Here is a 54,781-nt window from a genome sequence, read left to right as displayed (position 1 = left end):
CCCCCGGCTGGCCCCTAGTAAAACGGCGGGGGGCGCGATCGTGGTTGCTCAAGAAGTGGGCGTTGCCCAAGCCCCCTTTGCCGCCCCGGGCCACCAGCAGCTGATCCCCTGGCTGCACCAGATCTCCAAGGAGCTCGCCCGTTTCTGCGTTGAACACCATCGTGCCACAGGGCACCCGCACCAGCCGATCTGCCCCGCTGGCCCCCGTGCGCTGGTTGGGTCCTCCTTTGGAGCCGTTTTCGGCTTTGATGACCGGCTGGAAGCGAAAGTCCAGCAAAGTCTGCAGCCCCGGATCTGCCACTAGGATCACCGAGCCGCCCCGCCCCCCATTGCCGCCCGAGGGTCCGCCGGCAGGCACGTACTTCTCGCGGCGGAAGGCCACAATGCCATCCCCCCCATTTCCCCCCTGTACCTCAATCTCCACCTGGTCAATGAAATGCAACTGCCTTTCTCCCAACGCTCCCTGGGCTACTTTCTTACTAGCTTGGCAGGAGGGCGAGGAAATTTGCTACAAGAGCTTCTTTTTTAAGCTAGGATAGTGTTTCCAAGACCTACCCTTTTGGGTGTGAAGGTGGAGGCATGCCCATGCCTTCTCCTAGTCTAGGTCTGGCTGTGGTTTGAACTTGCGCAACTGCTCTGCTAGTAAGCTCCTATGACTCGAGTTACCGCTGCTGCCGACGTAGGTTTTACCACCGAGGACTTTGCCGCTCTCCTGGACAAGTACGACTATCGCTTCAGCCCCGGCGAAATTGTAACCGGCACAGTATTTTCGGTGGAACCGGGTGGCGCGTTAATCGACATTGGGGCCAAAACCGCTGCCTTCTTGCCGCTGCAGGAGATGTCTATCAGCCGGGTGGAAGATCCCCACGAGGTACTCCAGCCCGGAGAGACGCGCGAGTTCTTCATCCTCACTGAAGAGAACGAGGAGGGGCAGCTGACCCTCTCCATCCGCCGCATTGAGTACATGCGGGCGTGGGAACGGGTGCGCCAGCTCCAAAAAGAGGATGCCACGGTGCGGGCCACCATTTTTGCCACCAACCGCGGGGGCGCCCTGGTGCGCATCGAGGGGCTGCGCGGTTTTATCCCCGGCTCCCACATCAGCACCCGCAAGCCCAAGGAAGAGCTAGTGGGCGAGGAGCTGCCCTTGAAGTTTCTCGAGGTGGACGAAGACCGCAACCGCTTGGTGTTGAGCCATCGCCGGGCTTTAGTGGAGCGGAAGATGAACAAGCTGGAGGTGGGCGAGGTGGTGGTTGGCACGGTGCGCGGCATCAAGCCCTACGGTGCTTTCATTGACATTGGCGGCGTTTCCGGCTTGCTGCACATTTCCGAGATCTCCCACGAGCACGTCGACACACCCCACAGCGTCTTTAACGTCAACGACGAAGTGAAGGTGATGATCATCGACCTAGACGCGGAGCGGGGCCGGATCTCGCTATCAACTAAGCAGCTGGAGCCCAATCCCGGCGATATGCTGCGGGATCCCAAGCTGGTTTACGAGAAAGCCGAGGAAATGGCAGCCAAGTACCGCGAGCAACTGCGGGCTGCCAAGCAAGGACAGGCGGAACAGGTCGAGGAGGCACCCTTGAGGGTGGCAGAAGAAGAGCTGGAATATGCGGCAACAGCAGCGGAATAGGGCAGGCGGCCTGAGGCGCGCTGGTCTGGCCGTCGCGGCCTTCACCTGGGATCGTAGGGGGGCAGCCGAGCAGGAGGGCAGCGGCGGTGGCAGGAGATTTGTCCATGGGCGTCTGCGGCTACCTCTACACGCCGGCCTATGCTCCTTGGCCAGAAGAGGAGCTGGCTTGGCTAAAAGCTCACGGGGCTGATCCTCTCTGGCACGACTGGGGATCCCGTACCTACCTGGAGGAGCTGCTGCAGGGCGTGGCCAGTGGCTCGGTGCATCAGGTGCTGCTGGTGCGCCTGGCGGATTTGGGAGATCAGCTGGATGAGGTGCACGGGCGGCTGCTGCAAATCCAACAGGCTGGGGTCCGCCTTAGCCTGGTCAGGGCAGATGGCCTACAAACCCCTAGCACTGCTGGCGAGTGGATCCCGCTGCTAGCTGAGGTTCCCCATCACCTGCAAAGCCGCCGTCGCCGTCAAAGCCAGGCTCAAAGCCGTCTGGCAGGCAAGCCTCCCCCCGGGCCGCCTCCCTTTGGCTACCGCCGCGAAGGGGGTCGCTATATCCCCGATTGCCGCCAGGCCCCCATTGTTCAGGATTTTTTCCGGCACTTTCTCCTCTACGGATCTCTGCGGCAGGCGGTGCGCTTCATTGCGGAGAAGCACCACAAGCGCATCTCAGTAGCCACCGGGCGCAACTGGCTGCTCAACCCGGTCTACCGGGGGGATCTGGCCTACGCCGACGGTACTGTTCTGCGCGATACTCACCCAGCTCTCCTCAGCCGCACCGAAGCCGCCCAGATCGATCGCTGGCTGAAACGCAACCAAGGGATCCCGCGCCGCAGCGCCAGCGCCTCCCGCGCCTTGGCCGGACTCGTCCACTGCCGGGCCTGTGGCAGCCTGCTACGCATTGTGCAAACAACCCCCAGCAAGGGCAAAAGGAACGGCTCTTCTTACCTCTACCTGCGCTGCCAAACCTGCCGCTATAGCCTCCGCTACGCTGAAGTCCTGCAGGAGGTGATTCGACAGGTCTGTGAGCAGTTGCCCCAACGGCTCCAGACGCTGGATCGGCAGGCTCTAGCCCAAACTCGCCAACAGCTCCAGGCCCAACTCCAGGCCAACGCCGAGCGGCTGCGGCAACTGGAAGAGCTGCGACAAGCCGGCCTGCTGGACGAGCCCTCGCTAGCCCAGCGCTGCTACCAGCTGCGAGCAGAGACAGCCCGCTTGGCCCAAAAGCTAGAGCAGCTCCCCCCTGCCAACCTCACCCAGACCGTCCAAACCCTCTCCCTCCCGCCCTTCTGGCAGGATCTCAGCGAAAGCGAGCGCCGCGCCTACCTGCGGGAAGTCCTGCGCAAGGTTGAGGTGGATTCCACGGGGGCTGTGCAGATTACCTTTGCCTTTGATCCGCTCTGAAAGACTTCTACAACCCCGGACAAAAGCGGACTTGTGCTCCAGGTTGAGGCTTTCTTCCTGCTTCCACGACCCATAGCTAGCAGCAGAGTTCACCTCCGCTACCCCACTAGAGGGATCTCCACAGGCGTCACTTCCCGTCGAGCTGACGGTAGTTGCTCCTTGCTCTTGAGCGAGCACGCAGGCCAAAGGCGGAGCCAACTTTAGCCTAGGCGAAATGCCTACCCGAAGAAACGTACCTGCTCGCTTACTAGCTTAGCTAACCCCCGTCAAGGTAGAAGGTGCGCTGGCGAGGTTGCCCATTGTGCTGGGAAGCCCTAGCGACCTTCTTTAGTCCTCGTTCGCAACAGCGGTGCGGCTTTGGCCACCTGGATCTACCTGAGCTGGCAAGGCCAAGCTTGTATCTAAAAATGAAGGGAATGGCCCGGAAAAGCGTCGCAAACCTTATCAATTCCTTGTCTAGACCCCTTTCCACTCCAAGATGGATCCTGCAGGGATCTGAGGGATCCCCCCCCAGGAAACAGTCTAGGAGGTGGATATGGAAGGGCAAATGCAACCCACCGTCGTGATTACTGGTGCTTCCTCAGGCGTTGGCCTGTATGCCTCCTTAGCTTTGGCCAAGCGGGGCTGGCACGTGGTCATGGCCTGCCGGGATCCGGACAAGGGCCGGCGGATGGCCCAGCAGGTGGGGATCCCAGAGGGGAGCTACAGCCTGATGCCAATTGATCTGGCCAGCCTGGCCAGTGTTCGGCAGTTTGTCGAGCAGTTCCGTCAGTCGGGCCGTTCTCTGGATGCCCTGGTGTGCAACGCCGCCATCTACATGCCCCTGCTCAAGCAGCCCCTGCGCAGCCCCGAGGGCTATGAGCTAACCATGGCCACCAACCACCTAGGACATTTCCTCCTCTGCCACCTGATGCTGGAGGATCTCAAGCGCTCCCCTTACCCGGATCGGCGGTTGGTAATCTTAGGAACGGTTACCCACAACCCCAAAGAGCTGGGAGGCAAGATCCCACCCCAGCCTCACCTAGGGGATCTGCGGGGCTTTGCCCAGGGCTTTAAGGAACCCATCAGCATGGCCGACGGCGGCAAGTTCGATCCCGTCAAGGCCTACAAAGACAGCAAAGTTTGCAACATCATCACCATGCGGGAGCTGCACCGCCGCTTCCACGAGAGCACCGGCATCACCTTTCTCTCCCTTTACCCCGGCTGTGTGGCGGAAAGCGGCCTCTTCCGCCATCACTATCCCTTGTTCCAAAAGCTTTTCCCCTGGTTTCAAAAATACATCACCGGTGGCTATGTCTCCCAAGAGCTGGCCGGCGAGCGGGTGGCGCAGGTGGTGGCCGATCCCGAATTTCGCCAGTCGGGATTCTACTGGAGCTGGGGCAACCGGCAACGGAAGAATGCCAGGCCCTTTAACCAGGAGGTTTCTGACGAAGCAAAGGATGAGGCCAAAGCCAAGTTGCTCTGGGAGCTGAGCGAGAAACTGGTGGGTGTGCCCCAGTTGGCGGCCCTCTAGCTTTGCCAGTTTCTAGGAACCACCGCTGGCCAATTGGTTGCGTAGTCTACACCCCCAACTTTTGGGGATCGCAACCCCAGCACCATTGTTGGGCTTGGCACCTATGCCCTTGGATCCTCAAGGTGGATCTGGAGGACCTCGGGATCCCGCAGGGGCAAGGGACCTTGGCCAAAGCCAGCCCGATGCAAGCCAGGGGATCTTCGCACCCTGTCCAACGGGGTTAACCTTAGCTCCGCTCCGAAATGGGGATGTAGCGCTGCTGGCGCTTGCCGGTGTAGACCTGGGTGGGGCGAAAGAGGCGATTATCCGCCAACTGCTCCCGCCAATGGGCCAGCCAACCCGCTACCCGGGCAATGGCAAACACCGGCGTAAACAAATCCTCTGGGATCCCCAACTTGGCGTAGACCAAGCCTGAGTAGAAGTCCACGTTGGGGTAGATGCCCTTGGGTCCCAGCAGCTCTGCACACACCCGCTCTACCTCCAGGGCAATGTCGTAGTACTTGTCGTGGCCGTGGCGCTCGAACAGCTCCTCGGCAAGCTTTTGCAGGATGATAGCCCGCGGATCCTTCACTTTGTAGACGCGGTGCCCCATGCCCATAATCCGCTCTTTTCTAGCCAGCTTTTCTTCAATAAACGGGCGGACGTTCTCCACTGAGCCAATCTGCCGCAACAGCTTCATTACCTCTTGGTTGGCCCCGCCGTGCAGCAACCCCGAAAGGGTGCCCACCGCTGTGGCCAGGCTGCTGTAGGGGCTAGCCAGGGTCGAGGCGCTCACCAAAAGGGCAAAGGTTGAAGCGTTAACCGTGTGCTCGGCGTGCAGGATGAGACAGGTATCGAAAACGCGAGCTAGCCAGGGATCTGGCTTTTTGCCCGAGAGCATGTAGAGGAAATTGGCGGCATGATCCAGGCTGTCGTCAGGGGGAATGGGATCGTTGCCCTGCCGCATCTGGTGAAACATGGCCACCATCGTCGGCAGCTTGGCCAGCAGGCGGGTAACCGTGACAAAGACGTAGTCGGGATCTGCCTCCTGCACCGGGTAGAACATGCCCAGGCTGGCGACACAGGTCTGTAGGGCATCCATCGGGTGGCCCGAGTCGGGAAACGACTTAATCATGTCGCGGATACGGTACTTGACCCGCCGATGGCTGCGGACAGCCTGATCAAAGTTGTCCAGCTCCGACTGGGTGGGCAGCTTGCCAAAAATCAGCAAGTAAGCTGTCTCCAGAAAGGTACTGTGGGCCGCCAGCTCCTCAATGGGGATGCCGCGGTATTCCAGGATCCCTGCCTGGCCGTCGACAAAGCTAATGTTGGATCGCGTGGCCGGAACGCCCTCTAGCCCAGGCCTGTATTCCGCCATAGCTGGATGCCTATGTGCTCCCCAAAACGAGAGAACAAGGGCGCTACTTTGCTTGCTATCCGCTACATTAAACCACGAGGAGGCCTGGCCCGTAAGCCCCTGGCTGCAGGGGGCCATTGACCCAACTGTAGCTGCCCAGGATAGTGCCAGCAGGGATCTGGGCTTGGGGCCCTAGGCGGGTATAGGCGCCGATGTAGCAAGGGGCGTGCAGTTGGGCGGCGGGGTGGACCTCAGCCGTCTTGTGAACCCAGATCCCGGGCGCCCGTTCTTCCACATCCTCGAGCGGAAAATCCCTCATCCGGCCTAGGAGAATATCCAGTTGACCCTGGTAGTAGCTGGCCGGCGTGCCCAGATCCCGCCAGTAGCCCGTGTGCAGGTAGGCTTGCAGCCGCTGCCCTTGCTGGAGCAGGTCGGGGAAGACGCGCCGCTCAAAGCTAAGGGGATCCCCGCTGGGGTAGTCCTTGAAAATGGCTGGATCGAGGACATAGGTGCCAGCGTTGATGGTGTTGGTGGTCAGGGTGAGGGCTTCGGCAGGGGTGGGCTTTTCCCGAAAGGATTGGATCCGGCCGCCTTCCCCCACTTCCACCAGGCCGTAGGCGGTGATGTCCTCAACGCGGGCAAGGGTAAGGGTGGCAACAGCCCCGCTCTGCAGATGACAGCGCATCAATGCCGCCAGATCCAGATCGGTGAGGATATCGGCGTTGAAGACCACCAAGGGATCCCCGTTGAAATAGGGCTGGGCCAACACCAAAGCCCCTGCCGTATCCAGCGGTGTTTCCTCGACGATGTAGCGGAGCTTTACCCCCCAGGCAGCGCCATCTCCTAGGGCAGCCTCGATTTGCCTGCCCAAGTACCCAACGCTCAACAGGATGTCCGTCAAGCCAGCTCGACGGCAGCGGCCAATGAGCCAGTGCAAAAAAGGTACCTCCAACAAGGGCAGCAACGGCTTTGGCTGCCATAAGGTCAAAGGCCGTAAGCGAGTTCCCTGCCCCCCTGCCAGAATTACCGCCTGCATAGCTGTCCCCAACCCATTTTCCCAGCCTAGATGGTAGGGGAAAAGGATCCGGCTTGCCAGAGCCAACTGGCTGAGCCAGAGGCGGGGAGAGCCTCCCTTTGCCGCCGTTCCGCTGGGCAGCGAAGGCCTGCTAGGCTGGCGGCGACGGCTGGGGATCCCGGTAGGCGGCCAGGATGGCCTGGGCAGCCAACTGGCCAGAGAGGGTGGCTCCTTCCATGCTGTCGATGTAGTCCTGGGCGGTGTAGCTGCCGGCAAGGAAGAAGTTGGGCACGGGAGTTTTCTGCTGCGGCCGATAGGGCTCCATGCCTGGCGCCTCGCGGTAGAGAGAGTGGGCCAGCTTGACCACGCTGTACCAGGTCAGGTTCAGTTGCCGCGAGGAGGGAAAGAGCTCATGCACTTGGTGCAGCACGTGCTGGGCAATGGCCTCGCTGGACATGGAGATAAAGGGATCCCCGGGCGTAAGCACGCATTGCAGCAGGGATCCCTGGCCGGGTTTGTAGTAGTCAGCAGGGCTGGTGAGGGCGAGATCGGCAAAGCAGGAGAAATCGGCATCGGCAGTGTAGAGGAGGTTGTCGATGCCAAGCGGCTGGGGGTAGTCGACGGCGCGTTTGGCCCGGCCCTGGGGATTTAGCTCCGTCACCCAGCCGTCGAAGCGCAACTGCACCGTGGCAACCGGCACCGAGTCCAGCTTGTAGAGGTTGTCGAACTGGGGCCATTGCCGCCACACCTGGGGGATCAAGCGTTTCGCCCCTTCTACCGCCGTTGCACATACATACACATCCGCCTCCACGCGCTCGCCGTTGGCCAAAACCAGGCCGGTTACCGCGTAGGGGGGGGAGTCGCTGACTTCAATGCGGCTAACCCCCCGCCGGGTATGAACCTGACCGCCGCGGGCTTGCAGGTAGCGGACGATGGGTTGGGTAAGGTAATTGTCCGGGGATCCCTTGAGGAAATTGAGCTTAGAGGCGTCTGTTTTGCTGGCAAACATCTGAAAGATGGTCAGCATGCAGCGAGCAGAAATCTGCTCCGTGTCGATGAAGCCCAGGGCATAGGCAATGGGGTTCCACATCCGCTTCAGGCTACCCTCAGACCCGCCGTGCTGGCGGAACCACTCGGCAAAGCTTACCCGATCCAAAGCGCGAATCTGTTGCATTGCCCCTTCGTAGTCCAGCAGGCCGCGAATCAAGGGGCTAGTGCCTAGCGCCAAGGCGTTGCGCAGTTTATCGGCCCAGGAGAGCTGGTTGGTGGTAAAAAAAGCTTTGAGGCCGTTGAAGGGTGCTCCTAGGGGAAAGCGAAAATCGAGGCTGGCCACCCGCCCGCCGCGGTTGACAAAGGTGTGGACGTGCTGCTTGGGCAGCAGATTCTCGTAGGCCCCCACCTTTTTCATCAGGGCAAACAGGTTGCTGTAGTTGCAGAAAAAAACGTGCAATCCCATCTCGATGTGGTTGCCCTCGGCATCCTGCCAGGATCCCACCTTGCCGCCGGCAAAGGGCCGCGCCTCGTAGATCTGCACTTCATGGCCCGCCTCAGCCAAGTAAACCCCCGTTGCCAAGCCGGCCAACCCTGCTCCAATAATGGCTACCCGCATCGCGATTTCCTAGGCCCCGCCAGGGGCTGACGCAACTGCAAAGAAAGATGAACTGCTCCCATTCTGGAACAAAATGCCGCCCACTTCCCCCCTTGACAGACAGCGGCAAAGTTTGTCACCATACACTACTAGCTAGTGCGGATGTAGCTCAGTGGTAGAGCTTCTCGTTGCCAACGAGAAGGTCGCGCGTTCGAATCGCGTCATCCGCTTTCTTGGCACTCCCTTGGCTTCTCTTCCAAGGGAAGGGGAGGTTGCCTATCGCTTGTAGAAGGTCTCTAGGCTGTAGCGGTCGCCCACAAAGCGCCAGTGCCAGGGCTCGTAGCTTACCCCTTGGGGGTTGCCGCGGGGGAAGGACAGCTCAAAGCCAAAACGAGCAGCGTTCTTCTCCAGCCAGCGGAAGGCAGGAGTCTTTTCAAAAGCCTCCTGGAGATCCCACTGCGGAAACTGGGCATCCCCAAGGTCGATAGCGTAGCCGGTGTGATGCTCGCTATATCCCGGGGGAGCGCTGACTGCAGCCCGTTCTCCTGGCCGCAGAGCCCGCGCTTGGGCTACTTGAAAAAACAAAGCCTCCTGCTCTGCTATCGAGCGAAACCCAGAGATAGGGACAAGGCGGATCCCGTCGGCTAGAGCCGCTGCGCTCATTCGCCGGTAGTTCTCGGCAGCAGCGTGGCGCAGGCGCACCTCACGACCGTGGTAATAGCTCACTACCTGGAGGGTCTCTGGCGGAGCTTCAGCATAGGCATAGTGGCCCAGCAGAGAGGGCCTGCCCTCTCCTTGCTGAGAAACAGAGAGATCTTGCGCCAGGGGTTCTCTTCTTTCCTTTGATCCTGGTGATCCTGGCAACCTGCCCACTGCCCACACCGTTGAGAGCAGCAGCGTAAGCAAGGCTAGACCTAGCCTTAAGCCTAGCCTCCAGGGACCTGAGGAGCCTTGCGCTTTTGCTGGAGGGGGAGGGTAGCGACGCGCAACTGGAATGTCGTCGTTCATACCCAAAGGCTGGGAGGCAAGCCCTCAGGTTCAGCCTCCTCACCGGCCCAAGTCCGCCAAGATATCGCGGGCGTGAGTTTCCGTATTAATGTTTTGGTAGACCTTAGCAATTTTGCCCTCACCATCAATGACGTAGGTTACTCGCTTGGCATAGCCGCCTCCGTCCACATCGTAGGCGCGGGCAATTGCGCCGTCGCTATCCACCAAGAGAGGGAAGGGCAAGTTGTACTTTTCGGCAAACTTCTTGTGGGAAGCTTGGTCGTCCATGCTTACCCCCAGCACCACCAAGTCTTTGCTCTGATAGTCCGCGTAGGCGTCACGGAAGCCGCAGGCCTCTTTGGTGCAGCCAGGGGTGTCATCTTTGGGGTAAAAGTAAAGAATCACCGTTTTCCCAGCAAAATCGGCTAGGGAAACCGGGTTGCCGTGGGCGTCGACGGTGTTAAAGCCAGGAGCAGGGGTACCGACCGCAAGAACCATAGACGGGTGAACTATAGGACTGCCCTCAGCATTTTCTTCAGCCCCCCTCCTCCCTGTCAAGCGCCGGATTCGGCTCGGCTGTCCGTTGCAACTCGGCCACCACTTCCTGGAGCTCCGCAGCTAACCCCGAAGGTAGCCGTCGTCCCAGGATCTCCGCCAGCGAGCGGTAGTACCATAGGGATCCCTCCTTACCGCCGGAGAAGCGCTCCCAAAGCTGATCCCCTAGCTGGCGAAAGTCCCGTAGGATGCAGCGGGCGTTGTGCAGCTTGTCAGCGGCAGCCACCAGCAGAACCGAAGCGTCTGCGGTTTCCAAATGCTTCAAGTAGGCCGTTTTCCGCTCCTTCCAGTTTTCTTTGGGCTCGCCCCGGGAGCTATCGCTTTCAGTATCCGTACACCCTAAGATGATCTGCAGCACTCGTTCTCCAAAGCGCTCCCGCAGTTGCTGTTCAATCTGGGCTCGTGGCTCGCCACTGTAGCGGGGGCCATCTTCCAGGCTGTCGTGGAGCAAAGCAGCAATGGCCTCATCCTCATCGGCACCGTACTCTAGGGCAATGGAGGCTACGGCCAACAGGTGGCTGAGGTAAGGGATCCTGGTTCCCTTGCGGGTTTGAGCAGCGTGCCATCGGTAGGCGTAGCGCATGGCCTCGGCAAACCGCGGCGTCAAGTGGGTGGACATCGGTCTCTCTCTAGTCGGGGTTGGTAAGTTGAGGAGATGGGGCGGGGATCGTTAGCACCTGGTCGGAACCTCAGAGGTTCAGATCCCAGCCCCCTGCCAAGTGTACTGCTAGGCGAAGGAGCTCGGAGTGATTTGGCTGGTAGGCGGCCACCTCTACTTGAGGACTGGCAGGAAATCCCCATTGCCGCTCAGCAGCAGCTCTGTTTTGGAGTCAAGATAGCCTCCCCTCCCAATTGGCCTTGCAGCTGCAAACGGCGCTGGCTGAGGTTGTGTCGGGTAGAGCCTGAAAATGGGACAGCATGCTACCGTCAGAAGGCCATGACGGCTTAGAGACAAGCTCGGGACTCATTGGCAGCTCCAAGGCTCTGCTAGCTGCCGCCTAGAAGCCAGCTACAGCTGCAGGGAGTATGTCAACCTGGAAAAACCCTTTCTAGTTAGAGGTCACCATGCGGATCCCGACTTGCACCTATCGCATCCAGTTTCACGCCGGTTTTGACTTCGAGGCAGCACGGCAAATCGTCCCCTACCTAAAGTTGCTGGGTGTTAGCGATCTGTACGCCTCTCCCATCTTTCAGGCTCGCAAAGGCAGTACCCACGGCTACGACGTGGTGGATCCCACCCAGATCAACTGCGAACTGGGAGGGATCGAAAAATTTGAAGTTCTATGGGAAACTCTCCACCAGCAGGGAATTGGCTGGATCCAAGACATTGTTCCCAATCACATGGCCTATGACGGCCAAAATCGAATGCTAATGGATGTGCTGGAAAGCGGCCCCAACTCAGACTTTATCGATTACTTCGATGTTGACTGGGATCACTCCTATCTTGGCATCAAGGGCAGAATTTTAGCACCCTTTCTAGGAGATTTCTATAACAAATGCTTAGAGTCTGGACAAATCCAGCTTCGCTACGATGCCGATGGCCTTAGCATTAACTACTTCAACTTGAGGTTTCCTCTCAATATCGACACCTACGCCGATGTTTTTACTTACAACTTAGGCAAGCTGCGGCGAAAACTAGGACGCAGCCACCCTGACTACGTCAAGCTACTGGGAATTCTCTTCAGCCTCAAGTTTATTCCTAGCAAAGAAGACCTCCTAGAGCGCACTGACCAAATCAATTTTGCTAAGCACTCTCTGTGGGAGCTTTATACCTCCAGCCCGCATATTCAAAGCTTTTTTGATGAGAACATTGCCATCTTTAATGGCAAGCCAGGAGATCCCTCAAGCTTTGACTTGCTGGACAGTCTCTTGGCACGGCAAAACTTCCGCCTTTCCTTCTGGAAGGTAGGTGCTGAAGAGATCAACTACCGTCGCTTCTTTACCATCAATGACTTGATCTCGCTGCGGGTAGAAGACCGGGAGGTCTTTCGCAAAACGCACCAGCTCATCTTTAAGCTTGCAGAGCAAGGGCGCTTTACGGGCTTGCGCATTGACCATATTGATGGCCTATTTAACCCGGAGGAATATCTCCATCGCCTCCGTGAGCGCTGTCCAGATCTCTACATCGTTGTAGAAAAAATACTGGGGCCTGACGAGAAGCTGCCTCCTCAGTGGCCGGTACAGGGCACAACAGGTTATGACTTCCTGGCTAAGCTGAACGGCCTCTTTTGCTGCTCTGAGAACGAGGAGGCGTTTGAAAGGCTATATCAGAACTTTACCGATCTAAGGCAGTCTCCCGAACAGGTAATCGAAGACAAAAAACGCCTAATCATTGAGCGCAACCTAGCGGGGGACATGGACAACCTTGCCTTTTTGCTTAAGCGAATTACCAGCCATCACCGCTATGCCAACGACTTTACTCTCTACAGCTTGCGCCGAGCTCTGGCAGAGGTTTTGGTGTGTTTCCCAGTTTACCGAGTCTACATCCATGAAGGGGTTCTCAGCCCAGAAGGTCAGCAGGCTATCCGCCAAGCTGTAGAGAAAGCTAAGGAGAACCTGCCCATCTTAGTCAACGAGTTGAATTTCCTACAGCGCTTTCTCTGTCTTGAGTTCCCCGAAAACATCTCGGAGGAAGAGAAAAACGAGCAAATCTACTTTGCCATGCGGCTGCAACAGTTGGCCGGCCCTCTCATGGCCAAAGGGGTAGAGGACACGGCCTTCTACGTTTACAATAGGCTGCTATCCCTAAACGAGGTAGGCAGCGATCTGTGTCGTTTTGGCATTTCTATCCAGGAGTTCCATCGCTTTAACCAAGAACGAGCAGCCCAGTGGCCTTTGACCCTAAATGCCTCTTCCACCCACGACACCAAGCGCGGCGAGGATGTGCGGGCCCGCCTGAACGTACTCTCCGAAATACCCGCCGAGTGGGAGAGACATATTAACCTTTGGCACGAGCTCAATGTTGGCTATAAAGTTTACCGCAAGCAAGCCAAGCGTTCGGAGCTGCCAGATCGCAACGACGAGTATTTTCTCTATCAGACTTTGATCGGCTCCTATCCTTTTCAACCAGAGGAAGTTCCGACCTTTGTCCAGCGAGTTAAAGACTACGCCATCAAAGCAGTTCGGGAAGCTAAAGTCCATACTGCCTGGCTTCGCCCCGATACCGAATACGAAGAAGCTACCCTTGCTTTCATCGATCAAATCCTGCAGCCCTCAAGCCCCTTCTTGGAGTCTTTCCTGCCCTTTCAGCGCAAAATTGCCCACTTTGGCATCTTTAACTCTCTCTCTCAAACTCTGCTGAAGCTCACTAGCCCTGGGATCCCGGATATCTATCAGGGCACGGAGCTGTGGGATCTCAGCATGGTGGATCCCGACAATCGCCGACCCGTGGACTTTTCCCGTCGCCTAGCTTACCTCGAAGAAATCCAGCGGCGAATCAAGCAGGATCCCCTGCAACTTATCCAAGATCTTCTGCTCCACCGCCACGATGGCCGCATTAAGCTGTTTCTCATCCACCTGGTGCTCAGGGCCCGTCAGGAACAGCCGCAGCTGTTTCTGGAAGGCAGTTATATTCCTCTACAGGTGAGCGGCTCCTATGCCAACCACGTTATAGCCTTTGCCCGTCAGCACGATAAACAAGTCGTGCTGGTGGTGGCACCCCGCTTTTTAACTTCCTTAATTGATGAAACTCAAGATCCCCTAGGGGAATCGGTTTGGAAAGATACGGAAATTCAACTGCCGCGCTGGAAGCGGCTGGACTGGGTGAATGGCTTAACCCAGGAAGAGATCCTTGGTGGCGACAGCTTGCCCGTGGGGGCCGTCCTCAAGTCTTTCCCCGTGGCTCTGCTATGGGGGCAATCTCGCTGAGGAGCCTAGGGAGCCGCTGCCGCAGGAGTCAGGGCCTGGAAGTTGACAATGCGGGCAAACTCTTGGGGATCGAGGCTAGCACCCCCCACCAGTACGCCATCAATCTGCGGCTGGGCCATCAGCTCGTCGATATTGCTGGCTTTGACCGAGCCACCGTAGAGGATGGGTAGATGGTCAGCGCCCAGATGCTGGCGAATAAGGCCAATGACGCGGTTGGCCTCAGCGGCTGCACAGGTTTTTCCCGTGCCAATGGCCCAGATGGGCTCGTAGGCAATCACAAGGTTTTGCAGATTGATCCCTGTCAAGGCGCGATCCAACTGTCCCACAATCCAAGACTCGGTTAGCCCCTGTTCCCGCTGCTGCAAGCTTTCCCCCACACAGAGGATAGGGGTGAGCCCATGCCGCTGGGCCGCCGCCAAGCGCCGGTTGACGGTTTCATCCGTTTCGCCAAAGTACTGCCGTCGCTCGCTGTGGCCAACGATAACGTAGCGCACCCCCAGCTCTACCAGCATGGGGCCGGAGATCTCTCCCGTAAACGCCCCTTGATCCTCCCAATGCAGGTTTTGCGCTCCCACAGCTATGCCGGATCCCCGCGTTTCTTCTGCCACCACGGCCAGGTCTGTAAAGGGCACGCACAGGATGATCTGCCGCTGCGGCATCACCCCTGAAGACGACGCTTGCAGGGCTGGGCCAAACTCGCGGAGAAACTGGCGGGCCTCCACCTGGGTTTTGTGCATTTTCCAGTTGCCCGCGATGAGGATGGGACGCAAGCTAGATCCTCCCTAAGCGACACAACGATCCCAAAGGGGAATCCCGATTTCGAGTGTATCAGCAAGCGGTTCCAAAAGAGGGCGGAGGAGCTTGCTGGCGGCGCTCTTCCAAGCTGGCTGCTATAGCAGCTAGGCAGTCTTGCAGGGGGGAGCCCCGCTCCAGGTGCTGGACGGCAACGGCATAGGCTTCAGGGTGGGCTTGCAACAATGCCCGGCTCTGGCGCAAGAAGCGGTTCATTTGAACCCTCACTTGAGCAGCAGAGGCCAAAGGCGGGGCAGCCCGGATCCCTGACAGGAGCTTAGCCAACTGTTGCCTATCCTCCTCATCCCCCACCACTTGGCCATAGTGCAGAGACTCTGCGGCAGCCCCTGCCATCCAAAACAGGCCGTAGCGCTCCAGATCTGCCCAGGAGATGACCCCCTGGGCTTCCCAGGTGTACATGGGGGCCGGATCCAGCTCCACTCCGCCGTAGCCCGGGATCCCTCGTCGGAAGGCTTGCCAAGGGCTGAGCACGTAGCCGCGCAAGGGGATCCCCAGCAGGTGGGCCACCAAAATGTGTCCCGCCTCGTGGCGGATGACCCGCTGCCGATAGGCTGGAGAAGCCCAATCCAGAAGCGCGCCCAGCAACCCCAATAGCCGCCCCCCAAAGGCCACCTGTTCGACAATCCCCAAGGCCACCATCCCAGCCAAAGGCAGAGCTAGCCACGGCCCCAGAGCTGCCGAAGCCACCAAGGCCGCCACGATCCAAGCCGCGCGGGTGATTCCAGCTTCCGACATCGCTTAGGCTTTTGCCTCCGGGCCTAGCTCGAGCGCCAGCAGCTCATCGGCCAACTGCAGAAACGCCTCCCGATCCAAATAGGAAACATCCCCTACCCATTCCCCTAGCTTGACCACGTAGACTTCGCTCAAGGTCGGCCGGCGCCGCAGATCGCGCGAATAGGCTTTCACCAACGCCAACACCGATTGTTTCTTAACAATTCGCCGGTAGCGGGGATCATCCCTAGCCCGCACGCGGTAAGTAACCCCTGTCTCATCGCCAATTTCCATCTCAAACTGGCGCTCTCGCACCTCCTCGATGTAGAGCTCCCCGTCCTCATCCAGCTTTTTCCGCTCTTCCACCACCACCTCGTAGCGGCGGGTGCTCAACACCTGGCCAAAAAAGAGCCCTCCGTAAGGGATCTCGCGAAAAGCCATCTGCCGGCGGGAGATGGTGTAGAGGGGCCCCCACAGGAAGGGGTAGAGCAACGAGAGAAACCCTGCCAGAAAGGAGACTGCCCCCAGGAAGGATCCCTCGCCAAAAGCGCGAGACAGCACCAGCAGCGCTACGCCCACCAAAATAGCCGTAATGATCCGGCCTACGCTGTTGAGGGCATCGCTCCAGTAAGCGGCGTACTGGAGCCGCGTAGGCACTAGCGGGATCACCGACTCGCACTCTTCTGGGGTAAGCTCCAACAACATGCCCCGGGATCCTCGAAAGAACCAGACCCCATCTTAGAATGAGGCAGAGAGGCTCTGGGGCAAGTTTCCGGGGTCAGACAGCAGGTGGCCCATTTTCTTCACTCCCACAGCCGCCGAATGGGAGAGCGGTGCAAAAGGCGGTGGGTTTCAGCCAACAAGTCCGGGATCGGCAGGTGCTCCGGACAGCGAGGCAGACAGTCGCCGCACTCGGTGCAGCGGTCAGCAGGTACTCCCGGGAACCAGTGCCCCGCCTGGCCAAACATGTTGTAGCGATACTGGGCAAACTCCGTCATCTCGTGGGCAATGGCCAAGTTGCGCAGCCGCAGCACCTCTGGGATGTGGATCCCTTCTGGACAGGGTAGGCAGGCATAGCACTGGGCACAGCGGCTGGACCCCAGGCGCTCCTCTTCTGCTTGGCGCAGCCGCTCCTGCACCGCTAGGCCCTCCGTCCACCAGCGCTCCGGATCCTGCAGGGCCACCAGGGCTGTTTGTAACTCGTCAGGATGGGTGATGCCTAGGCTGAGGGTGTGGATGCGGGGATCCGCCAGCAAAAAGCGGTAGGCAAACTCCAAGGGGCTAAAGGGCGCACAGCTCTCCTGCAGGCGCTGGGGTGGGCGGTAGAGCATTCCCCCCTTGTCGGCGGGGGAGATGATGAACACCCCCATATCCTGCTGGGCCGCCGCCTCTAGGGCCGGTGCATTGCGCTGCTGGAAAAAGTGGTAGTGCAAATTAACAAAGTCAAACTGGCCGGTCTGGATGGCCTCTAGGATTAGCTTCAGGGATCCATGGGTGGAAAAGCCGATGTAGCGCACCAGGCCCTCCTGCTGCGCCTGCCTGAGCAGCGGCAACCCTTCCCGCAGTACCCACTCCAGGTGTTCGGGCAGGTTGATGCCGTGGAAGGCAAACTGATCCAGATACTCCACCTGCAGCCGCCGCAGGGATCCCTCTAGTCGTTCCCGCAGCCTCTCGCCGGGCGTAAGCTTGGTGGTCAGGATCAGGCGCTGCCGCGGCACTGCTAGCTTACGCAGGATCTCCCCCAAGAGCACCTCTGCATGGCCGTAGGCCTGCGCCGTTTCCAGGTGGTTGATCCCTGCCTCCAGCGCCGCTGCCACCGTGGCCTGGGCCTGCTCCGGCGGCACGTTGACCAGCCGCATGCTGCCCAGGGAAAAAGCCGACATGAGCTGCTGGGTGCGCCCAAAGCGGCGGTAGAGCATCTAGCCCAAGGCCTCCCTGAAAAACGCCACTGCCTCCGCCAGCACCTCGAGGAAGCGATCCACCTCGGCCAGGGTGTTGTAGAGGTAGACGCTGGCCCGCGCTGTCGATTGCACCTGCAAGTGGCGGTGCAGCGGCTGGGTGCAGTGGTGGCCAGCTCGGATGGCGATCCCCTGCTCATCCAGCAGCGTAGACAGGTCGTGGGGGTGGATGCCCTCCGCCGAAAAGCTGACCAGTCCTGCCCGGCGCGCCGGATCCTTGGGGCCATAGATCTTCAGGCCTGGAATGCGCTGGAGCCCCTCCAGGAGGCGAGCGGTTAACTTTTGCTCATGGGCATGCACGCGCTCTAGCCCAATCTGGCTCAAGTAGTCTACGGCTGCCCCCAAACCCACCGCTTGGGCAATGGCCGGCGTGCCCGCCTCAAACTTGTGGGGGATATCGGCGTAGGTGGCGTGATCCCAGTACACCTCAGCAATCATCTCGCCCCCACCCAAAAAGGGCGGCATGGCCCGCAGCAGCTCCCGCTTGCCGTAGAGCACCCCAATCCCAGTGGGGCCGCACATCTTGTGCCCAGAAAAGGCCAGCCAATCGCAATCCAGGGCCTGTACATCCACAGGCATGTGGGGCACACTCTGACAGGCATCCAGCAACACCCTAGCCCCGTAGCGATGGGCTAACTCAATCACCTCCCGAACCGGGTTGATGGATCCCAGCATGTTGGAGACGTGAGCTACCGCCACTAGGCGGGTGCGATTGCCCAGCAGAGAGCGGTAGTGCTCCAGATCCAGCTCGCCTTCGGGCGTGATCTGGATAAACCTAAGGCAGGCCCCTGTCTTCTGAGCCACGAATTGCCACGGGATCAAATTGCTGTGGTGCTCCATCACCGACAGGATGATCTCGTCTCCCCGCTCTAGGGTGCTCATGCCCCAACTGTAGGCCACTAGGTTAATGGCCTCGCTGGCGTTGCGGGTGTAGATGATCTCCTGCGGGGAGGGCGCATTGACCAAGCGGGCAATCTTCTCCCGCGCCCCCTCATAGGCCTCAGTGGCTTCGTTGCCCAGAGTATGCACCCCTCGGTGCACGTTGGCGTTGCTGTGCCGATAGTAGAGGTCCATTGCCTGCAAAACCGCCAGCGGCTTCTGGGAAGTGGCCGCATTGTCGAAGTAGATGAGCGGCTGGCCGTTGATTTGGCGCTGCAGGATTGGAAAATCCGGCCGCACCTGGGCAGCTAGGTCGGCAGCGGCATCAAAAGCCTGGCCCAGCTTGGGGGAAGAAAGAGGAGATACCGCCATAGTCTGCGCAGAAGCCTATCTCCCTCAGTATGGCATCGCTCTAGGATCCACCCCGAAAACTCTCCCTTGCCGGCAGAAGAGAGTTGTCACAAACTGTAATTTGGTGTTAATTTTCTTTGAGAAAGGTTATGAGGTATTAACCATGCAACCCTCTCCCCGGATCCCTTCTCGCCTGGATTCTGCTTCCGTAGCTAAGTACTACGACACCACCAACGACTGGATCCCGGGCTGGACGGAGCAGGCGGAGCGCTGGAATGGCCGCCTGGCTATGGTGGGCTTTGTCATCAGCATCGCCACCGAGGCGCTAGTGGGCCACAGTGTTTTCGCCAGCACCCTTGCCCAGTGGCTGGGACTGCGGTAGCTCTGGCAAGGCAAGCTAGAGAAAGCGGCGGCGGGCCGCTAGGATCCCAGTTCTTCTCCCGCCAGCTTGTTGGCTTAGCACTTCGACACTAGACAGCAATGCTTGACAACCCCTTCCTCCCCTACATTGCTGTGATGGTAACAGGCTTAGTGGCTGCCGTTGCCCTGGGTTCGATAGCGTTCTTTAACTCCAAGCGCCCTGCAGGCTGGGAGGGTGCTGTTCGTCCACCCTATGTGCCGCAGTATGGGCAAGAGGGCGAAGCTCCACCGGCATGGGAAATTGGCTGGACGGAGCAAGCTGAGCGCTGGAACGGGCGGCTGGCCATGCTGGGGTTTGCCATTAGCATCGCAGTGGAAGCACTAGTAGGCCACAGTGTGCTGGCCTTTGTCCTAGGCCTGCGCTAACAGCCGGCCCGGATTTCTTGAGCAGGTCTCTTGGGACGTCCTGAGCAGCCAAGGCTTTCGTTGGCCAAGCAGTGGGTTGGGTAGAGCTTGAACATAAAACGGGATCCGTCTCCCCAAGACCGATTTTCTTCCAGCAGGCTCAAGACTCTACTCCGTTGCTGCGCTTTTGCTCAACTTGAGGATCTGGGCCGCCACGCCTAGGGTTTCTTCGTAAAGATAGTCAGGGCCAGGCCGCTGCAACTCGGCAGCCAGCAGCGTTTCCAAGGAATCCTGCTCCAGGGGTGCCACCTGGCGAACCACGCATCTCTGGGCACCTCCCCTGGCTTCCATGCGCATGCAGCCGGTGGTTTCCGAACAAAGCACAGTGCAGGCGTTGGCTTCCTGGTTGCCCGAGGTGAGGCGCAGCCCAATGAGGTCCCCCGGCTGGCTAGTCTCCGAGACCAGGGGTACGGCGGCCAACTCTGCCTTCACCTCACCTCCAGCTTGAGTTTGGAAGCGGATGAGGTCAATCTCATAGTCCTGTTCCCGGCTCTGCGCTCGCTCGGTGGGCGTCCACCCCAGACGGCTGGCCAGCCAGCTCAGGAAAAGGAGGGCCTGGCAGGGGTTGCCGGCTTTGTAGTCAATGGTTACCTGATCTATCCAGTACAAAGACTCCCGCCGCTCTGGCGGGTCGAAGGCTTGGGCAGTGAGTTCCTGCCAGGGCAGCAGCCGGCGCCAGTTGAGATCCCCGCAGTGGTGTCCCTCGCTGACGAGAAGATTCATCTCCTGCAAGTCTTCCTCGGGATTGACAAAGCCCCGCGAGTCGACGATGACGCGGCTGCTTAGAGCCACCAACTTCTGAAACAGCAAGCTGTTCAAGTCCAGGTTGCCTTGCCACCACAGGAAGGTGGGCAAGTTGGGGATCAACAGCGAGGCGACGGTGCTGCAAGCCCGCACAAGAGCCGATTCCGGTGCCTTCAGGGTGATGTATTCGCAACACACCAGCGAGCTGCGCTGTTCGCGCGTCACCGGACAGTAGGCAGCTACCTGGGCCTCGAGGGTGTCGTCTGTGGCTCCCTCCCGTTTGGCCCGCAGGTCAATGACGCGGCAGGGGTTTTGGCTAGCAATGGCCTCGACGGTGGGGGAAGGCAGCAGCAGGGCATCGTCTAGCGACTCATACACCACCAGGGTAAAGGTGGCAGCCCGGGCGGCAACGCTCTCTTCCTTGGAGGACCAGATTTTGTTTAGCTCCTGCTCGATTTCCTCCAGGGAGACGTCTTTTGGGGCTTGCAAAGGCAGGACGGCAGCAGGTTGGTCCATCGTCTCCTCCTGCAGTGGGCTTTTGCTTGATTCTAGGCAGACAGACCGGCTGCCCAGGAGGGGTTTAAGGTGAGATACAGATCTTTCTTCAGGCTGCCGCTTCTAAACCCTCAGGCCAGACGCGGCTGGATGCTCAGCTCCAAGGGTCGGCCAGGATCCCCCACAAGCACCAGACCGCGGCCATTGGCGTGTAGATGCCGCACAATCCAGTACAGCGTTTCGATGCGCTCCGGGCAGCCCAGTTTTTCTGCCAACTGAGTTAGGGTCAGGGATCCCTTTTGCTCTTGCATCACCTCCAGCACCTGACGCTGGAGCTGCAGGACGGCGCTAGCCGCTTTCTTGCCGGCTTCCACCCCCGGCTGGTGATAGGCGTTGACCTGGATCAAGGAGGCGTAGAGGCCCACTGCCCGTTCGTAGAGGGCAATCAGGGCCCCCACGGAGCGGGCATCCACCCGCGGCAGCGTCACCGTGATGGAGTCGCGCCCGTTTTCGTAGAGGGCCTGGCGGGTGCCCTGCAGTAGGCCATCCAGGTAGTCGCCGCTGGTTACCAGTGGCTCTACGAAGGGGGAAGGGATCCCGGGCTCGCGATCCTGGAGCACCTCGATGAAGGTGACGAAGAAGTTGTTCAAGCCCTCCCGCAACTGCTGCACGTAGGCGTGCTGATCGGTGGTGCCCTTGTGGCCGTAGACGGTGAGGCCCTGCTCCACCAGGTTGCCCTGCAGGTCGTGGGACTTGCCTAGGGACTCCATCACCAACTGCTGCAGGTAGCGGCTAAACAGAGCCAGGCGGTCTTTGTAGGGTAAAACCACCATATCCTTGCGCCCCCGCCCCTCGCCGACGATGTACCAAGCCATGGCCAAGAGGGCAGCGGGGTTGCGCTCCAGCTGGGGTACGCGGGTGGCCTCGTCCATGGTGGCGGCCCCGGCCAGCAAAGCCCGGATGTCGATCCCCTGCAACGCTGCCGGCAACAGGCCTACTGCCGAAGTTTCTGACGTGCGCCCCCCCACCCAGTCGAAGATGGGGAAGACCGCCAGCCACCCTTCCCGCTGCGCCTGCTGCTCCAATTGGCTGCCGGGACCGGTAACGGCTACTGCCTGGCTGGCAAAGGGGATCCCGGCCTTTTGGTAAGCCAGCGCCACCTCCACCAAGCCGTTGCGCGACTCGGGCGTGCTACCGGATTTGGAGGCGACAACCACCAGGGTCTGTCCCAGTTTGCCTGCTAGCCGCCCCAGCACCCGATCAAACCCGTCGGGATCCGTATTGTCGATAAAGTGAATGTTCAAGGGCGGCTGCAGCGGAGCCAAGGCCTCCGCCACAAATTGCGGCCCCAGGGCCGAGCCGCCAATGCCAATCCAGAGCAGCTCGGTGAAACGCCCTCCTCCACTTGCCGGGATCACGCCGCCGTGGATCTTCTTGGCAAAGCTCTCCACCTGTTCAACGCAGTCTTGAATTGCCTGCCGGATTTCGGCAGTGGGAGCCAGCTCCGGCGCCCGCAGCCAATAGTGGCCCACCTGGCGACCTTCGTCCGGGTTGGCGATGGCCCCGGCTTCTAAGGCCTGCATTTCAGCAAAAGCCCGGGCAAAGAGAGGCCGCAGCGCCTCCACTTGGGCAGGGGTAAAACGGATGCGGCTGATATCCACAAAAATTTCCAGCTCGGGATGGTAGTAGAGCCAATCGCAGTAGCGCTGCCAAAGTTGAAGGCTGTCCATAGGATCCCTGCCGCCAAAGCCGTAACCAGCTTACCAAAGCCGTGCCGCAGCCGGCTCCCTGCCAAGAAGCAGCTAGGATCCAAAACACCGCCTGCTAAAGTGCTCCCCGAAAGCGCCTCCCATGAACCTAGACGCCGACCGGCAGTGGATGGAACGCTGCCTCTCCTTAGCCCGCTCGACACCACAGCGCCCCTCCCCTAACCCGCGGGTAGCTTGCGTCATTGTCCGGGGGGATCAGGTGGTGGGGGAAGGTGTTCATCTAGGAGCCGGCCAGCCCCATGCCGAGGTCTTGGCTCTGCAGCAGGCGGGATCCCTGGCCAAGGGCGCCACCCTCTACGTCAACCTCGAGCCCTGCAACCACTATGGGCGCACCCCCCCCTGCACTGAGGCCATTCTGGCGGCTGGGATCCGGCGGGTGGTGGTGGGGATGCAGGACCCCAATCCGCTGGTAGCCGGCAAAGGGATCCGTCGCCTGCAAGAGGCAGGAGTCGAGGTGACAGTGGGGGTGCTGGAGCAGGACTGCCAAGAGCTCAACGAGGGCTTTGCCTTTGCCATTGTGCGAAAGCAGTGTTTTGGCCTGCTCAAATACGCCATGACCCTAGACGGCAAGAGCGCCGCCACCACTGGCCACAGCCAGTGGATTAGCAACCCCTTGGCACGAGAGTGGGTTCACCGCCAGCGGGCCCGGCACGACGCCGTGATCGTTGGCTCCCAAACCGTTTGGCACGACAACCCCCGCCTCACCTGCCGCCTGCCGGATTTTCAGGGATCCCAGCCTCTGCGGGTGGTTCTCAGCCGCTCCCTTAACCTCCCCCCAGTGGCCCACCTGTGGCAAGTGGAGGAGGCGCCAACTTTGGTGATTACCGAAGCCACTGAGGCCCATCCCCTCTGGGGAGCCCTGGCCAAGCAAGGGGTAGAGCTGCTGCACCTGGATCGAGTAACCCCGGCTCGAGCAGCGCAGGTTCTCTTTGGGCGAGGCTGTCTAAGCGCCCTCTGGGAATGCGGCGGCACCCTGGCCTGGGCAGCCCTCAAGGATGGGGCCATTCAGAAGGTGGCCGCCTTCATCGCTCCCAAGATCCTGGGAGGGGCCAACGCACCAACTCCCGTAGAAGGGGAAGGGATCCCTGAGATCAACCAGAGCTGGCAACTGCTGGAGCCGCAACTGCAGACCTTGGGAGACAACTGGCTAATTAGCGGGAAGCTGGCTCCCTTCCCTCTGGCCTCTGAGGCAGGGTTAGCTTCTTCCTGAGGCTTTGGACCCCTTGGCCTCCTGCCCATGGTAGGTAGGCAGCAGCGATGTTACACTAAGTTACAGCATAGATTACGATATGTCGATCATCCTTGCTATTGTTGTCTTGCTGGGAATTTGGGCGCTGCGCCTGATGGAGCAGGCTTTCCAGCGGCAGGAGTTCTCGCGCATGCTGGCGGGAACCTTAGTGGCTACGGCTGCTGGTGGCCTCTTGACCTGTTACTTCCTGATGAGCGACATCCTACGCCTGTTGTTTTACCTGCAAGCCCCCTCTTCTTCCTCCTATGCCCAAGATCTCCTCTCGGATCTCAGCTGGCTCGACTAGGCCAGTTGGGCTGACAACCAGGCTTTGATGCGCTGGATCAGGAGGTAGTTGGGGGCAAGCAAGTTTTGGTAGAGAAGCTGTGCAAGAGCGTCGACAGGGCTAAACTCTTGCCCAACCAGGAAAGGATAGCTAAAGCCTAGAGGAGTTAGGTGATCCCCCTCTAGACGCTGCCATTCGGTGTGCTCCCCGTACTTGCGAGAAAGTTGCTGATAGAGCAGTGGAATATCGTCAATATCATCCTGCTGAAACTCTACAAGCAGGTTGTTTCTCACCGGATACCGCTCCTCAATGAGGCGATTGGTCTCTGCCGGAGAGGGCTCAAACTCCAACCACAGGTTTACCGGCGGTGACGAGGATCCCATCCACATCCGCCACAGATCGCTGAGTTGCTGTTGAGGCCACGCTTGCACCAACACCTGCAACAGCGGCAGCGCCCGCTCCAACCCGGCATTGCTGTAGGCCAAAAAAATATTGCCGCGCCGCTGGGATCCCAAAGAAGGGAGGGCTAGGCAGGAGAGGATCTGCAGCTTACCGCCAAGGCTGTGGCCCAAGCCAAAGAGGGGTAAGTCCATCAAGCCTTTGCTCTGCAGGCTTCTATGGAGAGATCGTGCTGCCTTGAAAGCTATTTGGGCGTGATCGAGGTCGGTGGCGTAGGCAGTGGCTACAACGGCCATGCCCATGCGGGCCAATTCTTCCAACAGACGGCTGTAGAAAAACTGCGGCGCAGATCCCACAAACGCTCCGCCTAGAAAGTGGATTACGGCGCGGGGTTGGGGAGGCAAAAGAAACCAAGTCTCTCCATCCGTTTGCCAAGTCGGTTTCATGGCGCAGCAACCTCACCTGCCATTTGACTGAGATTCCTCCCAACGGGATCCCCCTTCATCCTAATTGCCCCCTCTTTGCAAGGGGAAGGGCAAACTGGACAAGCCTTCCTAGGAAAGCCTTGGCGAGGCCTTGTGAAAGTACCACTAGTAATTTCCCGGGGCAAAGTTAGCGCGAACGGCCCTGGACTTTGGCCAAAATACGTGTGGTTATGCCAAGCATTTGTTGTATTCTGGGCTTGTGAGCTAATCGATGATGAAGCGCTATGCCCACGGGACGTAGCTAGAACAGCAGCGTGCAGAAGCTGGTCAACAGCAGTGTCAATGCCGTCAGAAGCAGGCTAAAGCTCCACAGCCACACCGCAGCAAGCAGTAGGATCCCGATGACCCAGATGAGCAGGGCATTCCAGTAGGGTCGGTTAGGGGCTTTGGAGACGTTAATTCTTTGAAAGAAAGGCAGCAGGATAAATGCCACATCCAGCAATAGACGCGGCAGCCGCAGATCCTGGGGTAGCGGCCGATCCCGCACCGCCAGGTAGAGCAGCCCCCAGCTCAATAGAAGTGGGATCAGCAGCAGATAGTTGGACTCGGCCAGCAGCGGCCGATCCACCACCAGGGGAAACAGAGGGCTGATCCCCCAGCCCAGATAGAGGTAAAAGTTGAAGTTCAGCAGTGGCCGCAGCAGGAGGGGTAGGTTGAGGCTCTGAATACTCCCCCGGGCTTCAACTCTCTTGCCCCCAGATCCGCCTTCTCGAGGGATCGGCTTTGCCCCAGCTCGCCAACCGCAGTAGTCACAGTAGGGAGACTTGTACCGGTAGGCTGGGATGGGCTTACCACAGGCCGGGCAGCGTTGGAGGGGACGAGGTTGGGAATTGGAGGCCATGGTTATCCCTGATGCAGCGGCTCCAGGATGCCTCAAGCTTTAGCTAATGCCCAAAGCAAACGAGAGGGTAATACAGGCCGCCCCTAGGGCTGCCCCGGCGAGCACCTGGATGGGCGTATGGCCCAGCAGCTCTCGCAGGTAGGGCTCCTGGAAGCGATCGGCGCCTTTCTCTTCCAACCATTCGTCTAGGAGGCGGTTCAACACCTGCGCCTGCTTGCCAGCAGCCTGGCGGATCCCGGCAGCATCATACATCACCACCAGGGCAAAGACCACCGTTGCTGCAAACAGGAGGCTATCCCAACCTTCCTCTAACCCCACGCCCACGGCCAAAGCAGTCACCAGGGCCGCATGGGAGCTGGGCATCCCCCCCATCTCCAGCAAGACCCGCAGGTTGAGCTTGCCCGAGCGCACATAGGCCAGGATGAGCTTGATGGCCTGGGCTAACCCGCTGGCCAGCAGGGCAACCCAGAGAACGTGGTTAGCCATCAACTGCTGCAGCATAGGGCTCTCCGGCAGAGGAAGGGGAGCAAGGCCTCCAAGGGGGGCAGGTTAATGCTGGCGGCGGGCGATGAAATCTGCCAGGGCCAACAGGGGCTCAGCCTGGGATCCATAGGGGCGCAGCGCCTGCTTAGCCGATTGGATCAGCTCTTCGGCCTTCTGCCGAGAGGCCTCTAGACCCAGCAGGCTGGGGTATGTGGCTTTGGCAACCACTTGATCTTTGCCTGCTGTTTTGCCCAACTGTTCGCTAGTGGCAGTGACATCCAAAATATCGTCGACAATCTGGAAGGCTAGGCCAATATCCTGGGCATAGTGGCTCAACCGCCCCAGCAGCTCCTCATCGGCCCCGGCCAGGATCGCTCCTGAGACCACTGAGGCCTCTAGCAGGGCGCCGGTTTTGTGGCGGTGGATGTACTCCAGGGTTTCCAGGGAAATGGCCTTGCCCTCCGACTCCAGATCCACCACCTGGCCTCCCACCAAGCCAGTTGCCGCAGCCGCATGGCCAATGCGGGCAATCACCTCCAGGATCCGCTGCGGCGGCACCCCCCGCGTTTGGCTGGCGATATGCTCAAAAGCGTAGGCCAGCAGGGCATCGCCTGCCAAAATGGCGATATCCTCACCAAACACCTTATGATTGGTGGGCTTGCCGCGGCGAAAATCATCGTTGTCCATGGCTGGCAGATCGTCGTGGATCAACGACATGGTGTGGATCATCTCCAGCGCACAGGCCGTAGGCATGGCCTGCTCCACCGAGCCGCCGGCCAACTCACAGGCTGCTAGACAGAGGATGGGCCTGAGGCGCTTCCCCCCTGCCAGGAGGCTATAGCGCATTGCCTCATAGAGGCGTTCTGGATAAGCAGGCCTAACCGCGGCAGAGAGGGCCTCCTCCACCTGTTGCTGCCGCTGGCTTAGGTAGGTTTCTAGGTCGAAAGTTTGGGCAACCAAGCTGGTTTTCCTCTCAACTCAGCCTCAGAGGATCCCTGGCGGGCAGCTCTACAACAAGGCCCACAGGCTGACATTATCGCATGTTCGCCCGAGCTCCGGATCCCTCCTGCCAAGGCTTGCTTTGGCTTATGGCGAGGATTGCAAGTACTGGGATCTTTGGAGTGCAAGCTTGCGCTGTTTGTCATCTCGATGTCAGGATGCACTAAGGGTCTTCACTGGCTGAGTTTTTCATGTCCCACTCACCTGCCTACCTCAGCGCTTCTCCTCCTCCCGATAGCGATGGCAACCGCCTGCTACGGGCAGCCCGCGGGGAAGTGGTGGATCGCCCCCCAGTTTGGATGATGCGCCAGGCGGGCCGCTACATGGCGGCCTACCGCGAGTTGCAGAGCAAGTACACCTTCAAGCAGCGCTGCGAGATCCCGGAGCTAGCCATCGAGATCTCCTTGCAACCCTTTCGCGCCTTTGCCCCCGACGCCGTGATCCTGTTCAGCGACATCCTCACTCCTCTCGAGGGCATGGGCATTACCTTTGAGCTGGTGGAGAACCAGGGGCCGATTATCGACCCGCCAATTCGCTCCCAAGCCCAGATTGAGCAAATCCGACTGTTAGAGCCAGAAGAAAGCTTGCCCTTCATCAAAACCATTCTTACGACCTTGCGCCGTGAGGTGGAAGGGAAGGCGACCCTGCTGGGCTTTGTTGGCTCACCTTGGACTTTGGCCTGTTACGCTGTCGAGGGGCGCAGCTCCAAAGACTATGCCTACATCAAGAGTTTGGCTTTCACCCAGCCGCAGCTCTTGCACCAGCTGCTGGGCAAGCTGGCCGATAGCATTGCCCGCTACGTGATCTACCAAATTGAGAGCGGTGCCCAAGCGGTGCAGTTGTTTGATACGTGGGCTGGCCAGCTCAGCCCCAGCGACTACGAGACCTGGGCTTTGCCCTACCAAAAGCAGATTGTGGATCAGGTCAAGGCTCGGTATCCCCAAGTGCCGCTGATCCTCTACATCAACGGCAGCGCTGGCTTGCTAGAGCGGGTGGGTAAAGCTGGTATCGACGTGTTCAGCCTTGACTGGATGAGTGACATGGCAGAAGCTAGGGCCCGTCTGGGATCCCTGGCTGTCCAGGGCAACCTCGATCCAATGGTCTTGCTGGGATCGCGGGAGTTGATCCGCCAGCGCACCCTGGAGGTGATTCAGAAGGCGGGCTCGCGGGGGCACATCATGAACCTGGGGCATGGGGTTCACCCTGCCACCCCTGAGGCCAATGTCCACTACTTCTTCGAGACGGTGCGCCAGTCGCCGGAACTCCTGAGGGCCGCTTCGCCAGCTTCCTGACTGAAGCCCAGCAGGCTCCGGTGCCCTTTTCTCTCCAGCCTGCCGAAACGCTGCGCGAGGATCCCCCCCTTCAATCGGGCTCGAAAGATCCGTCCTCCTCTTCTAGGCTCCAGCTTGCTGCCAAGGCGTCCGCCATTGCCGCCCGCAGCGCGCGAGTATCTGCCCACAGTTGCGCGGGATCCGACAGCGGATCCGACAGGGGAACCAAGCGCAAGATGCGGTGCTCCTGCACCAGATCGATCACCACGCTAGGCCGTTCCGTGCCCACCTCTGCCACCTCAGCGGGGGAGGGATCCCGCAAGCAGGCGTAGTCGAAGCTGTTTAGGTTTAGGTAGAGGCTGCGATTGGCCACCAAGGTGGCCGCCGTTGCATCCAGAAATACCTCCATCACATAGCCCTCCCCCTGCCTTTGCACCTGACCTTCGACGATATCGAAGTAGCGAACCCGCCCCAAATCCGCCAAAAGACGGTAAATATCCCGCTTGTTAACCAAAATTCCGCTGTCGACAATGCAGGGAGCACAAGGACGACTCTCGGTCATAGGGCAGCTAGTCTTGAGGCACAAAGTAGGTGGGTCGGGAAGTTGTGTTGAATCCTCAATTAGGGCAAAGAAAATCCAAAGACTTTGCGAAACTCAAGCTACCACAGGATGACCTCTCCCTTTCTTTGCCAAGGGCTGCAGGCTCCTTAAAGATCCCGCTCTAGCCTCCCTTGAATGTATCACAGCTTTTCCAAAAGGGACATGGGTCTTCGCTTTCAAGATGTCTCCACGATAAAGGTCAAGCAAACTGGTTGAGCATCTGCCGTCTTTGATCTACATATTGTGGAAAAATAAGCAGCCAAGGAGTTTGAGACACTAGATGTTGTAGGCAACAGCAAGAGCAGCCCATCTCTGCCCCAGTCTCTGTCGTCGATGAGGAAGATAGACCGCGCAACCTTTTGCCTGCCCAAGCCAGAGGCGCAAGGGAGAGTGGCGGCTAGAAGAGTTCGGCTTAAAACCTCCGAAAAGCCTCATCCGGTTTAAAGTGAGGATTGACCTGACAAGAGTGAGGCTTGGCCGATGACAACTGCCCCAATTCCCGCCTTCTGCCAAGGGATCCGCTACTTTGGCGATCCCTGGCCGGAATTCGACCGCCTGGGCCAGGAACCTGCAGTGGATGCTGCCACAGGCAAGCTGCGGGATCCCGGCAGCCGTATGGCCGCCTACCAGACCTTGCTCTATGCCGATGCGCTGCGCTACCTCACCCTGCAGATGACCGCCAGCAAAGCCTCGGGCCACCCGGGCGGATTTGCCAGCCAAGCGGAAGCCTATGCCGCTTTGGTGTACCTGGGCCAAAAGAACATCCCTACCGAGGTGGGCCACCACGCGCCCGGCTTCTATGCCGCCATGTTCTTGGATGGATCGCTGGCGGAGATGGGCATCCACACCGTCTCCGACCTCCAGGCTCGCTTCCGGGAACGGGAAGGGCTGCTGGGTCACCTCTCTGGCTACATCCCCGGCCTGCTAGCGCCAGCAGGGCCCCTCGGGCAGGGGCAGCATTTTGCCATGGCCGCCGCCTTGCTCTACCCGGATCGGCTCTTCCCCGTCACCATCGGCGATGGGGGCTTGGGGGAGCCCTACGTGATGAGCTCCATGATCCACTTTCACACCGCCTTCCCGCAGCGCACCAACTTCCTGCCGGTGCTGGTCTGGAACGGCTATAGCCAAGAGCACCACAGCATGATCTCGACCTTCACCAACGCTCAAATGGTCGAGTACTGGCGGGGCAATGGCTTTGAGGAAGTGGTGCTAGTCGACGCCAAGGACTTCGACGATGCCCAGCAGCCCGGCCCCTATGTGGATAGCACCCAATTTTCTCTGGAAGCCCGTCTGGCCTTTGCCCAGAGGGTACTGACCGAGATGGAGCGGGCCATCCAGTCAGCGCTGAGCGGACATCTGACGGTTTTCATCCTCAAACAACTCAAAGGAGCGGGCGTACACGCCAAGGGATCCAAATCCCACAACCTCTATGCCCACCACACCTTGGATCACCCCGACATCGTGGCCGCTCTGCAGGCACGGGCCCTCCACCCAGCCGCTTGGGCTTTGGTGCGCCAAAACTGCGAGCGGGCAGCCGGTGGACCAGCCGCCAAGGTAGCTGTCACGGAGTCCGTCCGGCCCTTGCCGCCTTTGGGATCCCTGAACTTAACCGAGTTCCCCCTCGGCGATAAGCAAGTCTCCACCACTGCCATCGGCGCCTTGGTGGTGCAGGTGGGGCAGAAAGACCCTGACTTTCTGGTAGCCAATGCCGATGGCAACGAGGCCTCTGGTCTTGCCAATGTCAACCAGGGCCTGAAAGTCATCCACCCCACAGTGGATCCTCTCTACAACCAACAGCCCCAAGGGCAGGTCTACGAACCCCTGAGCGAAGATGCCTGCGCTGGCTTGACAGGGGGCCTGGCACTCTTTGGCGGGCGCTCCCTCTGGTGCTCCTACGAAGCCTTTGCCGTCAACGGCTTGCCCATCTGGCAGACGGTAACCCAGGCGATGGCGGAGCTGCGCCGCCCCACTCCTTCCGCTATTGCTCTCTTCACGGCTGGAGCGTTGGAGCAGGGACGCAACGGCTGGACCCACCAGCGGCCGGAAATTGAGGCCTACCTAGCGGCCATGATGCGCAACGGCAACATTTTCCCCCTCTTTCCCCCCGACGCCAACTGCGCCCAAGCTGCCTACGAGTGGGCCTTATCGACCTTCAACAAAGGGATCCCGATCTTTGCCAGCAAAACCCCCTTGCCCATCCGCACCACCCTAGAACAAGCCCGCCAAGCAGTGGAGCAGGGTTGCACTGTGCTGCAGGAACTGCCTGGCTCCCGCACCGTGGTCTTTGCCGTGGTGGGAGATATGATCCTCCTGCCCGTCTTTGCCGCCGCTGAACAGCTCAAGGCCCAGGGGATCGGCAGCAAAATTGTCTCTGTGGTCAACCCCCGCCGCCTCTATCGCCCCGTCGACGTGGCCTGGTCCACCTGTGCCCAAGCTGATGGGGAGTTCATGTCTGACCAGGAGTTTGCTGCCTGGTTTGCCGGCGAGGCCCTTATTGGCGTAACCGGCGGATCCAGCCTGATGTTGGAGCCCCTGTTGCTGCGCTACACTGGCCCGCGCGACATCTTTGCCTGGAAACGCGGCGAAACCACCGCCACCCCTACTGAGCTCATGGACTACAACGGCCTGACAGCTCAGGCACTAGCAGAACGAGCCAAGCAACTGCTATGCTGAGGGCGAGCTTTTAGCTTGGTCAGCATTGTCCACCTTATTTTTTCCTATGACTGAGGCTAGCTATCTCCGAGAGAAGCTTGAGAGTATATCTCCCACCGAGAGGGTAGAGCGAGTTGTTGTCCAACACTTTGCTGTTCCTCTCCTGAAGGCGCTTGGCTTTGACGAGTCGGAAATTAGATATGAATTTGAGACAGGTTGCGGCCAGGTCGATCTCGCAGCAAGAAAGAACGGAGATCCTGAAGATACTTTCCTTAGATCCCCGAAGAATCCCTACTTGCTTTTGGAGGCAAAATCTAGAGCAGTTAATCTCAGAGAAGGATCTTACTATAGAGATGCAGTTTGTCAGATAGAAAGTTACTTGCTTGCCAAGAACTGCAAATCTGCAAAATGGGGAATTATCACCAATGCAAATAACATCCAGCTTTGGAGGAAGCATGGAAAAGTCGTTCACCCTGCTACAGCAAACCTTGATATTAGCTCAGATAACATTGAGAGCATAGTGCGTAACTTGCGAGACAAGATAGAAAACTATGAGCGCGCTCTGACTGTATGCGTGTATAACAATAAAGGGGGCGTAGGCAAAACAACGACGGTCATTAACCTTGCGGCAGCACTAGCAACCAAGGGAAAAAAGGTCTTAGTTGTTGACTTTGATTCTCAGGGTGATCTGACAGGAAGTTTGGGAGTCACTCCTGGAAAAATTACACTGACGCAATGTTTAAAGGATCCCAAAATAGACGTCCATGCCATTGTCCAAACATATAGACTCGAGGGTAAACGGATTATATTTTCCATCTTCGAAATCTTTGACAGACTCAAAGGCAAGCAGAGTACCCTTCCCATCTTCGACATTATCCCAAGAGACCCTGAACTAGAGACGTTGACTGATAGCCGGGCAGTAGCATATATCCCAAAGGGAACTCGGCGCCTTCGCGATCTCATTGCCCCTCTTCGCAATGAGTATGATTACATCCTAATCGACTGCCCAACTCAATGGCTTTACTTCAGCCAAAGTGGTGTTTTTGCTGCCGATGTTATTTTGATACCTACTCGCCCCGACGATCTGTCTTCCCTGAATAATGCTGCTAGAGTAATCACCCAGTTTATTCCAGAAACTGCTAGGTCACGACAGGATGGTGGCCCTATTGCTTTGCCTGCCTTTTTCAACGGCGTCTCTTCGAGAAGTGAACACACTATTCAACTAGCTAACAAAGAGATATGGAAGCTTATCAACCAGGAGAAAAGTGTAGATCTACTTCATTTCTGGCCGCATTTTAAGAAAGGTAATGAAAACAAAAGCATTTTTAGGATGCCTGACTCTGCAGTGATATCCTCTGCAAAGTATGAACGAGTTCCTGCCGTCTTTAGGCACAGGAAAGTTTTAGAATACTACCAGAGTCTTGCCCGTGAGTACTTTATCGATGAGTGAGTTTTCAGATCTAGGTAGGTTGGTTAACTTACCCCTTGAGAGCATTACGCCCGCCGATGGGTTTTCTGCCCCCTCCTTTCTTGTTGCCGCAGCCGCAGATCAGCTAAGGGCAACAGGAGGACACAACTGGGTTCCTCTGCTGGTGGCCGAGGCTGGCAACTATCAGTACAAGGCCATTGGTAACCATTTTGTCTATGCAGTTGCTCGAGAGGCAGGGCTGGAGAGGCTCTGGTGCATTGTTGTTGATCCTGATCCAGAGCAGGTTAAGCAGGCCCAAATCCTCACCAGAGAAATTGTCCCAAAGGTGAATCTGACAGAGGCCCCGAGAGAAACTATCTTGGCCGCGTTGAGATACCTGGCCGAGCAGCCCGGCACCCCCCTTAAGGGAGTTGATATAACCATTGCAGCCGCGCGAATTGCGGAGGCAGATAGGAGCTGGTGGCAGGACTTAACCCCCATAACCAAGCTGGGGTGCAAAATTACACGAGGCAAAAAGTTGGAGGCCCTGAAAGAAGTATTTTTTCTAGCTCCTACAGCGCCACCTCCTAGCCAGAAGAAGTCGTCTAAAAAATCCACGGCATCTACCAGTGCCAAGAGAACAAGCGCAACTCGCTCTCGGAAAAAGAAAGAGGGCTAGAAGGGCGGCAGAGCAAGACCAGCTTTACTCTTCTCTTAGTACCGCTGTTCTCCTACCCAAAGGCCCACCAGCGCTGCTTGGCCCCAGGGATCCACCTTCACCTCTGCTCGCAGTGTTTCTGGGTGGCGGCGGATCTCTAGTTCCAGAACATCTCCCAGCGCTTCCGAAATGAAAAACTCTTCGATCCCAAACCTAAGCTGCCCACCATCAAACCACCCTTGTAGGACAACCTCTTTAGGTTGCAGCTCCCTGGGTCGGTCGCGGCTGATGCCGATGGCCTGCCAGGGTTGAGCGGGATCCCCATTGGGAGGGGCCAAGCGCAGGTAGAGGATCCCTGGCCTACTCAGCTCAGGTGACCAGCCAGGTAGCTTCTCCAAAGTGGAAAACTGGGCAACGGTGTAGCTCAAAGCTACGTAGCGGCCCCGCAAGAGGTCATAGGGATCCACAGGAGCAATCTGCAAGTAGATGGGGGTGCCGGTGGCGAGGGTAAGCGCTTTCCGGGCTGGTACCAGTGCAACCAGGCCCACCTGTAGCAGCAGGGCTAGCCAAAATCGCCGTAGGGATCCCTGGGGAGAAGGAGTTGACACAGATAGCCGGGGAGAGCAATTTTTAGGGAGCAATTTCAATGCAGAGATGCTATTCTAGGCTAAGCACCTCCCTGGCTCAGTAGCTCAGCGGTAGAGCAGGGGACTCATAAGCCCTGGGTCGCGTGTTCAAATCACGCCTGAGCCATCCCAAGAAGAGGTTAGCGTAGTGCTGGTGAATCCCAGATACACTAGTCAAGCCTGCTCCAAGGATCTGCCTATCCAGCAGCGCAGGAAGAGGTTAGGGTGTGGGCATTGTGGCTGGGAAGAAATGAGACTGCGCTTTTGGGGGCTGCTGTAAACCAGCCCGCTAGAGGCTCGCGGGTGGCTTGCCAACTGTAGGGCTATGTTCGCGCCAGCGGGACGGAGTCCTTACAGCCCCCAGCTTTTACCCCTGCTCTGAGAAAAAGCAATGCCTTAGCTAGAAAAACTCTCTCAAACGATCGATAATAGGCCAGCGCACTGCTTTCTCTTCTTAAAACTGTGGCCTTGACTTGCTCACCGCCATCGCGCTTTGCTCAAGCCATTCAGCGGGGAGAATTTCTGCTCACCGCCGAGATCACCCCACCCAAGGGATCCGACACCACTGCCATGCTGGCTTTGGCCCAGCAGCTCAAACAGCGGGTGCACGCCATCAACATAACTGACTCCAACCGGGCTGTTGCCCGCATGAGCCCCTTGGCCGCCTCCCTGCTGCTGCATCAAGCGGGCATTGAGCCCATCCTGCAACTGGCCTGCCGGGATCGCAACCGCTTGGCTCTCCAGGGGGATCTGCTAGGAGCTTCGGCTCTTGGACTGCGCAATGTTCTTGCCCTGACGGGGGATCCCATCCACGTCGGGGATTGCCCCGATGCTCGAGCCGTCTTTGACCTGGAGTCGGTGCGCCTGCTGCAGCTTATCCAGCGCCTCAACAGCGGCCTTGACTGCAACGGCAAACCCCTTCCTGACGGCGGCACCTGCCTGTTTCCGGGGGCAGCGGTGGAGCCACAATCCCCTAGCTTTTCGGGCCTGGAGCGGCGCTTCTACCGCAAGCTGGAGCACGGGGCCCAGTTTTTCCAGAGCCAGATGGTGACCGACTTCGACCAACTGGAGCGCTTCATGGACAAGCTGGGGCGCCCTGCCGGCAAGCCCATCCTGGCCGGTATCTTTCTGCTCAAGTCTGCCAAAAACGCCCTGTTCATCAACCGCAACTTGCCGGGGGTGCAGATTCCGGAGGCCATCATCCAGCGGCTGGCCAAGGCTCCCGACCCCCTGGAAGAAGGGATTCGCATTGCCGCCGAACAAGTGCGCCAGGCCCGCCAGATCTGCAACGGCGTGCACCTGATGGCCGTCAAGACCGAACATCTCATCCCCCGCATCCTTGACGAGGCCGGGATCCCACCTCTTAGCAACTAGCTCAACACCTGCTCCAGCCCGTAGACCAATCCCTTGAGCTGCAACACCTTACGGATGCCCAGGATCACCCCCGGCATAAAGGCCACGCGGTCGGTGATGTCGTGTCTTAGGGTGAGCGTCTGCCCCATGCCGCCGAAGATTACTTCCTGGTGGGCGACCAACCCCGGCAGGCGAACGCTGTGGATGGGGATGTTGGGGCCAGGGATCCCACCCCGCGAGCCGGGGATCAGCTCCCTTTCTTCCACCTCGGGGGGGTTGAACGCCTTGCCCAGTTGTCCCAGCCGCTGGGCCGTCTGCAGAGCTGTGCCACTGGGGGCATCGGCCTTGCGGTTGTGGTGCAGCTCGACGATCTCCACGTGATCGAAATATTGAGCCGCCTGCAGCGCCATCTGCTGCAGCAGGATCATGCCGATGGCAAAGTTAGGCGCAATGAGGCAGCCCACGCCAGCCTTGTCCGCTAGATCCCGCAGCCGCTCCAGTTGCTCCGGCGTTAGGCCGGTTGTCCCCACCACTGGCCGCACCCCAAAGGCAATTGCCGAGCGGACGTTTTCGTACACAGAGCTAGGATGGGTGAAGTCCACCATGACGCCTCGGGTACTCCGCTGCGACAGCCGCAGCAGCTGCCCTGCCAGGTCGTCGCTAATGGCCACTCCCAACGCTCCTAGCCCTAGCACCTCGCCAATATCTGCGCCTAGGTGCGAACGAGCCACTGCTCCCACCAACCTCATGTCGGGGGTTTGGGCCACTGCTCGCACCACCTCCCTCCCCATCCTGCCCAGGGCTCCTACCACTAAGACGGGGATGGGCTCAGAATTTTGTCCTTCTTGCTCGACTGCCGTCGCCACCGCCTGCCCCCTTGCCTTGGAGCGCTAGAGATCCCTGCCCAGGCCATCACAACTTCACCTCAATGTCTACCCCTGCCGGCAGATCTAGCTTCATCAAAGCATCGATAGTCTTGGAGGAGGGGGAATAGATATCGATAATGCGCCGGTGGGTGCGGATTTCAAAATGTTCCCGCGAGTCCTTGTCTATATGAGGGGAACGCAGCACACAGTAAAGGCGCCGCCGCGTCGGCAGCGGAATTGGCCCCACTGGCACTGCCTCTGTTCGGCGGGCTGTATCCACAATTTTGGCGCAGGAAGTATCCAGCAGCCGATGGTCGTAGGCCTGCAAGCGGATGCGAATTTTTTGTTGGGTTAAAGTAGCCATACTTGAAGAGAGAGTAGGGTGTACTTAAAAGGCAACAGGGATCGAGTCCTCTGGAGTAACCAGCGCCCAATCCCTGCTGCGAGCCAGTAGCTTACTTCAGGATCTTGGAGACTACCCCAGCTCCAACTGTCCGACCGCCTTCGCGGATGGCAAAGCGCATCCCCTGCTCAATGGCAATGGGTCGGATGAGCTCCACCGTCATCCTAACGCGGTCGCCCGGCATCACCATCTCCGGCTTCGAGCCATCGTCAGCCGTAAAGGAGGAAATGGTGCCCGTGACGTCGGTGGTACGCACGTAGAACTGGGGACGATAGCCCGCAAAGAAGGGTGTGTGGCGGCCCCCCTCTTCTTTGGTGAGGACATAAACCTCCGACTCGAACTGGGTGTGGGGGGTGATGGTTTTGGGCTGGGCTAGGACCATGCCCCGCTCCACTTCGTTTTTCTGAATACCCCGCAGCAAAACGCCGACGTTGTCGCCTGCAATCCCCTCGTCCAGCGTCTTCTGGAACATCTCCAGACCCGTCACCGTGGTGGAGCGGGTCTCGCGCAGCCCCACGATCTCTACCGTATCCCCCACCTTGATGCGGCCGCGCTCAATTCGGCCGGTTGCCACCGTGCCACGACCTGTAATCGAGAAGACATCTTCTATTGCCATCAGGAAGGGCTTGTCTACTTCCCGCACTGGCGTCGGGATGTAGGAGTCGACCGCATCCATCAACTCATGGATCTTGTCCACCCACGGATCCTCACCCCGCTGGGTTTTGGGGTTGGCTTGCATTTTCTCCAAAGCCTTAAGAGCCGATCCCCTGACAATCGGGATTTCGTCGCCGGGGAAATCGTACTTGGACAGGAGCTCCCGCACCTCCAGCTCTACCAGCTCCAGCAGCTCCTCGTCGTCCACCATATCTACCTTGTTGAGGAAGACGACGATGTTGGGCACTCCTACCTGGCGGGCCAGCAGGATGTGCTCCCGCGTCTGCGGCATGGGTCCATCTGCCGCCGACACCACCAGGATGGCCCCGTCCATCTGGGCTGCCCCTGTGATCATGTTTTTTACGTAGTCAGCGTGGCCAGGGCAGTCCACGTGGGCGTAGTGACGCTTCTCTGTCTGGTACTCCACGTGGGCCGTGTTGATGGTGATACCGCGGGCTCTCTCCTCGGGCGCCGCGTCAATCTCGTCGTAGCGCTTGGGCGTCGCTTGGCCGAGGGCAGCCAAGGTCATGGTAATGGCGGCGGTCAACGTCGTCTTACCATGGTCCACGTGGCCAATGGTGCCAACATTAACGTGGGGTTTGGTGCGTTCGAACTTAGGGCGTGCCATGAATCCTCACTTCCTTTTTCAGTTAGCTACGTTTCCTTTGCTTTTGGCAATGATGGCTTCCGCGATATTGCGAGGAACTTCCTCGTAGTGGCTAAACTCCATCGTAAAGATACCCCGCCCTTGCGTCTTGGAGCGGATGTCGGTGGCATAGCCAAACATCTCTGCCAAGGGAACCTTGGCGGTGACCTTGGAAGTGCCACCTTCGGTAGTCATCCCCTCCAGCTGGCCGCGGCGGGCGTTGATATCCCCAATGACATCCCCGACAAAGGCTTCGGGCACTTCCACCTCCACCTTCATCACGGGCTCCAAGAGTACGGGGTTGGCTCTGCGAGCGGCTTCCTTGAGAGCCAGTGAACCGGCAATCTTAAAGGCCATCTCGCTAGAGTCCACCTCGTGGAAGGAGCCGTCCACCAGGGTGACGCGGATATCAATCAGCGGATAGCCAGCCAGTACGCCAGACTCGCAGGCTTCGCGGATCCCTTGCTCAGCCGGTGGAATGTATTCCTTAGGAATGGCCCCACCCACAATTTTTGAGATAAACTCGAAGCCTGTACCTGGCTCTGCCGGCTCCAAATCAATCACCACGTGGCCATACTGGCCGCGGCCACCAGTTTGGCGGATAAACTTCCCTTCCACACGGCTGACGGCCTTGCGGATGGTTTCGCGGTAGGCCACCTGCGGGTTGCCGACGTTGGCCTCCACGTTGAACTCCCGCAGCATTCGGTCTACCAGAATCTCCAGGTGGAGCTCGCCCATGCCGGAGATAATGGTTTGGTTGGTTTCTGGATCCACCGAGACGCGGAAGGTGGGATCTTCCTTGGCCAGGGCCTGCAGCGCCCTCGAGAGCTTGTCAACATCCGCCTTGGTTTTGGGCTCAATGGCCACGGAGATGACCGGCTCGGGGATGTAGAGGGATTCTAGGATCACCGGAGCATTTTCGTCGCAGAGGGTGTCGCCGGTGGTGGTGTCCTTCAGGCCCAGCACCGCTCCCAGATCCCCTGCCCGCAGCTCATCTACATCCAGACGCTCATCTGCCTTGAGCACCACCAGTCGCGAGATGCGCTCTTTCTTGTTTTTGGTAGAGTTGAGCACGTAAGTGCCCTTGGTCAGAACGCCGGAGTAGACGCGAATAAAGGTGAGATCTCCATACTTGTCGCTCATCAGCTTAAAGGCAAGGGCGGAGAAAGGCTCCTCGTCACTGGCCTTGCGTGACACCTCTGTGCCATCCGGCAGTATGCCCTTGATGGCTGGAATGTCGATGGGAGAGGGGAGGTAATCCACCACTGCATCCAGAAGCATCTGGATGCCCTTGTTCTTAAAGGCAGAGCCGCAGAGCATCGGCACAATTTGACCGCTGATGGTGCCCTTGCGCAGACCTAGTATTAAATCTGCTTCGCTCAAGTCCTCCTCGGCAAAATACTTTTCCATCAGGGTTTCATCGACTTCAGCTACCGCTTCCACCAGCTTGGCCCGGTACTCTGCTGCCAGATCCTTCATTCCCTCTGGGATCGGCTCGGAGCGAATGTCCTTGCCAAGCTCATCCATGTAGATGTAGGCCCGCCTGCGCACCAGATCAACGATGCCGCGGAATTCTTCCTCTGCCCCAACAGGCAATTGAATGGGAACGGCATTGGCTTTAAGGCGCTCCCGGATCTGGTTGCAAACCTTGAGGAAATTGGCCCCCATGCGATCCATTTTGTTAACAAAAGCAATGCGGGGCACGTTGTAGCGATTGGCTTGGCGCCAGACCGTCTCTGACTGCGGCTGCACGCCTGCTACGGAGTCAAAGACAGCAATCACGCCGTCCAGCACCCGCATGGAGCGCTCCACCTCAATGGTGAAGTCCACGTGGCCGGGTGTATCGATGATGTTGATGGTGTACACTGGCGCACCGGCAAGAGGCTGGGAGGGGTTTTCCGGATCCCGCTTTGTCCAGCGGGTGGTGATGGCTGCAGCCGTGATGGTGATACCCCGTTCCCGTTCCTGTTCCATCCAGTCGGTTACCGTGGTTCCCTCGTGAACCTCGCCCATCTTATGCACCAGGCCCGAATAAAAAAGAATCCGCTCCGTCGTCGTGGTCTTGCCGGCATCGATGTGAGCTGCGATGCCGATATTGCGGACTCGCTCTAGGGGAACTGTGCGCGCCACGTTAACCTCCCAATCCTCGTCGCCCTGCGACCTAGGCAAACTAAAAAACCTTTACAATTTTAATCTCTTTTGCCGACTTTTCTCCAGATCCTACGCCTCTCCTAAGCCATGGAGAGGGATAGCAGCCACTGCCTCCTTACTTGGCCAGACAAGCTCAGTAGCGGTAGTGAGCAAATGCTTTGTTGGCCTCAGCCATACGATGGACTTCCTCTCGCCGACGGATGGCACCGCCGGTTTCGTTAGCTGCATCGATGATCTCGTTGGCCAACTTGGCTGACATAGTACGGCCCGAGCGAGTGCGGGCAAAGGTGACTAGCCAACGCAGCGCCAGCGAGGTACCTCGCTCTGGCCTCACCTCCACGGGTACTTGATAGGTGGCCCCACCCACGCGCCGCGCTTTGACCTCCACCAGAGGGGTGACGTTGCGCACGGCATTTTCCAGAACGGCCAGCGGCTCCTGGCCAGTGCGCTCCCTTACAAGGTCAAGAGCCTCGTAGAGAATCCTGGCAGCTAGAGACGCCTTGCCCCTCATCATTATCTTGCGCATGAGCATGGTCACCAAACGGCTCCCGTATTTGGGATCGGGGGGCACTTCACGACGAGGGGCACGGCTACGGCGAGACATAGTGGGACTGTCTAGAGATAGGAAACTGGTCTCGGAAGAAGACTATTTCTTCTTGCCTGTAGCGGCTGGCGCTTGACCAGGCTTGGGTCGTTTTGCGCCATACTTGGAGCGGCCTTGCTTGCGGTCTTTGACTCCTGCAGCGTCAAGGGTGCCGCGAATGATGTGGTAGCGCACGCCAGGTAAGTCTTTTACCCGTCCGCCGCGCACTAGAACCACTGAGTGCTCTTGCAGATTATGGCCAATACCGGGAATGTAAGCTGTAATTTCAAAGCCAGAGGTCAGGCGAACCCGTGCCACCTTCCGCAGGGCTGAGTTGGGCTTTTTGGGCGTTGTTGTGTACACTCGCGTGCAAACCCCCCGCCGCTGCGGACATCCTTTCAGAGCGGGTGACTTGCTCTTGCGGACAGCAATGCTTCGCTCTTTGCGAATTAGCTGTTGAATGGTGGGCATGGGTTGGCCAGGACGGCTAGTCTTTATTTGGCAGTACCTAATCCTAGCAAGCAGGGATCCCGCCGTCAACCGTCGGGTCTCCAGCTCCTCTTCTAGACTGAAACCGACAGGAGCACCTTGCAGCAGCCATGGGCTGGCTGGATTGGTGGATTGCACTTCCTTGCCCGCTCTGCCAGCGGCCAGCTAGGGGAGTGTTTTGTCAAGACTGCCAGAGGCAATTGCAGGCGGAGCGGCTCGACTCCTGGCCGGTCACCACCTCGCCCTGGCCGCTTTATGCTTGGGGGATCCACCGGGGAGCGCTGCGGAGAGCCCTCTATTCCCTGAAATACCAGGGACAGCGGCGGATTGGCGCGGTCTTGGGGGAATGGCTGGGATCCCGCTGGCTGGAGAGCCGGCAGCGGCGTTCTGACCTGCTTCGTCAGGACTATACAGTGGTGCCCATTCCGCTTCATGCGGAGCGGCTGCAACAGCGGGGCTACAATCAGGCAGCCTTGATCAGCCAGGCTTTCTGCGAGCGCACGGGTCTTCGCCACCTGCCCACTGCCCTGGTGCGGGTGCGGGCCACGGCGCCCCAACACGAGCTTAACCCCCAGCAGCGTCGGCAAAATCTAGCTGGAGCCTTTGCCCTCAAGTGCCCTCCGGCTACGCCGGTGTTGCTGCTGGATGACATCCACACCACCGGCTCTACGGTAGAGGCAGCGCACCAAGCTTTGGCTGCTGCCGGGATCCCTGTGGCGGGGGTGATTGTGGTGGCCAAGGCACAGCAAGCTGCCGATTGCTCCAACCTGCCCTGGCAGCTCCGACGAAGGGGCCAAGCTTGACTACTGCGCCTGGTGCGAGTCTGCCTGGTGGGGATCCACGTTCTGTTGCAGGGCTGCCTGGTAAGGATCCACATTGAGGAACACAGTGGCCTCCCCCTCAACGCGGATGATGCGCAAGGGGGGAAGGGAGTCTGTTGGGTTTTGGATGCGCTCTTGCAGCTTCTCGTAAAACAGCAGATCCGCTAGTTGGGCGTTTTTCGCTGCCGCCTTCCCTTTCAGCTCAATGGCCCGTTGGTTCGCTGCCGCCAGGATTAATAGCCGCTCCGTTTCTTTTTCTTGGATCTGCGCCCGCACCGCTGCCGTCTGCGCAGTAATCGAGGCCACCTGTTTGCGCTCAATGGAATCCCGCAGGGCCTGGGGGAAATCGGCATGCCCCAGGAAGAGGCCTTCTACCTCTATCAAGGGCAAGGTTTGGCCGTTGCGGTTGACGGTGGGCATCTCTTGGCGGATCAAGTCCAGGGCCTGCTGCTCGATGGCCATGCGCTGGCTTTTGCGGTAAAAATCCTCAGACTCGAAAGAGGCGGAGATATCGCGGATTTTGGAGCGCACCAACGGCACCACCACTGTTGAAAGATAGTTCTCGCCGATGGTGGCGTGCAGCTCGTCCAGGGTGGCGATGTTGGGCCGGAGGGCAATAGCCACGTCGACGGTAAAGGCTTGCCCATCGGCAGTGTTAACTGCAATAGCGTTGCTGATGGCATTGGGGGAGTTGGGGTCGTTGGTAAACTCCCAAACGCGGGTGAGCACGGTGTAGGTAATCGGCGTCTCGATCCCCGGGATCCGGAACATCACCCCCGGCAGCTCCACCCGCCCCTTTTGCAACCCGGAAAAGGTATTGAACACCACGGTGGCGTGGCCAGGCGGGGTGACGTACAGGCAGGCGCGAACCAATCCCAGGGCTGCTAGGAAAGCAATTGCTGCTCCGGCTAACCAACGCCTCTGGCGCGGCGGCACTTCCTCTGTCGGATACACGGCAGTTGCTCCTGTTCCAAGATTGGGGCTGACGGCACGGCTACTTGGTAACCAGCGTCTCTAGGCGGGATCCCAGCACTGCGGCCTTCACTACCTCCAGGTACTGGGGATTTCGGGTGAGGGCCTCGGCTTTGGCTTGCAGTTGACCGGCTTCTGCCTCGGCTTGAGAAATGATGGCGCGGGCCTCCTGGCGCGCCTGCTCGATCTCATATTGTTTTTTCACCAGTTCGTTTTCGGCGATGGTCTTTGCTTCGATAGCCGCTACAAAATCGGGGTCGAAGTCTATGTCTCGCAGCAGAAAGTCCAAAACCTCGATGCCATATTCCTTGAGCAAAAAGGCCACCCGTTCCCGGATTTGCCCCTGGAGCACTGGGCGCTCGGTGGAATACAAAGCCTGGGCGGAAAAGCCGCTGGTCTCGTTGAGGATGACCGAGCGGACAATGGGAGCGATGCGATCGAGGTAGTTCTCCCCCAGTTGGGTATAAACCTTGGGAGCGTCCACAATGCGAAATTGCAGTGTTGCCTCAGCGGCAATCAGCTGTCCATCCTGAGAAAGGGCCAGCAGCCGCGGCGCGTAGGCGTCGGGATCCTCGTCCCTCCAGGTCAGAGCTTGGGTTTTCACATCGAAGGTAACCGTGCGCGAGACAAAGGGCGGTACCCAGTGCAGGCCTGGCTGTAGGGGCGTTGGGCTCACTCCCCCTCCCCAGGTAAACAGCACCATGTTCTCGCCGTTGCCCACCAAGCGCAGCGGCCTCCCCGCTGCCACCAGGATCAACACCGCTCCCGCCAGAGTAAGCTGGGGCAGCCAGCGGCTTACCTGCCTTGGCCACCTTTCCATCGGCAGCTGCCTCCCTCCTGCCCTTGCCAGTATTGTTGCCACCGCCTTCAGAGGGAGGCAGGAGCTTTCGCCATCTTTTAAGCTTTCTGCCCGGCTTTCCTAGCCTCGGGCAAGTTGCAGAAGGACGAGAAAGCGGGAGCGCCAACGTCCCTGAATCTCGAAAAGTTCGCAAAAGTTCACTTCACAGTTTGCAAAGACTCAGGATAAGCCGGCGAGAAGAGAAGAAGATTAAAACATGATAAAGATTTGGGTTGCCGTTCATGCTGCCTCCTCTCGATTACGAGCGGCGAGAGATCCAGGTGCCACCCTCCTGTATCGCGCTGGCAGCCCAGGCTCTAATCCGGCAGGGGGTATCCGTCTACTGGCGGGAAGACAGCCTGTCTGCTCTCATTCAGCTGGGAGCCAGAGGAGCTAGCGATCGAGCTGCCATTTTGTTGGTGGAAATGAGCCTTGCCAGCCAACCGGAGGAGCTGAAGAGCTGGCTGGAGATGTGCTGGCGACTACCCAGCCATCGCCGCGAGCTGTTGCAGGTGCGAGGATAGGGGATCGCTTCTTCTGCAGGCGCGCCAGTCTTGCAAAGTAGGCTGGGGGGATTTGGTCCTGAAAGACAGGGGCCAGGCGCTGCAAAATAGTCTGTAGTCTAGCACCCTCAGCCTATGGATCTCTTGCGGCAGTACGTCCTTCCCGCCCTGATCCTACTGGTATTCCTGTTTACTCTGGTGGTGGTGAGCATCCGCTCGTTTCTACCCCAAGATATGGCCCAGCCTGCACCGATAGAGGAAGCCCCTCCTGTAGCTCTTTCTGGTTGCTGGATGCCTGCCTATGTCTGAAACTGGGATCCCTTTGCCTGCCGGCTACCGTTGGCGCATTGGCTCTGCCTGGGATCGACCCTGGGTGCGGCGGGGACTGCAGGCCACTTTGCAGGAATCTTTCCCCGAGCAGAAGCACTGGGATCACCTGGAGAAGACGCTAGATCGCCTCTTTGACCCCCCGCGTACCCCCTGCTGGTGGATCTTGAAGGAAGAGACAGGGGAGCCAGTGGGCGGTGTTTGGGCCGGCATCTCTACCGATCAAGCCACCTATCGGCGGGTAGCCTACGTCTTCTTGCTCTGGGTGGATCCTGCTCACCGCCGGCGAGGGCTGGGCAGGGCCTTGATGCAACAGGTGGAACGCTGGGGATCCCAGCAGCAGTTGGCAGCCATCACCCTGCAGGTTTATCGCCACAACCAGGCTGCCCTCAACTTTTACAAGCAGGCCCACTTTAGCGTGCAAGGCTACTGGCTGTATAAGCCCCTCGGCGGCGCCAGCACAGCTGATCCAGAAGGTTATGAAGTTTTGTAAGTAAGCCAGGCCTTGTTCTCAGTTCCCTTTTTGATGAAAGCGGTGGCAACAATTGGGGGGAACGCCCATGTCCAGACCTGTCAAGCTGAGCGAAGCGGAGATCCAAGCCAAGCTGGAAAGCCTGCCGGGCTGGTCCTTGCGGGAGGGAAAGCTGCACCGCCAATTTCAGTTTCGCTCTTTCGTCGAAGCCTTTGGCTGGATGAGCAGTGTGGCCTTGGTGGCTGAGAGCATGGGCCACCATCCCGAATGGACCAATGTGTACAACCGTGTGCGGGTGGATCTCACCACCCACGACGCCGGGGGCATTACGGAGCTGGACTTTGCCTTGGCACAACGCATGAACGAGCTAGCCGGCTCCTCGGCAGCCAATGGCTGAGCTGATCGCGTTAGCGGGCCGTAGGCCAATCGCGTTAGCGGGCCGTAGGCCTTGGCAAGCAAGCAGGGATCCCCCTTTTTGGGTCTGCTCCCAGACTGAGAGGGGGTGTGTTGGGAGCTATCTCAGTCTGATAAACTAAGGCCGAGGTTAAGAAATGATAACTTTATGAACGTGCTGGTTGTCGGGGCAACGGGAACCCTGGGCCGTCAGGTAGTGCGGCGGGCTATTGAGGAGGGCCATCAGGTCACCTGTCTGGTGCGAAACCCGGCTAAGGCTGCTTTCCTAAGCGAATGGGGGGCCCACCTCAAAGTGGGGAACCTGCTGCAGCCAAGCACGCTCCGAGAGGCCATGGAGGGTGTTGAGGCGGTGATTGACTGTGCCAGCGTGCGACCAACCGACACGCTCACCACCCGCCAGGTGGATTGGGATGGCAAGGTCGCTTTAATCAACGCCGCTCGGGCCGCCCAAGTGGGGCACTTTATCTTTTTCTCCATCATGGGCGCTCAGCACGAATACCCCAATGTGCCCCTGATGAACTTTAAGCACCACATTGAGAAGTATCTGGTCGGATCCCAGATGCCCTACACCATTTTTCGCCTGGCGGGCTTCATGCAGGGGCTGATTGGCCAGTACGCCATCCCCATTTTGGAAGAGCAAATCGTTTGGGTAACCAGCGAGAGCGTCCCCACGGCCTACCTCGACACCCTAGACGCGGCCCGGTTTGCGGTGCGGGCCCTCAGCCTCGAAGCAGCCAAGCGACAGATCTTTCCCTTGGTGGGGCCCAGGGCTTGGACTTCCCAAGAGGTCATTGCCCTGTGCGAGCAGCTTTCTGGCAAAAAGGCCAAGGTCAGGACCATACCCCTGGGCCTGTTGCGGGGAGCGCGCAAGGTAGCCCAGTTCTTTCAGTGGAGCTGGAACATTGCCGACCGGCTGGCGTTTGTGGAGGTGATTGCCGCCGGAGAGCCAATGCACGCTGACATGACACCTGTGTGCGAAGCCCTAGGCATTGAACTGGCTTCCCTGACCTCCCTTGAGGACTTCCTCGCAGACTACTTCCAGAGGATGTTGAAACGGATTCGCGAGCTGAAGGTTAAACAACCCAAGAAGGTCAAGACGCCTTTCTAGGGGAAACTGCAGCCGAGGCGGGAGTAGAGCGTAAACTGGATAGCGAGCTAGCCTTTTTCTCAACTCCAGCTTTTCCCGATGAGCGAGACGGTTGTCACCTCCCCAGGAGCAGCTGTCGCCCAGCCCGAGCCAGCCATTGCCGTTGCCGGCCTAAGCAAAACCTACCGCACCGGCTTTTGGCTAACCAAGGTGGTCACCCCTCTTAAGGATTTTTCGCTAACCGTGGCCCGCGGTGAAACCTTTGGGCTACTAGGGCCCAACGGAGCTGGCAAAACCACCACGATCAAGTGTCTGCTGGGCATTGTCGAGCCCACCAGCGGCAGGGGCACGCTCTTGGGCAAACCCCTGGGGGATCGCTCCATCAAGCAGCGGGTGGGCTACCTGCCGGAGAACCCCTATTTTTACGACTACCTGACCGCTTGGGAGTTTCTCCATTTTGCTGGCAAGGTGTTTCGCCTCTCGGACAGCCTCCTCAAGGAGCGGATCCCGCAGCTGCTGGAGCTGGTGGGGCTTTCTATGGATACAGCCCGCAAGAAGCCAATGCGCACCTACTCCAAGGGCATGCTGCAGCGCACGGGCATGGCCCAAGCCCTGATCAACGACCCGGAGCTGGTGTTTCTGGATGAGCCGATGTCGGGCCTGGATCCCATGGGCCGCTACCAGATGCGGGAGATCATCCTGTCTCTCAAGCAGCAGGGCAAAACGGTATTCTTCAACAGCCACATCCTGGGGGATGTGGAGGTGATCTGCAACCGCATTGGCCTCATGGTCGGCGGCAAGTTGGTGCAGCAGGGAACATTGGACGAGCTGCTGGGCCAGAGTAAGAGCTACCGCGTGCAAGGGCACGGCGGCGCCGTAGAGCAGTTCCGCGATTGCCTTGAGCACTTCTCCATCCAAGGATCCCATTGGTCGGGAGAATGGAGCGGATCCCTGCCGGAGCTGCTCAATCTCCTAAACCAGGCGGGGGCGGTGGTAACCGATGTGCATTGGCAACGGCAGTCCCTAGAGGAGTTCTTTGTCGAGCAAGTGCGGGCCATTGAAGGGGATCGGCCACTCTCTGCCTGATCTGGCCCAGGTGTTTTGGAACGTCATTTCTGCAGACTACGTCTTGTCTCAGCGATGACAGCGCGGTAGTACTCCTCTAGCTGCTGCGTGGCTGCAGACCAGCTCCAGCGCTCGGCCTCCTGGCGGGCCTGTTGCCGGAAAAGTTGCCGCTGGTCGGCCCTCTCCAGCAGTTGCCGTGTGGCCTGAACAAAGTCACTGTCGGAGTCGGGATCAAAGAGAAAGCCGTTGCGGCCGCTGTCCACCACATCGGTAATGCCGCCGCAGCGGGGGGCGATCACCGGACAGCCGGCAGCCATGGCCTCCAACAAAACCAGCCCCAACGTCTCGGTGCGGGAGGGAAACACAAATAGATCGGCAGAAGCAAAGGCCGCCGCCAGCTCTTGCCCCTGCAAGTAGCCCGTAAACACCACGTCATAGCCAGCAAAATGCTGTTCCAGGGATCGCCGCTCCGGTCCATCCCCGACAATAGCCAGACGCGCCTGCGGGATCTGCTCCAGGAGCACCCGGATCCGCCCCACCTCTTTTTCTGCGGAGAGCCGACCCACGTAGAGCAACAGCGGCCGCTCTGGCTGCCCTGCGCTGAGGCGGGCCCGCATCTCTGGACTGGCGGCCTGGGGATGGAAGAGCTCCGTATCCACTCCTCGCTGCCACAGCTGAACCCGCTCGATGCCGTGGGCAGTGAGCTCCTGCATCATGGCCGTCGAGGTACAGAGGTTGAGCCGCGCCAGATTGTGCCCCAGCCTGAGGAGGTTCCACAAAACCCCCTCCAGAAAGCCCAGCCCATAGTGCTTCAGGTACTTTGGCAAATGGGTGTGGTAGGAGGCCACCAGGGGGATCCTCATGGTCTGACTGTAGTAGAGGCCCCCCAGACCCAAAACCGCTGGGTTGACCACGTGGATGACATCCGGTCGAAAACGGCTAAGCAGCCTGCCAATGGCCGGGCCGGGAGCAGCCAGCTTCAACTCTGGGTACAAGGGCAAGGGGAAGCCTGGGATCCCGTAAACCCGTGCCCGCGCAAACCGCCTGGGTGCTCCCTGAGGGGCAACAATCAGCACCGAGTTGCCGCGGGCCGTTAGGTGGCGCACTGTATGGCAAAGCCGGGTAACAATGCCATCTACCTTGGGCAAGAACGTCTCTGTAAACAGAGCTATGCGCATCGGGGATCCCAAGCCTACTGCTCCCACCCGTCGGACGGTGTCTTCAACGACTCTTAGGATGAGTGTTGCACAAAATGGCGACGCAACAACGGCTTGGGCACCCCCTCTAGCGGGACAGGCTAGCAGCAGGGCTGGCTGGCTGGATCTGGCCCAGGGCTGGGTCTTGGCCCAGAGTATCTGCCAACGTTTTGCTCACAGATAGCAGCATGGCCGCCAAAGCCAGACCAATGACATCTCTCCACATTGTCCGCTCCCACACTCCTCACGCCCCTTACTGTAGCGGCGGCTTTTGCGGCCGGGCAGTGATGGGCAACGGATTTTTGGGTGATAGCAATCACTGCCAAAATTGCGGCTTTGCCCCTTTTGGCTAGTCGCGGAAGGCCAGTTGCAAGCTGCTTATCAGCACAACCAAAGAAAACACCGCCATCACCCCTCCCCAGAACCAGTAGGGCAAAAACAAATTTTGGGCTATCTGGCTGGAGTCGGAGAGGATCAGCCGCCCGTTGATGACAGCACCCTCCATAAAGAGATAGTCAACCTGGTGATAGGTGCTCACACAGGCCTGCACCCCCAGAAATTGCAGGACAAAGCCCCGCAACCAAGGGGCAGCCCAGCAAGCTACCGCCAGGATGCCCAAACCCATGGCGGGGAGGAGCAAGAGGCCAAAGGGAGAACGCACCCAGAGCAGCGTCGAGAGCAACAGCAGGGATCCCAAAAACACCAACCCCAGCCAAGCTGTGCTGCGGCGGCGGGAAGCGAGGATGAACAGAGCCCCAGCCAGCGGCGGGCCCATTGGCCCAGCAGCGGCCACCAAAGCCCGCCCCACCCGTCCTAAAAACAGCTCGCCACTGTAGATAGCTAGCCCCGAGCCATTGGGATAGATCTCCAGACGATGAAACTCTCCCCCCAACAGCAGCGCCGTCAGCCCGTGGCCCATCTCATGAAACCAGGTGGCCAACAGGGTAAAGGGATAGAGGAGGTAATTGCCCCAGGGAAACCGCCAGAGCAAAACCGTCAGCCCTGCAGCAGCCACCAGCCAAATCACGCTCTGCCGGTCAGGTTTTTCGGAAGGGGAAGAAGGCATAGGGGGAGAGGAGACTTGCCAAAAAAGAGTCTAGAACACCTAGGCCCATAGACGCCTGCTAGCGGTGCAGAGTTCCACGCCATTGAGTCTTGCCAAGCCTCAGTTGGGGGAAGGGAACGCCGGGGATCTGCCTTATAAAGAGAGACGGGCTCCGCCTTGCCCTTGACCTCAAACCCATCTGCAACAGGGACTTGCGATTAGGCTAACCCGAGAAGCTGCCGGCAGAGGAATTTAGATGAAGGTACTGCTAACCAACGACGATGGCATCGAGGCAGCAGGGCTGGCGCACCTCAGGCTAGCTCTCAGCGCTCTCGTTGCCGAGGAAAACTGCTGGATTGTGGCCCCCACCAGCCGATTTCCGGCTGTAGCCACCAAGTCACGACGGGGCGGCCCTTCCGCGCCTGGGCCCGTGGCACGCGCACCTTTGCTGTAGAGGGATCCCCTGCCGACTGTGTGCGGGTGGCCTTGTTTAAGCTTGCCCCTTCCGTGGATTGGGTGCTTTCTGGCATCAACGAGGGAGGGAATCTGGGAACGGATGTGTACCTGTCCGGCACGGTGGCAGCGGTGCGGGAAGCGGCGCTGCGGGGGATCCGGGGAATTGCCATCTCCCAGTATCGGGCAGGAAGCCAACCCATCGATTGGGAGCAAGCGCAGCGGTGGACGCGGGAGATCTTGGCAGAGCTGATGGAGCAACCCTTACCTAGAGGCGCCTTTTGGAACGTGAACTTGCCCCACCTGCCGCCTGGATCCCCTTTGCCGGAGCGAGTTTACTGTCCCCTCTGCACGCAGCCGCTGCCGCTTGATTACGCCGTGGAAGCAGAGGGAGAAGGCTTGGAGTTGCTGTGGTTCCGCTACCAGGGGCGCTACGCAGAGCGCGCTCGCGATCCCCAAACCGACACCGATGTCTGCTTCTCCGGTCGGGTAGCCATCACCCAGGTGCACCTGACCTCAGGAGCTCCCCGGTGAGGGAGTGAGGTTGCGGGCGATGGTTCTCAGCCGCTGCAGCCGCAGCGCCGTCAGGATGTCAGAGGGATCCAGCTTCAGGGTTTGTTCCAGAGCCTCTGCCAAGTGTTGGGCTGCCTCCTGACGGGTATAGCCGCGGAACTGGGCGCGGCGCAGGGCAAATTCATCGGCATCGAAAGGGGCGCTCTCGCGATTGAGGCTTTGCCAGATCTGTCGAACGGAGAGGGCCGTAATGCCCCCCGCTAGAAGAGCAGAAAAGGGGTGTTGCAGAGAGAGCTCCACCAGGGTGGTGATGCCCCCAAACAGCGCCAGCAATTGGTAAAACCCTGGCTGCAGCCAGTTGCGATGGCTAAGCCAGCCCACCTCCCGCAGAAACAGGAGATCTCGGTGCGGCTGCGGGATCCCTTGCCACCGGCGAAAGTCGATGGCAATGGTGCCCTGGGGCTGCCAGGGAGCCTGGCGGCGAGAAACCAGCAGCCTCTCGCCTCCCGAGTGAGGAACAACTTTGATCCAAGCTCGGAAGGAAGCGGGGAGCAGATCCCGCAAGCGTTCAATTTCTTCTTTTTGAAAGGTTTCCAAGGACTGGAAGTCTGGGTCACTAGTCATACTTACGTGTGCTGATTCTTGAACCCCCTCTCTAGCCTAGCGGCAGCAGGGGTGGCGTGAGGCTTGGCAAGCGAACGTTCTGGCTCCTGCGGCTTTAAGCTGAGAAGAAAAGCCCAGCCTGGATTGAACCATGCCGTGGTCAGCTCAGCCAGAGCCGCCGGCAGGGATCCTTTACGCCTATGCGTTTTTGCCAATGCCGGGGGCATCCCTGTGCCAATTCATCCAGCAAACCCCCGGCATCCAGCGGCCACTGCAGGTGTTCTCCCCGCCGGGGGGCCGCATTGCCGCCGCTATTGAGCCGCTACCCGACCCAGCGGCACTCCAAGCTTCGGACGAGGTACTCCTGCGTTCGGCTCTGCGCCATGACGAGGTGATCTGCCGGCTGTTTGCCCAGACACCCCTTCTGCCTCTTCGCTTTGGCACATGTTTTCTCTCGGCCGAAAAGCTGGGAGCCCACTTGTTAACCCAGCAGGCGGAGTACGAACAGGCGCTAGCTGCTCTCGGGAAAAGAGCCGAGTATTGCCTCAAAGGCAGGGTTCACACCCCGCTTCCTGGGGATCCCCCGCCCGCCCCCAGTGGAACGGCCTACCTGCTAGCCCGCAAGCAGGCCTACCTGCAACAGCGCCAGGCCCAGGAGCAACAACAGCAGGAGCTAGCCGTGCTGCAGCAGCTCTGGCCCCCTAACTGGCCTGTGCAGAGGGGGGATCCCCAGTCAGGAGAAGTGCTGCGGCTATACTTTTTACTCACTCCCGCCGAACGGGAAGTTGCCGCCCAGCTCACCCAAACCTGGCTGGCGGAGCACCCCCACTGGCAATTGGACTGGAGTCCTCCCTTGCCCCCTTATCACTTCGTGGATGTCCTGCGGGATCTTTCTAGGTAGGCCCAGGCTGCTGGCCTGCTGCGGAGTCCTACCTGCAGCTTCTGACTCCACTGACCGCCAATGACCCTTCCCATCGGTTCTCCTCAGACCAAGCCCTCGCCCACGCCCCGGACGGCCCAGCCGGATCCCGTCCTCATCCTCGGGGCCGGCCTCATGGGGCGCCTGTTGGCTGCCAGTCTGCTTGAAGACGGCCATCGGGTGCACCTGGTGGAAGCAGCCCCGGCCACCGCCCCAGAAAGCAGCGCCGCCCATTTTGCCGCGGCCATGCTCGCTCCTTTGGCTGAGTCGGTCATCACCGAAGCCAGCGTGGTGGCCCAGGGGTACTACGCCCTCTCCCGCTGGCCCGCGCTGCTAGCCAGCCTGCCAGAGCCCGTTTTCTTTCAGCAGGAGGGCACCTTGATCCTCTGGCACCGTCAAGATGCCGGGGAAGCCAAGCGCTTCTCCAACTTGCTGGCCGCGGTGAGAGAACGCCTCCCCCATCTTCCCCGCCCCCAGCCGCTTGATGCCCAGGCCCTGGCTGAACTGGAGCCCTCGCTGGCCGGCCGATTTAGCCAGGGTCTCTATCTTCCCCAGGAGGGTCAACTAGACAATCGCCAACTGCTGTCGGCTACGCTGGCCAAGCTGCGGCAGCACGGGGTGGAGGTGGAGTGGGGATCCTCTTGGGATCTCGAGCGGGCGCGGGCTTGGCAGCAGCAAACCGGCGGCTGGGTTTTGGACTGCCGTGGTCTGGGAGCCCAAAAAGAATGGGGCGGGCAGAAACCGCTGCGGGGAGTGCGGGGGGAGGTGGTGCGTTTGTATGCTCCAGAAGTTTCGCTGCGGCGCCCAACGCGGCTATTACACCCTCGCTATCCCATCTACATTGCTCCTAAGCCAGGGCACCTATTCGTGGTGGGAGCCACTGAAATTGAATCCGAGGATCGCTCGCCCGTGAGCGTCCGCTCGGCTTTAGAGTTGCTCAGCGCCGCCTACACGGTTCACCCTGCCTTTGCCGAAGCGCGTATCCTAGAATTAGGCAGCCAATGCCGTCCCACCCTAGCAGACAACTTGCCGGCAGTGGTGGAGCCATCCCCACGCCTGCTGCAGATCAACGGCCTCTATCGCCACGGTTTTCTCATTGCTCCGGCCCTTCACGACGCCGTCCTGGAGTACCTTCGCCACGGCAGTTGCCGCCTAGCCCAGCAGTTGGGGATCCCCTTTCAGGTGCAGGCTGCCTCGTTTCCCCAGGAGTCTCTGTCGCCATGCGGGTCTTGATCAACCAGAAGCCTTACGATTTGCCGGAGGGCGCAACTTTGGCCGAGGCCATCGCCCAGGTGGAGGTCTGTGGCCCCTTTGCAGTGGCGGTTAACCTGGAGTTTGTGCCGCGCGCCCGCTACGAGCAAACCCGTCTGCAAGAGGGCGACCAGGTCGAGATCCTCGTGCCGGCTGCCGGGGGCTAGGGCATAGGCGCCTTCCTCTTTGTCCTAACTCTGTCCCAGCGATGTCCACTCTTCTTCAGCTTTCCCCTTCAATCCAGGCCGATGAGGATCCCTTGGTGCTCTACGGCCAGGCTCTGCCCAGCCGGCTGATGCTGGGGACAGCCCGCTACCCTTCGCCGGCTATTTTGGAACAGGCGGTGGCGCGGGCGCAGCCCTGCCTGTTGACGGTTTCCCTGCGGCGCCAGGGTGCCCTAGGGCCAGAGGCCTCTCAGGGGTTTTGGGCCCTGCTGCAGAAGCTGGGGATCCCACTGTTGCCCAACACCGCCGGCTGCCACAGCGTGCAGGAGGTGGTCACGACGGCGGAGATGGCCCGAGAGGTGTTTGGCACCGACTGGATCAAGCTGGAGCTGATTGGCGATGACTACACCCTGCAGCCGGATCCGGTGCAACTGCCCGTTGCCGCTGCCGAGCTGGTTCGGCGGGGGTTTAAGGTCTTGCCGTATAGCACCGACGACCTAGTGCTCTGCCAGCGGCTCTTGGATGCCGGCTGCGAGGTGGTCATGCCCTGGGCTGCTCCCATCGGCACGGGCAAAGGCCCCCTCAACCCCTACAACCTGCGTCTGCTGCGGGAGCGGATCGAG

57 protein-coding genes, 2 tRNA genes and 1 pseudogene (2 of these 60 running past the window's edge) are annotated in these 54,781 nt (G+C 59.3%); 28 read left to right on the top strand and 32 right to left on the bottom strand.

Annotated features, from left to right (window positions below; genetic code table 11):
• A protein-coding gene (gene obgE, locus NW808_RS10275) for a GTPase ObgE (RefSeq protein WP_414396118.1) crosses the window boundary here: on the bottom strand, positions 1-442 show its beginning. The gene continues 698 nt to the left of window position 1, outside the view; 442 of the gene's 1,140 nt are visible here — the first part of the coding sequence; its start codon is at positions 440-442; its stop codon lies off the left edge, out of view.
• 210 nt (positions 443-652) lie between these two features.
• Between obgE and NW808_RS10270 the strand changes: the two genes are divergently transcribed.
• The 3 genes from NW808_RS10270 to NW808_RS10260 all read left to right on the top strand — a co-directional run bounded on the left by NW808_RS10270 (position 653) and on the right by NW808_RS10260 (position 4,540).
• Positions 653-1,633: a 30S ribosomal protein S1 gene (locus NW808_RS10270; RefSeq protein ID WP_414396080.1), complete on the top strand. Its 981-nt coding sequence runs from the start codon at positions 653-655 to the stop codon at positions 1,631-1,633.
• A gap of 86 nt (positions 1,634-1,719) precedes the next feature.
• A complete protein-coding gene (locus tag NW808_RS10265; protein WP_414421116.1) occupies positions 1,720-3,027 on the top strand; it encodes a recombinase family protein in 1,308 nt (435 codons plus the stop codon).
• Between the two features lie 535 nt (positions 3,028-3,562).
• Positions 3,563-4,540 carry a protochlorophyllide reductase gene (locus NW808_RS10260; RefSeq protein ID WP_414421115.1) on the top strand — a complete coding sequence of 326 codons (978 nt, stop codon included), beginning with the start codon at positions 3,563-3,565 and terminating at the stop codon, positions 4,538-4,540.
• 226 nt (positions 4,541-4,766) lie between these two features.
• On the opposite strand, the gene NW808_RS10255 is transcribed toward NW808_RS10260, so the two are convergent.
• The 3 genes from NW808_RS10255 to zds form a co-directional block, all read right to left on the bottom strand.
• Positions 4,767-5,897, bottom strand: a complete 1,131-nt coding sequence (locus NW808_RS10255) for a citrate synthase (protein WP_414396075.1) — start codon at positions 5,895-5,897, stop codon at positions 4,767-4,769.
• A 67-nt stretch (positions 5,898-5,964) separates the two neighbouring features.
• The gene (locus NW808_RS10250) at positions 5,965-6,912 is read right to left on the bottom strand and encodes a sugar phosphate nucleotidyltransferase (protein ID WP_414396073.1); all 948 of its coding nucleotides are present in this window, start codon (positions 6,910-6,912) and stop codon (positions 5,965-5,967) included.
• Positions 6,913-7,042: 130 nt separating this feature from the next.
• Positions 7,043-8,500 (bottom strand): 9,9'-di-cis-zeta-carotene desaturase, encoded by a 1,458-nt coding sequence (gene zds / locus NW808_RS10245; RefSeq protein ID WP_414421114.1) that lies wholly within the window; start codon positions 8,498-8,500, stop codon positions 7,043-7,045.
• Positions 8,501-8,637: 137 nt separating this feature from the next.
• Here zds and NW808_RS10240 point away from each other — a divergent pair.
• A tRNA-Gly gene (locus NW808_RS10240) sits at positions 8,638-8,709 on the top strand.
• A gap of 46 nt (positions 8,710-8,755) precedes the next feature.
• Here the strand turns inward: NW808_RS10240 and NW808_RS10235 are convergent.
• The 3 genes from NW808_RS10235 to NW808_RS10225 form a co-directional block, all read right to left on the bottom strand.
• A complete protein-coding gene (locus tag NW808_RS10235; RefSeq protein WP_414421113.1) occupies positions 8,756-9,205 on the bottom strand; it encodes a D-alanyl-D-alanine carboxypeptidase family protein in 450 nt (149 codons plus the stop codon).
• A 321-nt stretch (positions 9,206-9,526) separates the two neighbouring features.
• Positions 9,527-9,964 carry a peroxiredoxin gene (locus NW808_RS10230; RefSeq protein ID WP_414405202.1) on the bottom strand — a complete coding sequence of 146 codons (438 nt, stop codon included), beginning with the start codon at positions 9,962-9,964 and terminating at the stop codon, positions 9,527-9,529.
• Positions 9,965-10,001: 37 nt separating this feature from the next.
• A complete protein-coding gene (locus tag NW808_RS10225; RefSeq protein WP_414421112.1) occupies positions 10,002-10,640 on the bottom strand; it encodes an HD domain-containing protein in 639 nt (212 codons plus the stop codon).
• 446 nt (positions 10,641-11,086) lie between these two features.
• Between NW808_RS10225 and treY the strand changes: the two genes are divergently transcribed.
• The gene (gene treY / locus NW808_RS10220) at positions 11,087-13,888 is read left to right on the top strand and encodes a malto-oligosyltrehalose synthase (RefSeq protein WP_414421111.1); all 2,802 of its coding nucleotides are present in this window, start codon (positions 11,087-11,089) and stop codon (positions 13,886-13,888) included.
• Between the two features lie 5 nt (positions 13,889-13,893).
• Here treY and tpiA read toward each other — a convergent pair whose 3' ends face one another.
• The 5 genes from tpiA to NW808_RS10195 all read right to left on the bottom strand — a co-directional run bounded on the left by tpiA (position 13,894) and on the right by NW808_RS10195 (position 18,621).
• Positions 13,894-14,658 carry a triose-phosphate isomerase gene (gene tpiA / locus NW808_RS10215; RefSeq protein WP_414405199.1) on the bottom strand — a complete coding sequence of 255 codons (765 nt, stop codon included), beginning with the start codon at positions 14,656-14,658 and terminating at the stop codon, positions 13,894-13,896.
• Positions 14,659-14,716: 58 nt separating this feature from the next.
• A complete protein-coding gene (locus NW808_RS10210) occupies positions 14,717-15,436 on the bottom strand; it encodes a hypothetical protein (RefSeq protein WP_414421110.1) in 720 nt (239 codons plus the stop codon).
• A gap of 3 nt (positions 15,437-15,439) precedes the next feature.
• Positions 15,440-16,117 carry a hypothetical protein gene (locus NW808_RS10205; protein WP_414396060.1) on the bottom strand — a complete coding sequence of 226 codons (678 nt, stop codon included), beginning with the start codon at positions 16,115-16,117 and terminating at the stop codon, positions 15,440-15,442.
• A gap of 98 nt (positions 16,118-16,215) precedes the next feature.
• Positions 16,216-17,331 (bottom strand): aldo/keto reductase, encoded by a 1,116-nt coding sequence (locus tag NW808_RS10200; RefSeq protein ID WP_414421109.1) that lies wholly within the window; start codon positions 17,329-17,331, stop codon positions 16,216-16,218.
• Positions 17,332-18,621, bottom strand: a complete 1,290-nt coding sequence (locus NW808_RS10195; protein WP_414405196.1) for a cysteine desulfurase — start codon at positions 18,619-18,621, stop codon at positions 17,332-17,334.
• A gap of 142 nt (positions 18,622-18,763) precedes the next feature.
• Between NW808_RS10195 and NW808_RS10190 the strand changes: the two genes are divergently transcribed.
• The gene (locus NW808_RS10190) at positions 18,764-18,982 is read left to right on the top strand and encodes a chlorophyll a/b-binding protein (RefSeq protein WP_414396054.1); all 219 of its coding nucleotides are present in this window, start codon (positions 18,764-18,766) and stop codon (positions 18,980-18,982) included.
• Between the two features lie 98 nt (positions 18,983-19,080).
• Positions 19,081-19,386, top strand: coding sequence for a photosystem II assembly protein Psb35 (gene psb35, locus NW808_RS10185; protein ID WP_414396052.1), 306 nt, complete (start codon positions 19,081-19,083; stop codon positions 19,384-19,386).
• A gap of 147 nt (positions 19,387-19,533) precedes the next feature.
• Here the strand turns inward: psb35 and NW808_RS10180 are convergent, their stop codons facing one another.
• Both NW808_RS10180 and NW808_RS10175 read right to left on the bottom strand, forming a co-directional pair.
• On the bottom strand, positions 19,534-20,685 hold the full coding sequence (locus tag NW808_RS10180; RefSeq protein WP_414421108.1) for a glucose-6-phosphate dehydrogenase assembly protein OpcA: 1,152 nt from the start codon (positions 20,683-20,685) through the stop codon (positions 19,534-19,536).
• A gap of 110 nt (positions 20,686-20,795) precedes the next feature.
• Positions 20,796-22,394: a glucose-6-phosphate isomerase gene (locus tag NW808_RS10175; RefSeq protein WP_414396049.1), complete on the bottom strand. Its 1,599-nt coding sequence runs from the start codon at positions 22,392-22,394 to the stop codon at positions 20,796-20,798.
• Positions 22,395-22,515: 121 nt separating this feature from the next.
• Here NW808_RS10175 and ribD point away from each other — a divergent pair, with 121 nt between their 5' ends.
• The gene (gene ribD / locus NW808_RS10170; protein ID WP_414421107.1) at positions 22,516-23,643 is read left to right on the top strand and encodes a bifunctional diaminohydroxyphosphoribosylaminopyrimidine deaminase/5-amino-6-(5-phosphoribosylamino)uracil reductase RibD; all 1,128 of its coding nucleotides are present in this window, start codon (positions 22,516-22,518) and stop codon (positions 23,641-23,643) included.
• Between the two features lie 79 nt (positions 23,644-23,722).
• Entirely contained in the window at positions 23,723-23,968 is a 246-nt protein-coding gene (locus NW808_RS10165; RefSeq protein WP_414421106.1) for a hypothetical protein, read from the top strand.
• On the opposite strand, the gene NW808_RS10160 is transcribed toward NW808_RS10165, so the two are convergent.
• From NW808_RS10160 to crtE, 4 genes are all read right to left on the bottom strand, one after another.
• Positions 23,965-24,792, bottom strand: coding sequence for a DUF1350 family protein (locus NW808_RS10160; RefSeq protein ID WP_414396045.1), 828 nt, complete (start codon positions 24,790-24,792; stop codon positions 23,965-23,967). The genes NW808_RS10165 and NW808_RS10160 overlap by 4 nt on opposite strands.
• A 280-nt stretch (positions 24,793-25,072) precedes the next feature.
• Positions 25,073-25,672, bottom strand: coding sequence for a hypothetical protein (locus tag NW808_RS10155; protein ID WP_414421105.1), 600 nt, complete (start codon positions 25,670-25,672; stop codon positions 25,073-25,075).
• A 39-nt stretch (positions 25,673-25,711) separates the two neighbouring features.
• A complete protein-coding gene (locus NW808_RS10150) occupies positions 25,712-26,173 on the bottom strand; it encodes a divergent PAP2 family protein (protein WP_414421104.1) in 462 nt (153 codons plus the stop codon).
• A gap of 48 nt (positions 26,174-26,221) precedes the next feature.
• Entirely contained in the window at positions 26,222-27,115 is an 894-nt protein-coding gene (gene crtE / locus NW808_RS10145) for a geranylgeranyl diphosphate synthase CrtE (RefSeq protein ID WP_414405190.1), read from the bottom strand.
• A gap of 230 nt (positions 27,116-27,345) precedes the next feature.
• Here crtE and hemE point away from each other — a divergent pair, with 230 nt between their 5' ends.
• Positions 27,346-28,446, top strand: a complete 1,101-nt coding sequence (gene hemE / locus NW808_RS10140) for a uroporphyrinogen decarboxylase (protein ID WP_414421103.1) — start codon at positions 27,346-27,348, stop codon at positions 28,444-28,446.
• Between the two features lie 70 nt (positions 28,447-28,516).
• Here the strand turns inward: hemE and NW808_RS10135 are convergent, their stop codons facing one another.
• Positions 28,517-28,987: a hypothetical protein gene (locus NW808_RS10135; protein ID WP_414421102.1), complete on the bottom strand. Its 471-nt coding sequence runs from the start codon at positions 28,985-28,987 to the stop codon at positions 28,517-28,519.
• 519 nt (positions 28,988-29,506) lie between these two features.
• On the opposite strand from NW808_RS10135, the gene NW808_RS10130 reads away from it, so the two are divergent.
• The 3 genes from NW808_RS10130 to NW808_RS10120 are packed head-to-tail and all read left to right on the top strand — an operon-like array spanning position 29,507 to position 33,765.
• A complete protein-coding gene (locus NW808_RS10130) occupies positions 29,507-31,699 on the top strand; it encodes a phosphoketolase (RefSeq protein ID WP_414421101.1) in 2,193 nt (730 codons plus the stop codon).
• A gap of 46 nt (positions 31,700-31,745) precedes the next feature.
• Entirely contained in the window at positions 31,746-33,128 is a 1,383-nt protein-coding gene (locus NW808_RS10125; protein ID WP_414421100.1) for an AAA family ATPase, read from the top strand.
• Positions 33,106-33,765: a Rho termination factor gene (locus NW808_RS10120; RefSeq protein WP_414421133.1), complete on the top strand. Its 660-nt coding sequence runs from the start codon at positions 33,106-33,108 to the stop codon at positions 33,763-33,765. The genes NW808_RS10125 and NW808_RS10120 overlap by 23 nt, the downstream gene beginning before the upstream one ends.
• Before the next feature lie 35 nt (positions 33,766-33,800).
• Here NW808_RS10120 and NW808_RS10115 read toward each other — a convergent pair whose 3' ends face one another.
• Positions 33,801-34,352, bottom strand: a complete 552-nt coding sequence (locus NW808_RS10115; RefSeq protein WP_414421099.1) for a GDYXXLXY domain-containing protein — start codon at positions 34,350-34,352, stop codon at positions 33,801-33,803.
• 73 nt (positions 34,353-34,425) lie between these two features.
• On the opposite strand from NW808_RS10115, the gene NW808_RS10110 reads away from it, so the two are divergent.
• From NW808_RS10110 to NW808_RS10100, 3 genes are all read left to right on the top strand, one after another.
• Positions 34,426-34,497: transfer RNA gene (locus NW808_RS10110), tRNA-Met, on the top strand.
• Positions 34,498-34,518: 21 nt separating this feature from the next.
• The gene (locus NW808_RS10105) at positions 34,519-34,650 is read left to right on the top strand and encodes a hypothetical protein (RefSeq protein WP_414421098.1); all 132 of its coding nucleotides are present in this window, start codon (positions 34,519-34,521) and stop codon (positions 34,648-34,650) included.
• Between the two features lie 182 nt (positions 34,651-34,832).
• Positions 34,833-35,744 carry a methylenetetrahydrofolate reductase gene (locus NW808_RS10100; RefSeq protein ID WP_414410204.1) on the top strand — a complete coding sequence of 304 codons (912 nt, stop codon included), beginning with the start codon at positions 34,833-34,835 and terminating at the stop codon, positions 35,742-35,744.
• On the opposite strand, the gene dapB is transcribed toward NW808_RS10100, so the two are convergent.
• The 6 genes from dapB to rpsL all read right to left on the bottom strand — a co-directional run bounded on the left by dapB (position 35,741) and on the right by rpsL (position 41,497).
• Positions 35,741-36,514 carry a 4-hydroxy-tetrahydrodipicolinate reductase gene (dapB, locus tag NW808_RS10095; RefSeq protein ID WP_414421132.1) on the bottom strand — a complete coding sequence of 258 codons (774 nt, stop codon included), beginning with the start codon at positions 36,512-36,514 and terminating at the stop codon, positions 35,741-35,743. The two genes, NW808_RS10100 and dapB, sit on opposite strands and share 4 nt — an antisense overlap.
• Positions 36,515-36,635: 121 nt before the next feature.
• The gene (gene rpsJ / locus NW808_RS10090) at positions 36,636-36,953 is read right to left on the bottom strand and encodes a 30S ribosomal protein S10 (RefSeq protein WP_414396025.1); all 318 of its coding nucleotides are present in this window, start codon (positions 36,951-36,953) and stop codon (positions 36,636-36,638) included.
• 91 nt (positions 36,954-37,044) lie between these two features.
• Positions 37,045-38,274: an elongation factor Tu gene (gene tuf, locus NW808_RS10085; protein WP_414410205.1), complete on the bottom strand. Its 1,230-nt coding sequence runs from the start codon at positions 38,272-38,274 to the stop codon at positions 37,045-37,047.
• Positions 38,275-38,292: 18 nt separating this feature from the next.
• The gene (fusA, locus tag NW808_RS10080; RefSeq protein ID WP_414421131.1) at positions 38,293-40,422 is read right to left on the bottom strand and encodes an elongation factor G; all 2,130 of its coding nucleotides are present in this window, start codon (positions 40,420-40,422) and stop codon (positions 38,293-38,295) included.
• A gap of 154 nt (positions 40,423-40,576) precedes the next feature.
• On the bottom strand, positions 40,577-41,047 hold the full coding sequence (gene rpsG / locus NW808_RS10075; RefSeq protein WP_414396021.1) for a 30S ribosomal protein S7: 471 nt from the start codon (positions 41,045-41,047) through the stop codon (positions 40,577-40,579).
• A 42-nt stretch (positions 41,048-41,089) separates the two neighbouring features.
• Positions 41,090-41,497: a 30S ribosomal protein S12 gene (gene rpsL, locus NW808_RS10070; RefSeq protein WP_414396020.1), complete on the bottom strand. Its 408-nt coding sequence runs from the start codon at positions 41,495-41,497 to the stop codon at positions 41,090-41,092.
• Positions 41,498-41,625: 128 nt separating this feature from the next.
• Between rpsL and NW808_RS10065 the strand changes: the two genes are divergently transcribed.
• The gene (locus tag NW808_RS10065; RefSeq protein ID WP_414421097.1) at positions 41,626-42,318 is read left to right on the top strand and encodes a ComF family protein; all 693 of its coding nucleotides are present in this window, start codon (positions 41,626-41,628) and stop codon (positions 42,316-42,318) included.
• Here NW808_RS10065 and NW808_RS10060 read toward each other — a convergent pair whose 3' ends face one another.
• Positions 42,319-43,290: a prohibitin family protein gene (locus tag NW808_RS10060; RefSeq protein ID WP_414421096.1), complete on the bottom strand. Its 972-nt coding sequence runs from the start codon at positions 43,288-43,290 to the stop codon at positions 42,319-42,321.
• Between the two features lie 40 nt (positions 43,291-43,330).
• Entirely contained in the window at positions 43,331-44,128 is a 798-nt protein-coding gene (locus tag NW808_RS10055; protein ID WP_414421095.1) for a prohibitin family protein, read from the bottom strand.
• A gap of 260 nt (positions 44,129-44,388) precedes the next feature.
• On the opposite strand from NW808_RS10055, the gene NW808_RS10050 reads away from it, so the two are divergent.
• The 6 genes from NW808_RS10050 to NW808_RS10025 all read left to right on the top strand — a co-directional run bounded on the left by NW808_RS10050 (position 44,389) and on the right by NW808_RS10025 (position 48,035).
• The gene (locus NW808_RS10050; protein ID WP_414410211.1) at positions 44,389-44,670 is read left to right on the top strand and encodes a hypothetical protein; all 282 of its coding nucleotides are present in this window, start codon (positions 44,389-44,391) and stop codon (positions 44,668-44,670) included.
• 114 nt (positions 44,671-44,784) lie between these two features.
• Entirely contained in the window at positions 44,785-44,958 is a 174-nt protein-coding gene (locus NW808_RS10045) for a hypothetical protein (protein ID WP_414396014.1), read from the top strand.
• Positions 44,951-45,469: a GNAT family N-acetyltransferase gene (locus NW808_RS10040; protein WP_414396013.1), complete on the top strand. Its 519-nt coding sequence runs from the start codon at positions 44,951-44,953 to the stop codon at positions 45,467-45,469. Before NW808_RS10045 ends, NW808_RS10040 begins: the two co-directional genes overlap by 8 nt.
• A 67-nt stretch (positions 45,470-45,536) precedes the next feature.
• Positions 45,537-45,845 (top strand): 4a-hydroxytetrahydrobiopterin dehydratase, encoded by a 309-nt coding sequence (locus tag NW808_RS10035; RefSeq protein ID WP_414396012.1) that lies wholly within the window; start codon positions 45,537-45,539, stop codon positions 45,843-45,845.
• Between the two features lie 165 nt (positions 45,846-46,010).
• Entirely contained in the window at positions 46,011-46,970 is a 960-nt protein-coding gene (locus NW808_RS10030) for an NAD(P)H-binding protein (protein ID WP_414410212.1), read from the top strand.
• Positions 46,971-47,048: 78 nt separating this feature from the next.
• Positions 47,049-48,035 (top strand): ABC transporter ATP-binding protein, encoded by a 987-nt coding sequence (locus NW808_RS10025; RefSeq protein ID WP_414421094.1) that lies wholly within the window; start codon positions 47,049-47,051, stop codon positions 48,033-48,035.
• Positions 48,036-48,058: 23 nt separating this feature from the next.
• Here NW808_RS10025 and NW808_RS10020 read toward each other — a convergent pair whose 3' ends face one another.
• From NW808_RS10020 to NW808_RS10010, 3 genes are all read right to left on the bottom strand, one after another.
• Positions 48,059-49,192 (bottom strand): glycosyltransferase family 4 protein, encoded by a 1,134-nt coding sequence (locus tag NW808_RS10020; RefSeq protein ID WP_414421093.1) that lies wholly within the window; start codon positions 49,190-49,192, stop codon positions 48,059-48,061.
• 106 nt (positions 49,193-49,298) lie between these two features.
• Complete coding sequence (locus tag NW808_RS10015) at positions 49,299-49,436, bottom strand: hypothetical protein (RefSeq protein ID WP_414421092.1); 138 nt, start codon at positions 49,434-49,436, stop codon at positions 49,299-49,301.
• A gap of 123 nt (positions 49,437-49,559) precedes the next feature.
• Positions 49,560-50,276, bottom strand: a complete 717-nt coding sequence (locus NW808_RS10010) for a M50 family metallopeptidase (protein WP_414421091.1) — start codon at positions 50,274-50,276, stop codon at positions 49,560-49,562.
• A gap of 235 nt (positions 50,277-50,511) precedes the next feature.
• Here NW808_RS10010 and surE point away from each other — a divergent pair.
• Positions 50,512-51,242: pseudogene (gene surE, locus NW808_RS10005) on the top strand (5'/3'-nucleotidase SurE).
• On the opposite strand, the gene NW808_RS10000 reads toward surE, so the two are convergent.
• A complete protein-coding gene (locus tag NW808_RS10000) occupies positions 51,225-51,845 on the bottom strand; it encodes a DUF3318 domain-containing protein (RefSeq protein WP_414421090.1) in 621 nt (206 codons plus the stop codon). The pseudogene surE and the gene NW808_RS10000 sit on opposite strands and share 18 nt — an antisense overlap.
• Before the next feature lie 130 nt (positions 51,846-51,975).
• Here NW808_RS10000 and NW808_RS09995 point away from each other — a divergent pair, with 130 nt between their 5' ends.
• The 4 genes in view from NW808_RS09995 to NW808_RS09980 are tightly spaced (at most 60 nt apart) and all read left to right on the top strand, a layout consistent with a single transcriptional unit that may run on beyond the window.
• Positions 51,976-52,725, top strand: coding sequence for a GvpL/GvpF family gas vesicle protein (locus tag NW808_RS09995; RefSeq protein ID WP_414421089.1), 750 nt, complete (start codon positions 51,976-51,978; stop codon positions 52,723-52,725).
• 60 nt (positions 52,726-52,785) lie between these two features.
• Positions 52,786-53,976 carry an FAD-dependent oxidoreductase gene (locus NW808_RS09990; protein ID WP_414421088.1) on the top strand — a complete coding sequence of 397 codons (1,191 nt, stop codon included), beginning with the start codon at positions 52,786-52,788 and terminating at the stop codon, positions 53,974-53,976.
• Positions 53,964-54,161 carry a sulfur carrier protein ThiS gene (gene thiS / locus NW808_RS09985; RefSeq protein WP_414395995.1) on the top strand — a complete coding sequence of 66 codons (198 nt, stop codon included), beginning with the start codon at positions 53,964-53,966 and terminating at the stop codon, positions 54,159-54,161. Before NW808_RS09990 ends, thiS begins: the two co-directional genes overlap by 13 nt.
• A 41-nt stretch (positions 54,162-54,202) precedes the next feature.
• Positions 54,203-54,781 carry the 5' portion of a thiazole synthase gene (locus NW808_RS09980; RefSeq protein WP_414421087.1) on the top strand. It continues 249 nt past the right edge of the window, so only the first 579 of its 828 coding nucleotides appear in the window; its start codon is at positions 54,203-54,205; its stop codon lies off the right edge, out of view.

This window comes from Synechococcus sp. W70.1, from assembly GCF_047461515.1.
GTDB lineage: Bacteria > Cyanobacteriota > Cyanobacteriia > Thermostichales > Thermostichaceae > Thermostichus.
This window is presented reverse-complemented; position numbering and strand designations above follow the sequence as displayed.

Coding starts and splice junctions, on each gene's coding strand:
- NW808_RS09990 (WP_414421088.1), top strand. CDS start 52,786: ATGACCCTTCCCATCGGTTCTCCTCAGACCAAGCCCTCGCCCACGCCC.
- NW808_RS10065 (WP_414421097.1), top strand. CDS start 41,626: ATGGGCTGGCTGGATTGGTGGATTGCACTTCCTTGCCCGCTCTGCCAG.
- NW808_RS10025 (WP_414421094.1), top strand. CDS start 47,049: ATGAGCGAGACGGTTGTCACCTCCCCAGGAGCAGCTGTCGCCCAGCCC.
- NW808_RS10000 (WP_414421090.1), bottom strand. CDS start 51,845: ATGACTAGTGACCCAGACTTCCAGTCCTTGGAAACCTTTCAAAAAGAA.
- NW808_RS10015 (WP_414421092.1), bottom strand. CDS start 49,436: ATGTGGAGAGATGTCATTGGTCTGGCTTTGGCGGCCATGCTGCTATCT.
- NW808_RS10260 (WP_414421115.1), top strand. CDS start 3,563: ATGGAAGGGCAAATGCAACCCACCGTCGTGATTACTGGTGCTTCCTCA.
- NW808_RS10030 (WP_414410212.1), top strand. CDS start 46,011: ATGAACGTGCTGGTTGTCGGGGCAACGGGAACCCTGGGCCGTCAGGTA.
- hemE (WP_414421103.1), top strand. CDS start 27,346: ATGTCCCACTCACCTGCCTACCTCAGCGCTTCTCCTCCTCCCGATAGC.
- NW808_RS10225 (WP_414421112.1), bottom strand. CDS start 10,640: ATGTCCACCCACTTGACGCCGCGGTTTGCCGAGGCCATGCGCTACGCC.
- rpsJ (WP_414396025.1), bottom strand. CDS start 36,953: ATGGCTACTTTAACCCAACAAAAAATTCGCATCCGCTTGCAGGCCTAC.
- NW808_RS10155 (WP_414421105.1), bottom strand. CDS start 25,672: ATGGCCTCCAATTCCCAACCTCGTCCCCTCCAACGCTGCCCGGCCTGT.
- NW808_RS10050 (WP_414410211.1), top strand. CDS start 44,389: ATGCTGCCTCCTCTCGATTACGAGCGGCGAGAGATCCAGGTGCCACCC.
- NW808_RS10180 (WP_414421108.1), bottom strand. CDS start 20,685: ATGGACCAACCTGCTGCCGTCCTGCCTTTGCAAGCCCCAAAAGACGTC.
- NW808_RS10010 (WP_414421091.1), bottom strand. CDS start 50,276: ATGCCTTCTTCCCCTTCCGAAAAACCTGACCGGCAGAGCGTGATTTGG.
- rpsG (WP_414396021.1), bottom strand. CDS start 41,047: ATGTCTCGCCGTAGCCGTGCCCCTCGTCGTGAAGTGCCCCCCGATCCC.
- NW808_RS10165 (WP_414421106.1), top strand. CDS start 23,723: ATGTCGATCATCCTTGCTATTGTTGTCTTGCTGGGAATTTGGGCGCTG.
- NW808_RS10150 (WP_414421104.1), bottom strand. CDS start 26,173: ATGCTGCAGCAGTTGATGGCTAACCACGTTCTCTGGGTTGCCCTGCTG.
- thiS (WP_414395995.1), top strand. CDS start 53,964: ATGCGGGTCTTGATCAACCAGAAGCCTTACGATTTGCCGGAGGGCGCA.
- NW808_RS10250 (WP_414396073.1), bottom strand. CDS start 6,912: ATGCAGGCGGTAATTCTGGCAGGGGGGCAGGGAACTCGCTTACGGCCT.
- rpsL (WP_414396020.1), bottom strand. CDS start 41,497: ATGCCCACCATTCAACAGCTAATTCGCAAAGAGCGAAGCATTGCTGTC.
- NW808_RS10045 (WP_414396014.1), top strand. CDS start 44,785: ATGGATCTCTTGCGGCAGTACGTCCTTCCCGCCCTGATCCTACTGGTA.
- NW808_RS10255 (WP_414396075.1), bottom strand. CDS start 5,897: ATGGCGGAATACAGGCCTGGGCTAGAGGGCGTTCCGGCCACGCGATCC.
- NW808_RS10175 (WP_414396049.1), bottom strand. CDS start 22,394: ATGGACAGCCTTCAACTTTGGCAGCGCTACTGCGATTGGCTCTACTAC.
- NW808_RS10190 (WP_414396054.1), top strand. CDS start 18,764: ATGCAACCCTCTCCCCGGATCCCTTCTCGCCTGGATTCTGCTTCCGTA.
- NW808_RS10200 (WP_414421109.1), bottom strand. CDS start 17,331: ATGCTCTACCGCCGCTTTGGGCGCACCCAGCAGCTCATGTCGGCTTTT.
- zds (WP_414421114.1), bottom strand. CDS start 8,500: ATGCGGGTAGCCATTATTGGAGCAGGGTTGGCCGGCTTGGCAACGGGG.
- ribD (WP_414421107.1), top strand. CDS start 22,516: ATGAACCTAGACGCCGACCGGCAGTGGATGGAACGCTGCCTCTCCTTA.
- NW808_RS10160 (WP_414396045.1), bottom strand. CDS start 24,792: ATGAAACCGACTTGGCAAACGGATGGAGAGACTTGGTTTCTTTTGCCT.
- NW808_RS10020 (WP_414421093.1), bottom strand. CDS start 49,192: ATGCGCATAGCTCTGTTTACAGAGACGTTCTTGCCCAAGGTAGATGGC.
- NW808_RS10125 (WP_414421100.1), top strand. CDS start 31,746: ATGACTGAGGCTAGCTATCTCCGAGAGAAGCTTGAGAGTATATCTCCC.
- tuf (WP_414410205.1), bottom strand. CDS start 38,274: ATGGCACGCCCTAAGTTCGAACGCACCAAACCCCACGTTAATGTTGGC.
- NW808_RS10130 (WP_414421101.1), top strand. CDS start 29,507: ATGACAACTGCCCCAATTCCCGCCTTCTGCCAAGGGATCCGCTACTTT.
- NW808_RS10135 (WP_414421102.1), bottom strand. CDS start 28,987: ATGACCGAGAGTCGTCCTTGTGCTCCCTGCATTGTCGACAGCGGAATT.
- NW808_RS10035 (WP_414396012.1), top strand. CDS start 45,537: ATGTCCAGACCTGTCAAGCTGAGCGAAGCGGAGATCCAAGCCAAGCTG.
- treY (WP_414421111.1), top strand. CDS start 11,087: ATGCGGATCCCGACTTGCACCTATCGCATCCAGTTTCACGCCGGTTTT.
- psb35 (WP_414396052.1), top strand. CDS start 19,081: ATGCTTGACAACCCCTTCCTCCCCTACATTGCTGTGATGGTAACAGGC.
- NW808_RS10205 (WP_414396060.1), bottom strand. CDS start 16,117: ATGTTGTTGGAGCTTACCCCAGAAGAGTGCGAGTCGGTGATCCCGCTA.
- NW808_RS10270 (WP_414396080.1), top strand. CDS start 653: ATGACTCGAGTTACCGCTGCTGCCGACGTAGGTTTTACCACCGAGGAC.
- NW808_RS10055 (WP_414421095.1), bottom strand. CDS start 44,128: ATGGAAAGGTGGCCAAGGCAGGTAAGCCGCTGGCTGCCCCAGCTTACT.
- NW808_RS09995 (WP_414421089.1), top strand. CDS start 51,976: ATGCCGTGGTCAGCTCAGCCAGAGCCGCCGGCAGGGATCCTTTACGCC.
- dapB (WP_414421132.1), bottom strand. CDS start 36,514: ATGGGGAGGGAGGTGGTGCGAGCAGTGGCCCAAACCCCCGACATGAGG.
- NW808_RS10210 (WP_414421110.1), bottom strand. CDS start 15,436: ATGTCGGAAGCTGGAATCACCCGCGCGGCTTGGATCGTGGCGGCCTTG.
- NW808_RS10195 (WP_414405196.1), bottom strand. CDS start 18,621: ATGGCGGTATCTCCTCTTTCTTCCCCCAAGCTGGGCCAGGCTTTTGAT.
- NW808_RS10040 (WP_414396013.1), top strand. CDS start 44,951: ATGTCTGAAACTGGGATCCCTTTGCCTGCCGGCTACCGTTGGCGCATT.
- NW808_RS10230 (WP_414405202.1), bottom strand. CDS start 9,964: ATGGTTCTTGCGGTCGGTACCCCTGCTCCTGGCTTTAACACCGTCGAC.